Source organism: Pseudomonas uvaldensis (assembly GCF_021271205.1).
Taxonomy (GTDB): Bacteria; Pseudomonadota; Gammaproteobacteria; order Pseudomonadales; family Pseudomonadaceae; genus Aquipseudomonas; species Aquipseudomonas uvaldensis.
Genome location: NZ_JAIWKS010000001.1, coordinates 113,137 through 168,188, shown reverse-complemented (window position 1 = coordinate 168,188; position 55,052 = coordinate 113,137). Strand labels below are relative to the sequence as shown.

The window sequence follows — 55,052 nt, the reverse complement described above, 5'->3', positions numbered from 1 at the left end:
GTTTGTGGCAATAACCAGTCGGAACTTGCACGCCGTTGCGGCGTGAAGCAGCCCCATGTGTGGAAATGGCTCAAGGCCGGTCGCGTCCCCACTGAGCGGGTGCTTGCTGTCTCACGCGCCTCGGGCGGAACCGTCCTGCCGCACGAGTTGAGGCCAGACCTTTCTGAAATCTTTCCTGCTCCTTTAGCGGGAGTCGCTTCGGCGGCATAGAAAAAAGGCGACCCAAAGGTCGCCCAGTTCCTCCCGGCACGCACCACCACAGCGCTGTCGGGTCGCGATAAAGGTAGGCGGGCACACCACATGCAAACCACCTCTCCTTATCGCGCTTTCCCAAGGCTCGGAAGCCTTGGTGTTGCTGCCTTTTCCACCACAGATTGGGCAGCTGTTGCGCCAGGGGTGAACAATGGATTGCTCGCCTCGGCACGGTGCCGGTGTCGATCCCGAAGATCTATCCGGCGTTTGGGCCCTTTCAAGCCACGCGGCAAATGTATCACCACTGCATGTCGCGCGGCACTGGCAACTTTCAAGGATTAATGCCATGAGCCGAATCGCTCTGAGTTGCGTCGAACGAGCACAGCGGGAAGTCCTGCCGCTTGATCTGGCGCTTTACCATGCCGCACGGGATTACCCAGGCGGCGCCGCTGCAATCGCCGCCACCACTGGCCGAAACCCCACCACGCTGCAGCACAAGCTGTCTCCCACACACCCTAGCCACTCGGTGAACATCCAAGAGTTTGGCGAGATCCTCGAACTGACGAAGGACAGGCGCATTCTGGATGCGGTGCATGCGTTGGTCGGCGATACGATCTGGCATGAGCTGTCTGAGGTGTACACCACTGACATGCCAGAGACGTTGACGGTCGGCCTCGCCGAATATTTCCGGCAGGTGGCCGATCTGGCTGATACCTGGGCCAAGAGCATTGGCGATGGGGTGGTCAGCGACCACGAGTTGGCCGCGATTCGCCTGCAGGTATTTCGAGGTATCCAGGGGCTGCTGGGATTGTTCAACCGCGCCACGTACGTCAACCACACAACGCGGGGTGACGGCCGTGGCTGACATTGCTGATTTCGCCAATGACTTGGTGCAAGAGCGCATCGATCAGGCACTTGCGGCTCGCGCTGCATTCAAGCCGGCGATGCCCAGCCATTCCTCGTTGTTCTGTGACGGCTGCGGCGGGGCTATTCCCGAAGCGCGCCGCCTGGCTCTGCGGGGCTGCACTCATTGTGTGACGTGCCAGTCCTTCAATGAGTTGCGGGAGGCTCGGTATGCTCGATGACGTGCTGAATCAATTTGCCGACTATGGCCTGGAACCTGCGCAGCCGCTGATTTACGGCGAGCTGACTCGATGCAAGACCGCCCTGGACAAAGGCAAAGAGAAAAACGGCTGGTACATTCTACACGAGCACCACACCGAGAAGGGCGAAACCCTGATCTTCGGCGCGTTCGGCGACTGGCGTACAGGTGAAACGCAAAAGATCAAGGTAAAGCCCGGTCGGATGACGCCTGAAGAGCGCGAAGTCATGCGCGCTCGTCAGGAGGAAGCCAAGCGCAAGGCCGCCGAGAAGGCTGCCAACGCTGCCCGTCGAGCGGCTAACCGTGCCGCTGCTTTGTTCAAGCGGATGCCCGAGAAAGGCCGTAGCGTCTATCTGGATCGAAAGCAGATCGTAGGCCTCGGCGTTCGTTATGCCCCGCGCTCCGGCGCGGTTTTGGTGCCCATGCAAAATGCTCGGGACCAGATCGTCGGGCTGCAAGTGATATTCCCCGAGAAGCAAGAGGAAACCGGCAGGGACAAGTCTTATTGGCCCTACGGCATGTCGAAAGAGGGGGCTTTTCTTCTGATCGGTCCGCACCCGGAGCCGGGTGAGCCGATACTCGAATGTGAGGGGTACGCCACCGGAATTAGCCTGCATATGGCGACCTCGCTCACGGTTGTGGTTGCCTTTGACGCGGGCAATTTGCTGGCTGTCGCCAAGATCATGCGTGAGCGTTTTCCCGGACGCCCGATCATCATCTGCCGTGACGATGACTGGAAGACCAAGCGCCCGAATGGCGAGCCCTGGAACCCAGGTGAAGAGAAGGCCAACAACGCGGCTACGGTTGTGGGTGGTCAGGTCGTCGGCCCGATCTTTTCGGGTGAACGAGAGGACAAGTGGACTGACTTCAACGACCTGCACTGTGCCGAAGGTCTGGAGGCGGTGCGTCGGCAGGTGCTGGCGGTGGTCAAGCCTCCTGCAGCGGGTGGCTGGAAAGACCGGTTGGCTCGGACCGAAAACGGCATGTTGATCGCCCATATGCAAAACGTCGAGCTGATCCTGAGCAACGACGAACGCTGGGCCGGTGTGATTGGGTTCAGCGCTTTCAGCTCAAAAATCGTCAAGCTGCGTACTGCCCCGTATGGCGGCGGGGTTGGCGATTGGGCTGACATCGATGACATGCTGGTGATGAAGTGGCTCGCCCAGCAGTACAACTTGCGGGTCAAGGCCAGCAGTGTGATCGAGGCGGTCAGTGTGGTTGCCCATGACAACGCCTTCCATCCCGTGCGCAACTACCTCAGCGGCCTGGAATGGGACCGAGTGCCACGGCTTGATACCTGGTTAACCGACATCATGGGGGTAGCCCCTTCGGACTACAGCTCGAAGGTTGGCAAGCGCTGGATGGTGTCAGCGGTCGGCCGGGTGATGCAGCCCGGTTGCAAGGCAGACTCGGTGATGATTCTCGAAGGCGCGCAGGGCGCCGGTAAGTCTACGGCCATGTCCGTGTTGGGCGGTGATTGGTTTATGGATACGCCCTTCGCCCTGGGTGATAAGGATGGCTTCCAGGCGATTCGCGGCAAGTGGATCGTGGAGCTGGGAGAGCTGGATAGTTTCAACAAGGCTGAGTCCACCAAGGCAAAGCAGTTCTTCTCGGCCTCGACCGACACCTACCGCGAAAGCTATGGCCGCAGAACGATGGACGTGCCACGCCAGTGTGTTTTCGTGGGTACGACGAACCAGGATGAATACCTGAAGGACGCCACCGGCAACCGGCGCTATTGGCCGGTCGCATGTACCAAGGTGGAGTTCGACAAGCTGCGCGAGATCCGCGATCAGCTATGGGCCGAGGCGATGTTTTGCTATCAGTCCGGCGATATCTGGTGGGTCAACCGGGAGGAGGCGCCGCTGTTCGCTGAGGCGCAGGAAGAGCGCTTTGTTGTGGACGAGTGGGAGGGCCCGATCCTGGCTTGGCTGGAAGAATCTCAGATTGGAGAAACCGCGACCGGCACCGACATTTTACTCGGGGCTTTGAAGCTGGACTATGGACATTGGGGCAAGCCAGAGCAGATGCGGGTCGGGGCGATCATGCACCGGTTGGGTTGGCGGAAAGTCCGGCTGCCAGCTTTGCCTAAGAGTGGTGTCCGGCCCTGGGGTTACAAGAAGCCGCAAAATTGGGGCGGGGCATCGAACCTGAAAGTGCAGCCGGTCGAGGAGCCATGTTTCGATGATTAAAGAGATCGATGCGCGGCTGCGTAAATGGGCCGAGGATCTGCATTGCGGCCTGAGTGCCGGCGGGCTCGCCGGTGGGAACATGGTTGCCATGATGATGGAGAGCAATGGGCAGTTGATTCGAGGCCGACGTGCGTTCCGAGCGCCGTTGGAGGGCTCGCTGGATATCGAGTTGATTGTGACCAAACATCTCGACCCCCAGCATGTGCAAATTGTGCGAGAGCACTACTGCAACCAGGACTCCGACATGCGCTTGAAGTACGCCCATTGCGGCTGTGGGCGCGACACCTACTATCAGCGTCTGCATGACGCTCACCTCTGCATCTATTGGCTGCTGATGGGGATCGCTGCTTGATCCTGTTTGCGCCCGTCGCTGTCCTACCGGCTCGCCTTGTCCCACTGCTGTTTAGTGCAGTTGGACAAGCGCGGGCCGCGTTGTTCTTGGGCTGTCCTACTGTCCAACTTTTCCGCACGTCCCGCCCATGTGTGAGCGTAGCGGGAGCGTATACGCGCCCATGGCGCGCACGCGTGCTCTTAGCTTTTTCTCTTTACGTGAGAGAAGAGGAAATAAGGTAGGACAGCGGGGCAGGCCCCGAATTTAGGCGCCTGTAGCTGTCCCACTTCGATCTAAGGTAGTGGGACAGGCAGGACAGCGCCACAGGCGCTGGAAGCCGAAATAAAGATATTCGCCGACATTGCCTAGGCGTTCACCAGACATTCACCGGGTGGCATTAAAACAGGCTTGCTGCCACCGGAATCGACCTGTAAAAAGTACTCATCTTCGATAGGTGCGACCGCATAAAGCGGCCGACACCACACACCATACCCGGCCCTTGCGCCGGGTTTTTGCGTTTAAGGGGCAGGGCAATGACGAACGAGCAGCAAGCACTGGCAGAGATGCCGATCTGGTTAGTAATTCTCCTGGCCTTGGTCGGTGGCGTATCGGGGGAGATGTGGCGGGCGGACAAGGACGGGGCGCGGGGCTGGGCATTGCTGCGGCGCCTGGCTCTCCGATCCGGCGCCTGTATCGCCTGCGGGGTGACGGCGATGATGTTGATGATCGCTGCGGGCATGTCGATCTGGACGGCCGGCGCCCTGGGATGTTTGACGGCGATGGCTGGTGCCGATGTCGCCATCGGCCTTTACGAACGCTGGGCCGCCAAGCGGCTGGGTGTAGCAGAGGCACCGCCGACTGGCGGTGGGCAGGGGTGATTTTGGCTCCGGGGACCCTGGGAACATACAGGGGACACGGGGTCGCAAACCCGCGGGAAAGCGTTAGCGGCAGGGTTGCCAGCTTACTGAAATTCAACCCGTTGAAATTGAAAGGTTCGCATTGAAAAGCCGTTGAAAGGAGGGCTCATGACAGAACCACAGTACCTGTCGAAGAGCGCCTTCGCGGCCCGGATCGGCAGGGCACCGAGCTACATCACCTGGTTGAAAAACAACAACCGGCTGGTGCTCAGTGCCGACGGCAGACAAGTCGATGTTCAGGCCAGTGAAGCGTTGATTCGCGACACTGCCGACCCGAGCAAAGCCGCCGTTGCCGAGCGTCACCAGCAGGACAGGATTCAGCGTGACGTGTACGGCCGGCTTTCAACCTCGGTTGAGCCGACTTGCACGGCTGCGCCGCCGCCCGCGAACACCCCTGCGGGGCAGCTCCCCGACTTCCAGAAAGCCCGCGCACTGCGCGAGCACAACTTGGCCCAGCTCGCCGAAATTGAGCTGCACAAGGCCAAGGGCTCATTAGTCGCGTTGCCCGCTGTAAAAACGGGCGCCTACAACGCTGGCCGGCTCCTGCGCGATCAGCTGTTTGGCATGCCGCCACAACTGGCGCCGGAGCTGGCGGTCATGACTGACCCCTGGGAAATCGAAAAATACCTGACGGCGGCATTACGCCGCACGCTGGAGGATGCGGAACGCCTGTCCTCGGCGGACCTTGAACACGCCCTGAACACGAGTTGAGCCTATGCCCACGGAAATCCCTGACGGTGCAGAGGTGTACCGCGAGGCGTATTTCCGTGGGCTGCGTCCGGACCCGGATGTCTGGATCGATGTATGGGCCGACGAGTACATGCGCATCCCGCGTGACACCGGCGCTGCCGAGCCCGGCCAGTACCGCACGTCGCGTACACCGTACGCCCGCGAACCCATGCGTTGCTTGTCACCGGCTCACCCCAGCAAGCGCGTGGTGACCATGGTCGCCTCGCAGCTGATGAAAACTCAGATCGCCTTGAACTGGATCGGCGGCCTGATCCACATGGCGCCGTCGAACATCCTGACGTTGCTGCCAAGCCTGGGCTTGGCGAAACGCGTGTCCTCCCGGATCGGCAAAACCATTAAGGCCACACCGGTCCTGCGCGAGCGTGTGGCCTCCAGCCGCTCGCGAGACTCGCGCAACACCATGGACACCAAGGAGTTCGAAGGCGGTTCGCTGTACGTCACCACGGCCGGCTCGGCGGCCAACCTTTCGGAGCTGTCGGCGCGCTACGTTTACGGCGATGAGATCGACCGCTGGGAAGTGGACATCGGCGAGGAGGGTGACCCCATCGAGCTGGCGGAAACGCGAGGCAGTACGTTCGGTCGCAATGCGAAGTTCTACTTCTCCAGTTCGCCAACCATCAAAGGTGCCTCGCGGATCTCCGACTTGTTCGAGGGCAGCGACCAGCGTCACTACTACGTGCCGTGCCCCACCTGCGGCCACAAGCAGACCCTGGAATGGGAACGCCTGCACTACTCGCGGGACTTCAGCTTGGTGCACTACCAGTGCGCAGGACCTGATTGTGACGTGCTGATCGAGGAGTACCACAAGGCCGAGATGCTCGCCAAAGGCGAGTGGCGCGCCCATGCCGAGGGCGACGGCGAGACGGTGGGGTTTACCCTCAACGCCTTGTATTCACCGCTCGGCTGGATGGACTGGAAGTCCCTCGCCAAGCAGTTCGAAAAGGCCAAAAAAGCCCAGGCCAAGGGCGACCTTGAGCCGATGCAGGTGTTCTACAACACCCGTTTGGCGAAGGTCTGGGACAGCGCCCAGGAGCAAACCAAGGCCGATACCCTGAAGCACCGGGCACGCCTGGAAAACTTCACCCTCGGCTCGATGCCGGCCGGCGTGCTCATGATCACCGGCGCCGTCGACGTCCAGGCCAACCGCCTGGAGTTCATGGCGATGGGCTGGGGCGTCGGCATGGAGCGCTGGGTCATTGACTACCAGATCGTTGCGGGCGACCCGGCAGATGAGCGGACCTGGGCTGCGCTGGACGAATTGCTCAAGGCCAAGTACCGGCATCCCTGCGGTGTTGGCCTGGGTATCCTGGCAACGGCTGTCGACTCCGGCGGCCATCACACCGACGAGGTCTATCAGTTCTGCCGCGTGCGCCGCTGGCGAAATGTGTTCGCCATCAAGGGCGCGAGCAAGCCCGGCAAGCCGGTGATTGCCCAGCGGCCATCGATGGTGGATGTGACCTGGAAAGGCCAGACCGAACGCAACGGTGCTGAGCTGTGGTTTGTCGGTACCGACACGGCGAAAGACTGGATCTACAACCGCTACCCATTCGAGTCCGGCCCTGGCGCGCTGCATTTTGCCAGCGACCTGCCGGACGACTTTTTCGCGCAGTGCGTAGCTGAACGTAAGGTCGCCCGTTACGTGCGGGGTCACAAGCGCATTGAATGGGTCAAGGGCAAGGCCGAGCGCAACGAAGCCCTCGACCTGATGGTGTACTGCCTTGCCATGGCGCATTACCTGGGAATCAACCGCTACAAGGAGCACGACTGGGAGCGGGTCCGTCAGGCCCTGGCGCAGTCTGGGTTGTTCGATGACGCGCTGGGGATCAAGCCTGTGCAGGGCGAGCGAGTCACTCAGCCAGTTCCGGCGGCCATGCCCCAACCAACCCCGCAACCTGTTGCTCAAGCGGTTCAACCACGACCCGCTGCACCTCCCCCTCAACGCCGCAGCTCCACCAGCGGCTATCTGAAGAGACGCTGATATGTCCTTTACACAAAAGCACCTCGACGCGGTTGAGGCGGCCATCGCTCGCGGTGAGAAAGTCGTGCGCTACACCGACCGCACCGTGGAATACCGCACCGTCGACGAGCTGATTAAGGCTCGCGACGAGATCCGCACCTCTCTGGTCAACTCGGCCGGGCCGCGCTCCCGCGTAGTCCGGCTGTATCACGGAGGCAAAGGAGTCTGATGGCCCGACACTATCCGACGCTCAGCCGTAGCGGATTCTTGTTGCCGTCGAACATCAAGGCCAGTTACGAAGGCGCCGGAGAGGGTCGCCGATCCACTGGCTGGGATGCACCCGACAACGGAATCAACAGCATCAACACACCGGCACTGCGCAACCTGCGTGGCCGCTCACGGGCGGCGGTGCGTAACGACCCGTATGCCTTCAACGTCATAGACAAACGTGTCAGCAACCTGATTGGCACGGGCATCACGCCTCGGCCGAACACCGATGACGGCGTGTTGCGCAAATTACTGCAACTGCTCTGGGATGACTGGGTCGACGAAGCGGACGCGGATGAGCACACCGACTTCTACGGACAGCAGGCGCTGGTCGCTCGCACCGTCGAGACCTCGGGCGAATGCTTTGTCCGGTTACGACCGCGCAGCGTGGATGAGGGGCTGGCAGTACCGCTCCAGGTGCAAATCCTCGCGCCGGAGTTTGTCCCCCACGACAAATTCGAGACCACGCGCACTGGTAACACCATACGTGCCGGTATCGAGTTCTCTCCGGGCGGCAAGCGGGTAGCCTATTGGATGTACCTGTCGCATCCCCGCGACAGCGTATCGCTGAATGCTGGTTACAACCAACTGGTACGGATACCGGCGACGCAGGTGTTACACATATTCGAACCTGTGGAACCAGGTCAATTGCGTGGCGTGCCGCGCCTGTCACCGGTTCTGAAACGCCTGCGCAGCCTCGATAACTACGACGACGCGGTGCTGTTCCGGCAGGAAGTTGCCAACCTGTTCGCCGGCTTCATCAGCCGCCCGGCGCCGGACTCTGGCCCCATGCCGAGGGATCCTGTCACCGGCCAGCCGTTGAGCCTCGACCGTGACGGGTTCACGCCCATGGTTGCCCTTGAGCCCGGCACCATGCAGGAACTGGGGCCTGGTGAGGAGGTTGAATTCTCCAAACCCCCGGATGCTGGCAACAACTACCCGGACTTCATGCGCCAACAACTGATGGCCGCAGCAGCCGGCACCGGTACGCCCTACGAGATCCTCACCGGTGACATGCGTGAGGTGAATGACCGGGCGTTGCGTGTCGTATTGAACGAGTTCCGGCGCCGACTGGAGCAACTGCAGTTCGGCGTTTACGTCCACCAATTCTGTCGCCCGGTTCGGGCTGCCTGGATGGACATGGCCGTCCTGTCCGGTGCCCTGACCCTGGACAACTACGCGCAACGCCGCCGCGAATATCTGCGCACTCGCTGGGTGCCGCAAGGCTGGGCCTACATCCAACCTGTTCAAGACGTGCAGGCCCGTCGCATGGAGGTGCAGGCCGGTTTCGCATCGCGCAGCGAAATGGTCACCCGTACTGGTTACGACGCTGAAACCGTCGATGCGGAAAACGCCGCTGACAATGCCAGAGCCCAAGCGCTGGGCCTCAACTACAACACGCACGAAGTCGTCGAGGTTACTGACGACAAGGAGCAATCATGAGCAAACCAGCGCTTCCGCGCATTTACAACAGAGCCGGCCAGCGGGTGAAAGTCCAGGACAAGACCTGGTACGCCATGCAGGAGAGCGGCGAAGCCGAGGAGCGGGTTATTGAGGTATTCGTCTACGGCGAAATCGGCAACTGGGGCATCACCGCGAATCAGTTCGTGAAGGATCTGCGCGCCATGGACGACGGCGTCTCGCCGGTGATCGCCGCATTCAACAGCGTCGGCGGCGATTTGTTCGATGGTCTGGCGATGCACAACGCATTGTCCCGGCTGGGCGAGCGTTGCACAGGCCGTGTCGATGCCCTGGCAGCCAGCGCCGCCAGTGTCGCGGTCTGCGGTGCTCATCGCGTGGTCATCGCCTCCAACGCCATGCTGATGATTCACAACCCATGGACCTATGCGGCAGGGGACGCCGAAGACTTCCGCAAGGTGGCCGATGTTCTGGATCAAACCATGGAGGCCATCATCGCGGCCTACAAGGCCAAGGCACCGGACATAGACGAAGCCGAGCTTCGGCGTCTGGTGGCGGCTGAGACCTGGTTGACCGCCAACGAAGCGGTAGCCCTCGGGCTGGCCGATGAGGTTGGCGACGGGGTGAAGGTCAAGGCGTGTCTGGGGCAGGGCGCCGTGCTGCAGCGTTACCAGCATGCCCCAGCTGAATTGCTTGCCCAACTGGATGAGCCACCTGAACCGGATATCGAGCTGGAGCCTGAACCTACTGATCCGCCCCAGGATCCTCCTGTGGCGAACTCGGCCAAGCTGGCTCTGATGATCACCCAGCGTTGTACGGCGGACGGCATCAGCAACCTGATTGAACCGCTGCTCAACTCGACCAAGCTGGAAAGCGAGGCCATCGTCCTGGCAGGCTTGGCCCGTGCCAAAGCCGTAAACGATCTCTGCGTTGCCGCTCGACTGCCTGAGTTCAGCGCCGAGTACGTCGCGGCCGGTTTGGATGCCGCCTCGGTTCGAGCGCGTCTGTTCGACAAGTTGGTGGGCAGTGGCAAAGGCTTCGAGATCGACAACAGCCTACCGCTCAACGCGGACCCGGCCCCGAAGGTCCAGGCCAAACAACCCGACCCCACCTCTATCTGGGCAGCCCGTCAGGCGGCGCAGTCAGGTAGCGCTAATACCTCGAAAGGAGCAAGACCATGACCATCAAACTGGAACCGATGCACGCCGGTGAATTCCTCCTGTCCGAGGGTGCCGGGAACATCTCGCGTGAAGCGATCAACGTCGCGGCAGGCCCAGCCTTGAATCCAGGGCAAGTACTCGGGCTGATCACTGCCACCGGCGAGTTCGCCCCTTACGACCCGACAGCCGAAGACGGCACGCAAACCGCCGTGGCGATCCTCTTCGGCCCGCTTGGTGAATCCGACGTGGGACGTCGAGCCCGTGCCGTAGTGCGTCTGGCGGAGGTGAGCGAAGTCCATCTGACTGGCCTCGACCCGGATGCCGAAAAAGCCCTGGCCTCGCATTTCTTGATCGTCCGCTGAGTCGATTCCCCTTGTTTCCAAGCCCGCTCAGAGCGGGTTTTTTCATTTCTGGAGTGTACCCATGGCCGATATCGCCATTTTTGACGACGAAGCGTTTGCCGTACCGGCGCTCACCGCCGCAATCAACGAACAACCCTATCTGCCGGGCCGCATCAGCAGCCTCGGTCTGTTTCAAGAAGAGGGCGTTGCTACCCTGACAGTGCAAATCGAGAAGGATGGCGACACCCTGGCTCTGGTGCCTGCGGGTGAGCGCGGTACTTCGGGTCTGGTGGTCGGTGCCAGCAAACGCAAGATGATTCCTTTCAACACTGTGCACCTGCCTGAACGCTTCACCATCAAGGCCGACGAGATTCAGGGCATTCGAGCGTTCGGCACCCGCACTGAGTTGCAAGCAGTACAGGACGTGGTGAACACCCGACTGGCAAAAGCACGCCGGCAGCTGGACGCTACACACGAATTCCAGCGCATGGGTGCGCTCAACGGCTTGGTCCTGGATGCCGACGGTTCGACACCTCTGTTGGACCTGTACGCCGCCTTCGGAGTGTCCCGACAAAAACTGTCCATGGGGTTGAACGACCCAAGCACCGAGCTGCGCGTTAAGTGCGGGGAGGCGCTGGACATGCAGGAGGACGCGCTGGGCAGCGTCACCAGCACCGGCTCCCGCGCCTTCTGTGGCAAGAATTTCTGGAACAAGCTGATCGTTCACAAGTCGGTCAAGGAAACCTACATCGCCACTCAGCAAGCGGCGGCATTGCGCGGTGACGCTCGGGAGAGTTTCGAGTTCGGTGGCATCGTCTGGGAGCGCTACCGTGGCAAGGTGGCCGGTGTGGCCTTCGTCCACGACGACAAGGCGCTGCTGGTGCCTGAAGGCGTGCCGGACCTGTACATCTCGGTGTTCGCACCGGCTGACTACATGGAAACGGTCAATACCCAGGGTATTCCGTACTACAGCAAGCTGGAGCCGTTGGCGTTCAACAAGGGGGTGGCCGGCGAAGCGCAATCCAACCCGCTGCACCTGTGCACACGGCCCCGTGCGCAGATCCTGCTGGAACTCTGATCGTGAGTTTTCGCGAGCTGGTCGGTGACCTGGACAACACGGTATTCGATGTCCTCGGCGACCCGGTGCTGATCGAGGGCCGACCAGTCCTGGGCATGTTCTCCGCTCCCTGGTTGCAACCCAAACTCGGCCGGATAAACACCGGCCTTCGCGAGCCGCACCTGGTCATCCGGGTGGCGGACGCCGAGGGCGTCAGCGAGCGGCAGCAGGTCGTGGTTGATCTGCCGGTGCATGACGGTGGTGGAAATTACATCATCGTCAGGCCGGAACCCGGAGGCGATGGTTTGGTGACGTTGGTATTGAGGAAGTCGCCATGAGCGTCGGCAGCTACTACAAGCAATCAGCCAGCAGCGGGGTGATTACGCTGCAGCCGGATCGATCAGATTTGAAGGCGTTCGCCGACTTCGCTGCGTTGGTCCCCAAAGCTGCCATTGCAGCCCAGCGTCGGGCCATCAACAAAACCCTGCGATGGTTGCGTACTCACATTGCCCGCACCGTCAGCCGACAGGAGCGCATTGCGGTCTCTGCTGTGCGGCAGCGCCTACGAGCCTACCCGCTCTCAGGCAATGGTCAGGGCAAGCTCTGGTTCGGTATCAACGCAATTGAGGCCAGCCGGGCCGGGCGACCAAGGCAATCGCGGTCGGGTGTGTCGGTGGCTGGACGCCGGTATCAGGGTGCGTTTTTCAAAAAGGTCTACGGCGGTCGAGCAGATATCTGGATTCGCACGGCGAGCAAGCACTTCAAGGCCAGTGATTACCCCGACAGTGAATTGTCCAGTGGAACAGGGCCTAGCTCGGGCTGGATTGCTGAGAACGGCAGTCGCTACCCCCTGGCCAAAGCCAAGATTTCACTGGAGGACGTGCGGCCTCACTTCGAATCGTGGACCAATCGTGCTCACCAGCGCCTGCTCGAGATCCTGGAGCAGGAACTGAACTTCGAACTGCAGAAGTATCTGCGAGGATCTGCCCGTGTCTGACTTCAGTCTTGAGATTTTGTATCAGGCCGTTGAGGCTCATATCGACCAAGCGATCCCCGGATTGGCCTGCGTGCGCACCATGCCTTACATGGCCGATCATATTGATTTGCCCGCTGCGGTGGTGGAGCTGGCGGAGTTGGAACCCGGCCAAGACCCCGGAACAGGGGAGACGGCGCTGGTTGCGCGCTTGGAGGTGCGCTTTATCGTCGGCGGTGAGGATGCCGAATGCCAGCAGAAAGCGGCATTCGCCGCCGCCCAAATGGCCGTGCTGTTGCGTATCCAGACATGGGGGCTGGAGGTTGAGCCCGCTGAGTTTGTTCGGGCTGCTCAAGATTGGACCCGTCCCGAATTGGATGGTTATGCGGTCTGGGTCGTTGAATGGACCCAGACAATTTATTTGGGTGAAGAAGAGTGGCCATGGCCGAATCAGCCACCCGGTACCTTGCTCTGGGGCTTCAGCCCTGACACGGGGGCGGGCAGCGAAGGAAGCTATCAGTCACCGGAGGAGATGGAATGAGCTACCCCAGTGCGCAGCATGACCGCATGCTGGCCGGTCTGGTCAAGGATTGTTATGTGGTAGCGCTGGATCTTACCGCTTCGCCGCCCGTATGCCGGGTGTCTGACGGGGACTGGGTCAGTGCCTGGGTGCGTTGGCACAGTATCGCAGCCGGCAAGGCCCGTCATTGGCGAGCGCCAAGCATGGGCGAGCAGGGAACCCTGGTCAGTGCCAGCGGGGAAGTGGCGCAAGGTACATTTATCCCCGGTCTGTATGGCAATGCTGGGGCACCGCCGGACAACCGCGACCATGTCGAGGTATGGCGTTTCGATGATGGTGGCTCGCTGGTCTACGACTGGCAGGCCAGCACTTACACCATCACCGTGCCAAGCGGTACGGTGACCATCAAAGTCGGCGGAACCGAAGTGGTCGTTACCGACAGTGCGATCAACGCCACTGCAGGCGATATCACCCTGACCGGCAATGTGCAGATCAACGGCCCGCTACGGGTAACGGGTGATATCCACGGCGGTGGAAGCATCATCGACACCTCCGGCAACACGCCGAACCACAAACACTGAGCCAGACGTTTCATCCACAGCCCGCCTCGTGCGGGTTTTTGCATTTCTGGAGCATCAATATGAGCAAAGTACGAACCGCGGCGGAGCGGTCCACTACCGAAGCGCCGACAACGATTGGCCCAGCGCGAACGTTCCGCGACACGCGGTTCACTTCGCGCACGCTAATCATGCCTGACGGCAGCCCTCTGCCGGTCATCGCCGGGAACGTGATCGCGTGCACCGATGAGCAATACGCCTTCTTGAAAGTCCATCCGGACCTGCAACCGCTGACAGAGTAATCATCATGATCGGAATGGACCGTCGCACGGGGCAGCCGCTGTCAGGTACGGCGCATCTGCGGCAGTCCGTGGAAGACATCCTCAGTACTCCGGTAGGCAGTCGCCGCATGCGGCCGGAATACGGCAGTCAACTTCGCCGTTATATCGACCTGCCGGTGAACGAGGGCTGGAAAAGCGCGGTGCAGGCCGAAGTCGCCCGTTCCCTGGGGCGTTGGGAGCCCCGTTTGAAGTTGGAGCGAGTGCGGGTCACTGCGGTGGTGGATGGCCAAATCACCCTGCAGCTGACGGGATCATATATTGGCGACGGCGTAGTGCTGGAGGTGAACGTATGAGCACTATCGACCTTTCGGCGCTACCCGCGCCGCAAGTGTTGGAAAGCCTGGACTTTGAAGAGCTGTATCAGGGAGAGCTTGCAACCTTTCGCGAGTACATGGGCGACAACTGGTCCGCACTACTTGAAAGCGATCCGGTGACCAAGCTACTTGAGTTGGGCGCCTACCGTCGGATGCAGAACCGTGCCAGGGTCAACGACGCGGCCAAAGCGCTGTTCCTGGCTCATGCCACGGGGGCCGACCTGGAGCAGTTGGCTGCCAACGTTAACCTGGAGCGCTTGGTTATTCAGGCTGAGGATCTGACTGCCGTGCCGCCAGTGGCGGCGGTGCTGGAGAGTTACGACGCATTACGAGAACGCATCCAGCTCAGGTACGAGGGGCTTACAACGGCCGGTCCTCGAAACAGCTACATCCTTCATGCCCGAAATGCCTCGGGGTTGGTGGCAGATGCCACGGCCGAAAGCCCGGCACCGGCCGAGGTGGTGGTGACGGTCCTGTCCCTGGAGGGCGACGGTACTGCTAGTCCCGAGCTGTTGGGCGAAGTGGGCGCTTACCTCAACGATGAAGATCGGCGCCCTGTGGCTGATCGGTTGACGGTGCAGGGCGCTGAAATCCTGCCCTATCGAATCGATGCCGTGGTGTACATGGTCGGCACAGGCCCGGAAAACGAAGCAGCACTTGCCGAGTGCAATGCGCGACTGCAGGCCTGGATTAATCCCCGGCGCCGCTTAGGCGTTGAGGTTGCCCGTTCGGCGATTGATGCACAGATCCATGTCAGCGGTGTGGCAAGGGTCGAGATACCTGGATGGGTGGACATTCGCCCAACCAAGGCTCAAGCGGCGTGGTGCTCGGGCTTCACCATAACACGGGGTGGAAAATGAAAAGTCTACTTCCCCTGAACAGTACCCCGCTTGAGCGTGCCATTGAGGCGGCTATTGACGAAACCACCGAGATACCGCTTAGAACCTTGTACAACCCGGACACCTGCCCGGCGCATTTGCTTTACCACTTGGCTTGGGCTTGGTCGGTAGATCGCTGGGACGAGGCGTGGCCGGAGGAGATTAAGCGTTCGGTGATCCGCGCTTCGTTCTTTGTCCACGCCCATAAAGGAACCATCGGCGCCTTGCGCCGCGTGGTGGAACCATTTGGCTATCTGATTGAGGTGGTCGAGTGGTTCGAAACTGAGCCGCGAGGTGTGCCGGGAACGTTCGCCTTGAAGATCGGCGTTTCCGACGAGGGCATCAGTGAAGAAACCTATCGAGAGCTGACATGGCTGATCGATGACGCTCGGCCGGTCAGTCGTCACCTATCCGGGCTCGACATTGTCTTGGAGGCCCGCCTCGATGCGTACGTCGGATTCGCCGTCTATGACGGCGATGAGATCGATGTTTATCCCTGGAGCAATCCCGATATCGACGTAGAAGTGCAGGGGCACAGCGGCGTCGGCCATTACATCATCGATGAACTGGATACTTACCCTTATGGTTGATAAGAACACCATTTTCGGCGGCATGCTGACTACGTTAGGTGCCAACAAAAAAACCAACTGCGACGCCCTGGGCATACCCTGGGAGCCGAAGTACATGTTGATCGGGGACGCGAACGGCACCGATCCCGTACCCAGCGCATCACAGACAAAGTTGATCAATCAGGTCTACCGGGCCCAGCTCAACCAGCTGAGGGTATCTGACAAGGATCCCAATGTTTTGATCGCGGAGTTGGTGCTGCCGCCGGATGTGGGCGGTTGGTGGATTCGCGAGCTGGCACTTGAAGACAAGGACGGTGTTTTCTGTGCTGTCTCCAACGTCGCCCCCAGCTACAAACCACTGCTCGAGCAAAATTCAGGGCGTAATCAGGTGGTGCGGATGCACATCATCACCAATGGCACCTCGAATATTCAGTTGAAGATTGACCCCTCTGTGGTGCTGGCCACCCGCGAGTATGTCGACACCCGGATCCAGGAGGAGCTGTACAAGCTCGACAACAAACAATCAGTGCGAGTGGCGACGACGGGCAACATCGTGTTGACGGGCCTCCAGACAATTGATGGTGTCAGCTTGCTCGCGGGCGACCGCGTTTTGGTAAAGAGCCAGACGCTCGCCAAGGACAATGGGATTTACATTGTTGGAGTAGGTGCCTGGCAGCGTGCCCCGGATGCTGATAGCAGCGCAGAAGTCACTTCGGCGCTGATCCTGTCCGTCGAGCAGGGTGTTACTCAAGCCGACACACGTTGGCAACTGATTACCGATGGAGCGATTGTCCTGGGAACGACGGCCCTAACGTTCCAGAACGTGACCCAGGGCTATGCTCCGATCAACTCCCCGGCTTTTCAGGGAAGCCCAACAGCACCGACCGCGCCGCTGAGCAACAGCTCTCAGCTGCTCGCCAATACCGCATTCGTACAAAGAGCCTTAGGCAACCACTCAGGTATTGGCGTGATCAGCGCAACTACCGTGCTGACCTCAAGCGCGTTCGGTCAATCGTTCATCATCAATTCGGCTAGTCCGATCAACATCACGTTACCGCTTGGCGTTACAGGATTCAACGGCGGAACCATCACGTTTACGAACGTATCGAGCGGCGCCGCGACGATCATTCTGCAGGGCACTGACTATGTGGCGGGCATGGCGGAGAATCAGCTTGTACTCAAGACGATGGACACCATCACTCTCTCGACCGGTGCCGGTACAGTCTGGTATGCGGAAGACGGATCTGTTCGGGACGTTTTGTCGACAACGTTCAAGGATCTGATGGCAGGAAAACTGAGTATCGGTCAGTTTGGTTTGGGGGTGGATACTGCGCCTACCTTGCCAACCTTTAAAGCAATCACGCCCGGCGGTTTGTATAGAGCTTATGGGGCACAGGTCCAGAACTCAGCAACGCCCTGGGCTCCTCCGGAGAGTGGTAACAGGCTGTTGGGTGTCTTTGCTATTTCACCTCGTGACGACGCTACGTACTACTTGGCTCTTGAACACGCGGCAGCTAGCGCTGATCGACGCATGTGGGTTGGGCAGTACACGTCCGGTACTGCGGAAGTGTTGTGGTCCTACCTTATGACAAGTGAATTTCAGGCAAGTCAGTCTGAAGCCGAGGTGGGTACCAATCCTTCAAAATGGATGTCTCCTCTCCGAGTGGCACAAGCTATCGCCACGAAGTTAGTGCAGGCGACTGAGGCGGTACTCGGTTTCGCAAAGGTCGCTACACAGGCGCAAACCAATGCAGGGGCGGACGACGCCACCATGGTGACCCCTAAGAAATTGCGCTGGGGTTTCGTTATGAGTCTGGGGATAAACGGTTCCATTGTTTTCCCTACTTGGCTTGGTTCCTTCATTTTCCAGTGGGGGGTTGTAACCATGGGGACGGGAACCGTTCACGCATACCCAATGGCTTTTCCAAATAATTGTTTTTTCATTACGCCAGGCCTTTTGCCGAGCCCAAGCTCCGGCACCGAGTTCGCGCAAATTTATGAAAAGTCTCTGACTGATTTTAAAGGTTGGGCGTATACCGATTCCGGCTCAAGAACAGGCGGAACAGTAGCCGGCGTTGGTTGGTGGGCGTTTGGTAATTAAGGAGGCGTTCAATGCGTTATTACAGTCGAACCACGGGGACGACATACATCAAAGGTGTCCATGCGCAGATGCCAGCTGACGCTGTCTTCATCCCCGAGGAGCGCTATGAGGCGGTTATCGCCAATCCAGACCTGGGTAAAATTCGAAGCCACGATGCAACCGGTTTGCCTGTTCTGGTCGACCCGCCTGCTCCTACACTGCAGGAGTTGGCAGACGCTGAACGCAGATGGAGAGATGACACTGTCGCCGATCTTGAATGGTTAGTGACGCGGCATCGCGACGAACTGGACATGCAGCTGCCCACCACACTTTCCGCTGAGCAGTTTGCACAGTTATTGGCTTATCGTCAGGAGCTGCGCGACTGGCCTCAATCTGAACACTTTCCGGATAGCCAATACCGTCCTGTAGCGCCGCCCTGGATCGTCGAACAAACCCAATAAGCGCCCCGCACTGACGGGGCGTTTTCTTTTCCGCCTCACCACAAACAAGGCCCTGCACTGCGGGGCCTTCTCGTATCTGGAGAATCTATGAGCTTCTTTCATGGCGTGACTGTCACGAACGTCGACACCGGCGCTCGTGTCATTGCGTTGCCTTCGTCCTCAATCATCGGACTGGTCGACACCTTCGTGCCGGCGCCGGCTTACAGCGCGCAGCCGAATGACCTGGTAATGATCACCAATGAGCGCGAAGCGGTGGCCGCCTTCGGGCCTGACTCGGCGATCACCAAAGCTTGCCAAGCCATTTACACCCGAGCCAAGGCGGTGATTGTGGCCTGTGGTGTGGCCAAGCTGGAAGATCCCGCCGAGCAGACCTCGGCAATCATCGGTGGCGTACAGTCCAGCGGTAAACGCACCGGCCTGCAAGCACTGCTGGACGGTAAAAGTCGGTTCAACGCGCAGCCGCGGCTGTTGGTAACCCCCAAACACAGCTCGACACTGGCGGTCGGTACGGCCCTGGTTGCGCTGGCGGACAAACTGCGGGGGCTGGCCATCCTCGACGGTCCGAACACCACCGATGAGGCCGTCATGGCCTATGCAGAAAACTTCGGCGCCAAGCGGGCGTTTCTGGCTGATCCTGGCGTGCAGTACTGGGACACCACGGCGGATGCCACGGTCGATGCGCCGGGCTCTGCCTGGGTAGCGGGCCTCTTCGCCTGGACCGACAGTGAATACGGCTTCTGGGCCTCGCCGTCGAACAAAGAGTTTGTCGGCATCACCGGCACCACTCGGCCGATTGAGTTTTTGGACGGGGACGAAACCTGCCGGGCCAACCTGCTCAACAACGCCAAGATCGCCACGATCATTCGCGACGATGGTTTCCGCCTGTGGGGCAACCGCACGCTGTCGAGCGATCCGAAGTGGGCGTTCGTCACTCGGGTACGAACGATGGACATCGTCATGGACGCGATTCTGTACGGCCATAAATGGGCGGTCGACCGCTCCATCACCGCGACCTATATCAAGGACGTGACAGAAGGTCTGCAAGCGTTCATGCGCGATCTAAAAGCCCAGGGCGCAATCATCAACTTCGAGGTGTTTGCCGACCCGGAGCTGAACACGGCCAGCCAGCTGGAGCAGGGCAAGGTGTATTGGAACATCCGCTTCACCGACGTCCCGCCGGCAGAAAACCCCAACTTCCGCGTAGAGGTCACCAATCAATGGCTGACCGAAGTGCTCGACACCGCCGCTTAAGGAGCGACCCCAATGGCAATGATTCCCGAAACCCTGGCGAACCTGAACTTGTTCGTCGACGGCGTCAGCTTCCAGGGCGACGTACCGAGCCTGACGCTGCCCAAGCTCACGCTCAAGGTGGAAGAGCATCGCGGCGGTGGCATGGATGCCCCGGTCGAGCTGGACATGGGCATGGAAAAACAGGAGGCGAACTTCACTACCACGGGCGTGCGCCGTGAGTCGTTGAAGTTCTTCGGCTTGGCCGATGGCACGGCGTTCAACGGCACGTTCCGGGGGGCTTACAAGGGGCTCAAAGGCAAAGTCACGCCGGTTATCGTCACCCTGCGCGGCACGTTGAAAGAGGTCGACATGGGCGACTGGAAACCGGGCGACAAAGCCGAGATCAAGCACTCCGTTGGGCTGACGTACTACAAGCTCGAAGTGGACGGCCGAACCGTCTACGAGATCGACCCCCTCGGCATGCGCCGAGTTATCAACGGTGTTGATCAACTCGCCGCCCAGCGTTCCGCCTTGGGCCTCTAATTCCTTTTGTCCGTCTGCCCAGTGCCTCGCCTGGGCGACGGCCTTCTGTCTATCCCTAAGGACATAGCACTATGAGCGACACCAAAATCCCAAGCTGGATGACCCTGACGGCTGACCGCGTGACTGTGAAGCTGAGCGTACCAAGCGAAGCTAACGGGGTGCGCGTCGATACATTGAGCTTGCGAGCCCCGACTGTGCGCGATCTTCGCAACGCTCGAGAGGCGTTCCCCTCCAACGAAGAAAAACAGGATGAGTACTTGTATACCTCGCTGGCTGAGATTGGAGTCAAGGATCTAGACGGTCTACTTGTGAAGGACCTGAATCGCTTGCAGGCCGGTTATTTTCGCCTGGTGCAAGATGATGAACTTCAACCAGAAAGTGCAAAAGCAACTTGCTAAGCGCTTAGCCACGGAGCTGAACTTTTCCGCCGCTGAAATCCTCGCCATGCCGTTCTCCGACATGGTCTGGTGGCTCTCAGACTGAATAAGAGGTAGACGATGGCAAGCAAACTGGCGTTATCGCTGGTGATTGGCGGCGCCGTCAGTTCGACGATGGGGTCGGCCTTTCGAACAGTCGAAGGTCACATCAAAAAGCTGGAGGACAAAGGCAACAAGGCCAAGGTGCTCAGGAGCACCATCAGCGAAACCATCCGCCTGCGCGATGAATGGAAGCGGGCGCACGAGACTGGTGCTGCCTCGGCGGACGGCCTGTTGCGCAAGCTCAACGGCAACCTTGATGCCCTGCGCAAGCAGGGTGTTCAGGTGGGCCGGTTGGGCCAGGAATACCAGAGGCTCGGCCGGGCGGCTAAGGCTGCCGATCTGCAGCTCAAAGGTCATCAGCAGCTTGATGCAGGTAAGAAAGGACTCACTTCGAGCGTTGCTCAAGGTGTTGTCGCCACAGGTTTTGCGACGATTCCCGCCAAGGTTAGCGCTGATTATCAAGCGATTATTCGGGATATTGCCATCAAGGCAGATGTGGCCAACAAGCCACAAGAAACACAACTCAGTCAGACGGTGATTCAGACCCATCGCGATACTGGCATGGCCCGTAACGATGTGGCGGATCTGATAAACCAGTTGGTAGGTGCCGGCATGGACCTTAAGCCAGCGATGGCTTACGCACCAATGGCTGCAAAGTTCTCGGTCGGCCAAAGCGCGTCGGGCGTCGACACGGCCAGCATGATCATGGCCCTGCAGCAGAACGCCAAGATCACCGATCCCAAGGTAATGCAACAGGCGCTGGAGGCCATCGCCTTCCAGGGGCAGGCGGGTAGCTTTGAGGCCAGCGACATGGCCCGGTGGTTTCCTCAACTGCTGGCCACCATGGAAAAGAATGGCAGCACCGGCATGGATGCTGTCAGCTCCCTGGGCGCGATGCTTCAGGTCCAGATGAAGACTGCCGGTGGTTCGGACGAGGCAGCCAACAACCTCAAGAACTGGATGGAGAAGATCGGTTCGAGCGATGTGGTCAAGGCGTACAAGGAGGCGGGGATTGATTATCAGGCCTCGTTGAATACCGGCATTCAAAAGGGCATGTCGACCCTGGAATCCAGCTTTGCCCTGGCCATGAAATACATCCAGGCCACCGACCCGGAGAAAGCCGCAAAAATGGCCGAGGCTCAGGCCAGGATCAGCAAGGAAACAGATCCGGAAAAAGCCAAGGCCGCGCTCGATGCGCTGGAGAGATCACTGCGTACGGGTGATTTGTTCGCCGACATGCAGGTCAAGGCTGCGCTCACCGCGTATTCGCAAAACCGGGAGCTGTACGAGCAGCTGAAAAAGGATTCGCAATCTTCCGGCGGGATCCTGGACAAGAACCTGGCCGAGCGGCGCGAAACATCGAAGCAGATGTGGGACGAGCTGGGTCAGGCGGTCAGCGACGGGATGCGTAGCATCGGTGATGCTATTCGCCCGGCGACGGATGCAGTCGCCCAGGGGCTGACTTCGATTGTTCGTGGGTTGACCAAGCTTTCGGATGGCGCACAGCCGGTGGTGATGGGTATCGCCGGCATCACCGCCGGATTGATTGCACTTAAGAGCGCTGCCAGCGCCGTCAAAATTGGCAAAGGCTTGTACAACATCAGTCGCGGCCGGGTGATGGAGCGTGGTGCGGGTGCTCTTGGTGATGCTGTCGCCAAGGCCCCGAAAACCGGTATCAAAACGGTCGACCAGGGCTTGGGTGTTCTCGGCAAATTGATGGGCAGCGGCACCGATTCGGCAGCGGCGATCAGCAATGAGCCGCAACGTGTGTTTGTCGTCAACGCCGATGCAATAGGCCGGGCGAGTTCCGGCCCAGGTGCAGATCCTGGCGGTGGTGCTCGCAAGCGTCAGCGTGGTCGTCGTGGTCGACGTACGGGAATCGGCACAATCTCCCGTCGCCGGCTACCTGCCCGGATGTCGAGTGTTCCAACCGTGTCAGCGCCTGTTGCTTCGGTCATGCCTAAGGTGGGGCTGCTGTCGGCTGTACCAATAGCCGCTGCGGCAGAGGCGGTGCCCAGTGGTTCGCTCGGTATGGCTGTAAAGTCGTTGAGAGGCGTAACACGGGCCACCAAGCGTATTCCCGGCGGATCGGTACTGGATGCAGGCGTCGGTGTTCTGGATACCGCGCTCAACGCCACGACTCAAGACGAAAAAGCCGAAGGCTATGGTGGGGCCGCCGGTGGCTTGGCAGGCGCGCTTGCCGGCGGTGCAGCAGGCGCCGCTATTGGTTCGGTGGTGCCAATCATCGGTACCGCCATCGGGGGCGCAATTGGCGCCGCGTTGGGCGGTCTGGGTGGCGAAAGCATTGGCAGCTTCTTGGGCAAGTCCTGGTTCGGCAGCGAGGAGAAGCCGGCCGAGGTCAAGCCTCCTGAAATTGCCAAACCACCAGAACCGACCCCGCCGGTGCCGCCGAAGGTTGAGCAGGCTTTCAGCTTCGCGCCGAGTGTTTCCATCACCGTTCAAGGCGATGTGAAGGATCCCGCGCAACTGGCTCGGGAGCTGGAGCCACACTTGCGTCAGCTCATGGAGGCATTCTCTCGCGAGACGCTTGCTCGCCAGTCATCAAATCAATTGTTCGATGCGCCGCACGTTTAAGGAGGTGTCATGGCCTACATGGAGCAAATGCAATCGGCGCTGAAATCGCTGCTTGCGGCGGGGGAGTCTGGGCGCACCAGCCTCGACGGTATGTTGGGGCCACTGAACGGCGCCATCAGCGACATGACAGGCGCAGCCTCGGAACTGGAGGGCGTGCCCTTCATTGGTCCAGCCATCGGTGCCAAGGTCCAGCGGACCATGCGAGCCATCAACGCTGCGCAGTCTGCGGTGGGGCAGGTGGCCGCCAGATACAATCAGGCCGTCAATGCGGCCAGTCAGGTACAGGAACGGCTGGGCTCGCTCAGGGAACAGGCAGCGACGGCAGGCGCGGCGATCAACCGCATTGCCGGACAGGTGAGTCCGGCGCTGAGCAACATCCTGCCCACTGGGGCATTCACACCACAGCTGACCCCAGCGGCCGAGGCGGTGAAACCCTTCCCGCATCTGCTGATCATGCAGCCCCTAGAGGCGAACGCCCAGCCGTACTACTTCAATTTGGATACGGCGGCGTTCGAGGAACTGCGTCGGCAGACATCGTTCCGCTGGGCTGGACAGGAACGCCTCACGCGCAGCATTGCCCAGCAGGCGGTCGGCCAGGGAGAAGACAAGATCACCCTCAAGGGCGCGATCTTCCCAGGCTTCAAAGGAGGGCTCAAACAGCTGGATACCTTGCGCACCATCGGCGGCCGTCTGCAGCCGGTGAACCTGACCACCGGCTACGGAGACGTGCTGGGTACCTGGTGCTTGCTCAACATCGAGGAAGAACAAAGTCACCTGCTCGCCGGTGGCATCCCACGGAAGCAATCCTTTTCACTGGAGTTTGTGAGCTATGGCGACGATCTGCAGAACGTCTGACGGGGATCTGTTGGACACCGTCTGTCATCACTATTACGGCCATTTGAACGGCACGGTAGAGGCCGTGCTCGCCGCCAATCAGGGACTGGCTGATGAGCCTCAACCGTTTCGCGCCGGTGTGATCATCCGGTTGCCGGATCTGCCAGCGCAAACGCTGGAGGAGGTCCAGTTGTGGGACTAACACACGCCATCGCATCCCATAAGCCCCGCCCTGTGCGGGGTTTCTTTTTTCAGGAGTGTCCCCCATGAAACCTACCTTTCGCATTGTCGCGGATGGCAAGGACATCACCACGCTGATGAACGACCGACTCTTACAGCTTCGAACCTCGGACAAGCCTGGCATGGAGTCGGATGACTTCGAGCTGCGCATAGATGATCGTGATCAGGCGGTCACGTTGCCCACTCGGGGCGCGAATATCGAGGTGTACCTGGGCTACACAGGTAAAGCCTTGACCCGTCTGGGTCGCTACACCGTGGACGAAGTCGAGGTGTCCGGGCCTCCGGATACGCTGGTTATCCGAGGGAAGGCCAGTGACATGCGTGGCAGCGGTAAGACCGTGCGCAGTGGGTCCTGGGAAAATGTGCCTTTGCAGCAAATTGTCCGGAATGTGGCCGCCCGCAATGGCTGGCAGCCGGTGTGTCCCGTGCAAACCAAAGTGCCCCGTATCGACCAACTCAACGAGTCGGATTACAACTTCATCACCCGCTTGGCCAAACAGTACGACTGCACGGCGAAACTGGCCGACGGCAAGTTGTTGGTGATGCCACGGCAGGGTAGTCAAACCGCGAGCGGTAAGAACCTGAGCCCGGTCGTCCTCGGGCGCGCCGATCTGAGCCGTTATCAATTCCGCTTCGGTGACCGCAACACTCAGAAGGCGGTGCGCACCAAACATCTGGACAAAAAGACGGGCGCTCTGCAGGTGGTCGAGCTGGGGAACGACGAATTGCCCGACGGCCTCCCTGCGGTCCACACCGACCGGCATATCTATCCGAACAAATCCGCCGCCGAGCAGGCAGCCAAGGCGCGCTTGGCTGCGTTCAACCGCAGCACTGCCGGCGTGCGTCTGGAAATGGCCGGGAGAACCGACATCTTCGCTGAACGGCTCATTGTGGTCCAAGGCATCAAGCCCGGTCTCGACGGTGAGTATCTGGCGGATGCAGTAGAGCAGTTATTCACACCGGCCGGATGGACCACAGTCGTCGAGTGCAACGGCGGCAAGAAAGGCAAAGCCAAGGCCGCCGGCAAGAAAAAGAAGAAAGAAGCCAAACCGCTCAAGGTCGTTGAGCTTTAGCCAACACCCCTGAGCCTTGTTTGAACAACCGCAACCCGCCATCGAGCGGGCTTTTTTTGGAGCCCTCCATGCCACTGACAGAGCAGCAATTACAACGCATCATGCCCAACGCCCGCCGCCAAGCGGGCGTTTTTGTATCGGCGCTGAACGCCGCCATGGTCCACCGACAGATCGATACGCCCAAGCGGCAAGCGGCATTCCTGGCTCAGGTTGGGCATGAGTCCGGTCAATTGCAATACGTGCGGGAGCTGGGCGGCGATCAGTACCTCAGCAAATACGACACCGGCTCGCTGGCTGCGATACTCGGCAACACACCCGAACCTGACGGCGATGGTCAGCGCTATCGCGGTCGCGGCTTGATCCAAGTCACCGGCCGCAACAACTACCTGCGCTGCAGCTTGGCGCTGTTCGGTGACGAGCGCCTGTTGCGTACGCCCGAACTGCTGGAGCTGCCCCAATGGGCGACCGAATCGGCTGCATGGTTCTGGTGGGTCAGGGAACTGAACGTGCTGGCTGATCGGGATGAGTTCGAAACGATCACCCGGAAAATCAACGGCGGGCTCAACGGCTTGGCTGATCGTCTGCAGCTGTGGGAGCGGGCGAGGGCGGTGCTATGCGTCTCGTCGACCTGATCCCGCTGCAATACCGCGTGTTGGTCACCGCACTATTACTGGTCGCTTCGGTCACCGCTTCGGTGGCCATCGCCTGGAAGATCCAAGGCTGGCGCTACGGTCAGCAGCTTGAAAAACAAGCCCGGCTCCACACCGAGACCCTCAACCAAATCGCGCTGGCCTCCGCCAACTTGCAGCGCGCAGAGCAGGACAAGCGCCTTGCCCTGGAACAGCGGCTGGCCGCAAATGACCAAGCCCACTATCGAGCCCTTACCGATGCCCAACGTGATCAGGATCGCCTTCGTGATCGCCTCGCTACTGCTGATGTCCGCCTGTCAGTCCTACTCGACGCCACCGATACCAGCTGCAGCGGTGCAATGCCTGCCACCACCAGCGCCGGCCGCGTGGTTCATGGAACCATACGAGCCCAACTTGACCCAGCACATGCTCAACGAATTATCGGCATCACCAATACCGGCGACCGGGGACTTATAGCCTTGGCTGCCTGTCAATCCTATATAAATACAATCCTCGATCAAGCATCGCTTCTAACTTTCGGAAGCAATAAAAGTACTGAGGAGTAAATGAGAAGAGCAACGGCTGTCAGAGTTAATTCAGGGATAGGGATTTGAATTTTACTCATTTTTTCGATAGCTAAAAGTGTCTTGTCTGGAGTCATGAATTCATCAAGGTACATCAATAGCATTGATGTACCCATGTCCCAAATAAGGAGAAGAAAGAATATGAATATAGTGCCGCCAAATAAATGACTATATAAGGATCTGTAATAAGCCGGGTCTCGATATGCTACGGCTGTTATTCCTCCGACACATAATACAATCAGGCCCGCTACGATTTCCCCCAGCATAACTTAATCCTCCCGGCACGCTCATATACGCGCTTCATATTAAATAATCTAGCACTAAATATACGTTGCATTGAATTAAAAAAGGAGCGACTGGGCTGAGTGCGCCAACACTCAGTCCAGTCGCCGTTCCAGCAGATCATTCCTGCAAGTCCAGCCAAGGCTCCTGCTTCGTGCACAAAGCGAGGCGAGCCTAGCACCTGTCTATTCATACAGCAAAGGTCTTGCTATAAATGTCATCACCAATAATCCCCTGGATGGGAGGCAAACGCCGCCTTGCCGACCGTCTCATTCCGCTTTTTCCGCCCCACGAATGCTACGTCGAAGTCTTTGCCGGCGGTGCCGCGCTTTACTTCATGCGTCCCCAAGCCGCACCTGTCGAAGTCCTGAACGATATCAACGGCGACTTGGTGACGCTCTATCGCGTCGTGCAGAACCACCTGGAAGAATTCGTGCGCCAGTTCAAATGGGCGCTCAGCTCCCGCCAGGTGTTCGAGTGGCAGAAAATGACCCGTCCTGAAACCCTCACCGACATCCAGCGCGCCGCCCGGTTCTTCTACCTGCAGCACCATGCCTTCGCCGGCAAGGTCAGCGGGCAGACGTTCGGCACCGCGACCACTGGCCCGGCCATCAACCTGCTACGGATCGAGGAGAACCTCTCGGCCGCTTGGCAGCGCCTGTCCGGGACCTACGTCGAAAACCTCCCCTGGCTTGATTGTGCTGAGCGCTACGACCGCGCTCATACGTTCCATTACATGGACCCGCCGTACTGGCAGACCGCCGGTTATGGCGTGGACTTTTCGTTCGAGAACTACCAGCGGATGGCTGATTTCATGCGCCGCTGCAAAGGCAAGGTGATGGTCAGCATCAACGACCACCCGGATATTCGGCGCGTGTTCGAGGGCTTCCACTTCGAAACCTTGGACATTCGGTACAGCAACACGAACCAGCGTCAGGGTAAGGCCGAGGTCAGCGGTGAATTGGTGATCATGAACTGGGAGCCGGCCGCGTTAGGAGGGCTGTTTTAATGGTTGTCGCGCTCGATCTGATCCGCTTGCTATGTGATTACGCTGGAGCGTTACTGTGGTCACGCAAACAAAGGACATGCCCTATGGAACCCGAAACCGCTGATAAGTACATGAACATCTTCCCCTCCGAGCTGCTGGCAGCCGTGGCACGCGGTGAGGTTGATCTCAACCATTGGGCCAGCGTGATACTGGCTGGGCGAGGATTGGATCAGAATACACGCTGGGTGGGGTTTCCTGAGGCAGCTCGTCTCCTTGACCAACGCAGGCAGGCTTAGTCGTCCTCTGAACGCCAGGGTAGCAGCAACTGTGCGCCCTGGTTTTTTACGTTCCCCACGGCCTTGCCTACCGGATACCATTCAAAGTCCGACTCGGGCCGAGAATGGTCCTTCGCAATTTGTTCCGCCTGTCCTGGACTTAGATCCGGATCCAGCCATTCCCGAGCTTGCTCAGGGGATAACACCAATGGCCTGCGATCATGGATATCCACCATACCCTGATCGCAGGACGCGGTAATGATGACGAAGCCGTCACCGTCTCGCTCCTCCAGGCCTGGGCGAGCTTGCGCCAGAGCACCGAAAAACATCGGCCGTTGGTCCTTCAGGCGAATGAAGTAGGGCTGTTTTTTCTTAGGATCCTCGGGATCTTTAACCCACTCATACCATCCCTCGCTGGGAACCAGTGCACGCCCGGCCGGCCAAAGCTGTTTGAAAAACTTCCCCGCCGTAACCGTCTCGATCCGGGCGTTGATTGGATCTGGACGTTTCCCCTTCGCCCAAAAGGGCGCCCAACCCCATTTAACTGGCGTAACGTGGACGCCGGCCTCCGTGCTATGCAGGATCTGCACGCGGGTCGTCGGCGCTATGTTGTACCGGTTGATCGGCTCTGCATCGTACCCGCCGAATAATGGCAGCTGAGGACCAAGCTCCTCCATAAACACCGCCATCCCCTCGTACTGCACGAATCTCCCGCACATGAGCTGTCCCGCCTGTCAGATTTTTCTTATACAAAATTGACCGCGAACCTTGTACAAAGTTAACTGTATGTTCGTACAGTATTTTGGATCGTGCGTCATGAGCTATTCAATTCTAGGCCCTATTGCCGAGGGTGGCTTGAAGCTGCCCTTGTGTTCGTTTCGTGTGCCCGCCGGGTTTCCTTCCCCGGCTGCCGACCACATCGAAGCGCACATCTCATTGGATGAGGTTCTGAACATTCGCGCCCCGCATGTCTACCTGGTTTCGATTGCCGGGGAAAGCATGCAGGGCGCTGGGATCTTTGAAGGGGACCTAGCCGTTGTCGACCGTGCGATGGAGCCTGCGCATGGCCACATCGTCGTGGCGCTGCTGAACAATGAACCCGTGTGCAAACGCCTTTGCATACGCGGAAAGGAGGTGATTCTCCTGTCGGAGAACCCAAAGTACCCACCGAGGTACGTGCTCGAGGGCGACGAGCTGGTCATCTGGGGCGTCATCACCTGCAGCGTGCGCAGCCATGTCTAAAACTCAGCCAGTTTTCGCCCTGATCGACTGCAACAGCTTCTACGCCAGTTGCGAAAGAGTGTTCCGCCCGGACCTGGCCCGCGTACCCATCGTGGTGCTGAGCAACAACGATGGCTGTGTGATCGCCCGAAGCTATGACGCCAAGCCCTACGTGAAAATGGGCGAGCCGTATTTCCAAATCAAGCACAAGCTGCAGAAGCACGGCATCGTCCCGTTCTCGTCTAATTACGCGCTCTATGGAGACATGAGCGAGCGCGTGATGACTCTAATTGAATCGATGGTGCCGGCCGTCGAAGTCTATAGCATTGATGAAGCCTTCGCAGATCTGACCGGCATTGACGGTCGGGATGCCCTCGGCCGGAAGATCCGCAGCCAGGTGCTGCGCTGCACCGGCATCCCGGTTGGGGTAGGGATCGCTCACACGAAAACCCTGGCGAAGCTGGCGAATCACACGGCCAAGCGACTCCAGGTGCAAACGGGCGGCGTGGTTGATATCTGCGACCAGTTCAAGCGTGACTGGGTGCTGCGCAATACGGACGTGGCCGAGGTCTGGGGCGTCGGTCGCAAGATGAAACTGCACCTAGACGCCATGGGCATCAAGACAGCGATGGACCTGGCGAAGGCTGACCCATGGACACTGCGCAAGAAGTTCAGCGTGGTGATCGAGAAGACCGCCCGCGAGCTGGGCGGCACGCCATGCCTGGAGCTGGATGAGCCGAACCCGCCGAAGCAGGAGATCTGCTGTAGCCGGATGTTCGGTAAACGCCTCACGGAGCTGGCACCAATCAAGGAAGCGGTGGCCACCTACATGATGCGTGCTTCGGAAAAGCTCAGGGTGCAGAAGTCGCTGTGCAAGAAGATCCGCGTCAGCATCCGCACCGGCATGTTCAATCCGGAGGAGGCAAAGTACGCCAACGGTGTGCTGATAGACCTACCGTACCCGACTGATGATGTGCGTTTGCTGACCAAGGCAGCAGTGGACGCACTTGATCGAGTGTTTAGGTCGGACTTCAAGTACAGCAAGGCTGAGGTGCTGTTGATGGACCTGTGTCAGCAGGGGGGATACACCGACGATCTGTTCGCCGTCTCCCAGACAACTGACACCGCGAGGCTGATGGCCGTGCTGGATCAGATCAATGGTCGGTGGGGCAGGGGGACGCTCCGATCAGCTAGTGTACCCGCCGACCCAGACTGGGGAATGCGCCGAGAAATGATGAGTCGAAGCTATACAACGAAGTTAGATCAGCTATGGAAAATTTTTTGTCGTTAAACCACTCAGTGATGCTGTACATATGAAGTTCTAGTAGTTGTCGGCAAGGATTTCTGTAGGGTATTGAGCGAAATCAGGAGGCATAAATAATTCGCCGCTTCGTGCATTATCGAGCCAGTGAAATGCGTGAGCGATATCGTGCTTGGCAATGATCTGCTCGGCTGTGGTGCGGTGACCCAGGGCGTAGAGCGACTGCACGAGGTGATGAAGAAAATTGGTTTTGTCAAAAACATGCATGAACTGCTCTCGGATTGACTGCTGACCGTGGTCGATCTCGCCGCGTATCTCCGGCAGATAACCTGCATACAACGACTCATAGTATTCAGTGAATGCGTAATCGTAGGCGAAGTAAAATAATGCATGAAGACCTGCAGTAACTTCAGGGGTGACGAGATGTTGTAATTTGCTCCATGCGGAATCTCTTTGGATAAGCACCCCTCTAATCAGCTCGGCATAGGTGATTGTTGACTCCGGCTCGCTGTCTGAGTTCTTAATATCTTCATTGAATTCTACCCAAATGTCACAGATATCGATGAGAAGGGGGATTTCGATTCCTGCGAGTGGCTTACAAAGGCCAATGAGTGGGGCGAGCGTGTAGTGGTCTTGGATTAGATTCAATATCTTTGAGAGTGCGTTGCTGGAGAGATTATATCTTGCTCTGATCGAATTTTTTGTGATGGCGAAGTTTTCATTGTTCCAAGTGCTTCTATTGGGAAGCTCCTTTGCTAGAAAAAATATCTGGTTTCTGTGCAGTGCGGAGGGCTTGCTTTGATTATATTCGTGTTCAAGCCATTCATAGATTTTCAATAATTCGTCAAGGTTTTTTTCCAAATCACTAAATTTCTCGTTGAGTACTACGAAGTTAATTAGGGCGACTTCTGATAGATGTTTTGTCGATTGAGTGCTAAATGGGTATCTGAATGTTTGTCCTGATGGGTCGACTTCTGCTATGTCGAGTATTGTGGGTTCTAACAGGTTGTTTATTTTTTGGAATCGGCTGTCCAGATTCTCGGATTCGGTCTTGAAAAAAGTCCAAATTTTATTAATGTCATGGGATCCCACAAAATCAAAATTGATAACTCTTTTTTTGAGCGCTGCTAGAGTTTGTAGAGCTGATATAGCACCCTTTAGGCGCAATTCGACAGAGTGTCGCATATTGAAGCATATCGGATAGACAAAGATGTCTGTCGTTAAGTGAATTGAGTGGTCCTCCAGGACCGCATTAATAAGAATATTTGCAGCCTTAGAAAATCCTTTAGAGTACTCAACGTATCCTGGATCGCCGTTCTCACCGACACAAGCGTTAGCCCAGCTTGGATGAGCACGTCTAAAAGTAGCATTTCCTTGCCTCATGTAGGGCTCCTTAAATAATCGGTATTGTATTTTCTCTACATGGGTGTGCTGGCAGGGTGATTTGTTATCTTAAATTAATACCTTTTAAGTGTTGAATTATTGCCTCGTAAGTGTTGTTTGCTCTGGATTGAGGCGTTGGCTCTCTACTGAAAAAGTCGATTGATACGTTGTCGAGATTAAACGAGGATGTAAAAATGCAGCGCCTATCTTTAGGGTTCTCGACAATAGCAGAATGATCGGCATGGATTATTTTTCTATTGATTCTCTGGCAGAATCTGCCCATTACTATATCGCCCTCGGAGTGGTCGCACTTTTGGAATGGCAAACCACAAATTGAGCAATCGCCAATTGATTCGATAATTCCGGGGCTAGTAAAGATCATGTCAGGTCTGAATAAGCCATGTGAAAATAAATCAAGTCTTTTCTTGATGATAAAAATGGCGTGATTTTCAGCTATCTCTTGTTTGATGTGTGTGCAGGCGTTAATGGTTAGCTTATGTGCTACCCTGGTTGCGATGTCGATATATTCTATAGCGTCAATTAAACTACACCAAGAATCCAGATTTTGCTCATCTTTGTGAAGCTTAATCATTAGGAATGCAGAGTGGATCGAGGAAAGTATGCATTGCATTAAAAAGAAAACGTTGGCTTCAGTCTCTTCTTCTCTTTGAATTGCTTGGTATTTGTAGTTTCGATGAACTTCAATTAGCGGGGATAGCTCGTGTAGTCTGTCTTTAATGATTTTTTTTGATGTGGTTGGGTAGAGATCAAGTAATTGCTTTTTTAAGGTTTTTGAAAAGGCTTCATCTATTTCGTTGAAGCCGAGTTTAGTTGCTTTGACTTTACTTATTTTTCTTTCCATGTTTTCTCCAGCGTTTTTAGAAGAGCGGGGAAGTGTGTTGGGTCGCCTTCAAATTGAACGTCAGTGGTTTGGCTGTTATCATCTTTATGTAGTCTGATTTGTACCCGGAGGTTAGGTGTTGGATCGGAAGGATATAGATTTTTTAAATGGCCCGTGAGCGCTTCTAATAGTAACTTGAAAATTTCCGGATTGGAGGTGTAAACGGAATGAAGGATCATCAGCGATGGTCCGAACCAATCATTCGATCTCTGTTCATATAAAGACTCAGGCTCATCTATGTAATCAGAGGTTATGCCGCTGCGCTGTAGGTGTTTTAATAGAGACGGCGCAGAAGAATGATAGATAGTTAAATCTTTTTGTAGGTGTGCAACAGGCAGCACCACAACGTCGGACGTAAGCCGGCTTGGGTCATAGTGTGCTGATACTAAAGTGGTAGTGATTCCCATAACCTAAAACTCCATGAAGGACCGCACAGTATCCTGCCTCTGGTCATGGCAGGTGATGGTAGATTGCCTTCATGGAAGCAAAAAAGGAAGGGGAGGAAAGAATGCGATTGGAGGCCGCCACGCTCAAGCGCTAAAAGACCAAATGGAGCAAACCGCTTTACGAGCGACCCTATGCTAACCTCGGTAGCTGGAGCTTATCGACCCGTTGCTCAGGTCGAATAAAGGACATTCCGGCCCCGTGGAGTACTGACTCAGATGCAACAGGTACTTAAATCCGTGGAGGTTGTTACCCTTCCATAAAGGTCGGCTTCTTGTCGTCAAGCGGATGTTCTCGACCGACTGCTTTCGCTCCGTTGCTGCTGGTCACAGCGGTCAGAATTCGATTCGACTCAAGTAGAACTGGAATATCCGAACCGCTGGCATTTTCGGATACTAACCAAAAAAATCGTTCGTAGACTGCCGTAGTGTGTGTCTTATCAATCAATTAATTTAATCGATGGGAATCCCAATGCCACTGGTAAATGACATGCAACGGCTAGTTGAAAGGACTATCGAACACCTCGGAGGCCTGGAGAGATTTCAAAAGGTTATCAATACAGAGCTCACGGATATGACCCGCCGCTGGGAGCTGGATGTCACTAACATCGGTCGGATCCTGCGGTCGCACTTGTACGTTGAGTACTACCTAACCGAGCACATCGCAAAAGCCAATCCTCGCCTCGGTGACCTCTCACAGGCTAGGCTAACTTTCGCGCAGAAGCTGTCGCTGCTGGATACAAGCCATGATCGCCTCAGGGGCCTGGTCTCTGGACTTCGGCAGATCAATGCAGTTCGGAACCGACTGGCGCACAGGCTGGAGGCGATGCTGACTGCCGAAGACGTGCAAATATTCCTGACCCACCCGTTGTTCAGTGCTATGCGAATTGAAGGTGCAAAGCCATCCACTCCGAGCGCAGAGCCGATTGATGTTCTAGAAAAATTCGCCCAATTTGCTGCACACCTCTTAGCGAACGAATTTAGCGAATTCGCGATGGCGGTGGGCAAAGCCATAGATGAAGATATAGCCCAACGAAACTCATAACCCATCCCTATAGAGCGTGGCCTTTGGCGAGCCTCCTATGTCTCCGGCCAGATTGCCTGGGTAAAATTAGAGCTGCGATTGCTAAATAATTGCTACAGAAAGGGGGGGATAGCGCACCTAAACAAGCAGGGCGGCGTGGGCGGCGGTTAATCGGTCCAATCCATCATCGGGGCCACACTGAAGCGGCGAGATAGTTCAGAACGGGATGGACTAATGTTCACGGGCTTTACTGGGTTTCCGGACGGGAGGACAGTTTATCAGGAAAGCCAGACCTTCGACCGTAAGCTGGCATGGATCAAACACCTGGGACGGCCTCAGTAATGGGCACCGGGCTGCTGCACCGCATGGAAGGCAAGAATTGATATCTTAAGATTTGCATAATTCGTCTGACGAATAAGCTTCGTGAGAACAATCGATTTCCTACGAATTCGCCGACAAGAGGCCAACACTCCAAAGGAGGTGGGACTATGCTTCCGTTTGAAATAAAGCACTTGGATCATATCGTCTTGCGTGTCCAGGACATGCAAGCGAGCCTGCACTTTTACAGCCAAATGTTGGGGTGCCAGATTAAAAAGCGACGGGACGACCTCGGCATGATCCATCTGGGCGCTGGCGCATCGATGATTGATTTGGTGGATGCACGAGGCGTGCTGGGCCTTCAAGGTGGCGGTCTTGCAGACCCCCAACACCGGAACGTTGATCACTTCTGTCTGCGAATTGCTCCGTTCGATGAAGACCACATTCTTGGTTTCTTGCATGCGGCTGGAATTAAGGCTGATAAGGCGGTCACCCGATACGGCGCTGAGGGGAATGGACCATCAATCTATTGCTTCGACCCCGATGGCAATCAGGTCGAACTAAAAGGCCCATCCCTTTCAGGCTGACTTTTGGTCATTGAGGCATGCACTGAATGGCCTCAACAAAGCAGTTGCGTAGCCATTTTAGGGCTGGCTCCTCATCCTTTATTTCCTGCCTCATAGGCGCCAGCCTGGATTCAGAATCATTATTTTTTCAACGGACCATCCCGGCTCCGCACGCTGTGGGCCAAAGGACTGTGCTGCGCTTCGAAAGAGCTCCAGAAGGCGGTTACGCGATTCCGATTCATACGATTGCATGACCAATGCACTTTTCGAACACCTTTTCCATCGGCTCGAGCACGCAGTTGTAAGCAGCGATATTTGCAAGGAGCCATTCGTCCTTCTCAATGTTCCACCAACTGATTTCAAATCCGGCGTTCATGATCAGGTGTTCAAAAAGGATGCGCTGGCTGCGACCGTTGCCTTCGCGGAAGGGGTGGATAACATTGATATCGGAATAGGCATCGGCGACGGCGACGATCAGATCCGCCCGGTTCATGCCTTCGAACCAATTTGCCGTGGCCATTCTCTTGAATATCTTGCTGGCCTCCTGGGCCATGAAGGCGGGTTGGCAGAAGCGCGTGTCCTGCTTGGCCATCCCAACGGTCCGTAACTCCCCGGCCCATTCGTACAAGTCCGAGAACAGTCGTCGATGGATGTTTTGAAGATAAGCGAGGTCGTAAGGGGGCGGGTTGAATTCGACATCGTCCGCCGCGATGGCCGTGAGTTGTTGTTCGGCTTCGCTCAGGGTGGTTTCGTCGCGGATATCGAGTTTGTTGCGCAGGACAGTGGAGCCGGGGTAGCAGTAGGCGTCTTCGCCGACTCCATATTTGTCAGGCATCAGGTGCGGGTCTTGGTGAAGGTCTTCAGGACTTCTTCACGGGTTGGCATCTTGTACTCGCCTTCGGTGAAGGTCACTTTGAAGCCTTCCAGGCGCAGGCTGGCCGCATAGTTGGACCTGCGGGTTCTGGCCGCGTAGGCCTTCTTGGTTTCAAGGCTGATATCGCCCATTGGGCTGGACCTCAAATCGCGTGGATGAGCGGATTATAACCCATCCGAAAGCGGGGCCCAAAAACGAATCAGAGCGCTGAGGTGATCGGTGGCGCTTGCATTGCGGTGTGGCGCCAAATACTGTGTTTATATCCAGTATAGAGGTTTCCCCATGCAACTGATCGCCAAGCTCGGCATTCTGGCTGATGCTGCCAAGTATGATGCCTCCTGCGCCAGCAGCGGTGCCCCCAAGCGCAGTTCGCGAGGCCGTGATGGGCTGGGCGCCACGGACGGGATGGGCATTTGTCACAGCTACACGCCCGATGGGCGCTGTGTCTCCTTGTTGAAAGTGCTGCTGACCAATTTCTGCCTGTACGACTGTCAGTATTGCGTCAACCGCCGTTCCAGCAATGTACCAAGGGCGCGTTTTTCGCCGGAAGAGGTGGTGCGCCTGACCCTGGACTTCTATCGGCGCAACTGCATCAGCGGCCTGTTCCTGAGTTCCGGCATCATCCGTTCGGCCGACTACACCATGGAGCAGTTGGTACGTGTGGCGCGCTTGTTGCGCGAAGAGCACCAGTTCCGAGGTTATATCCATCTCAAGACCATCCCCGACGCCGATCCGCTGTTGATCGAGGAGGCGGGGCGGTTGGCCGATCGATTGAGTGTGAACATCGAATTGTCGTCCGAGGTGAGCCTCAAGCGCCTTGCGCCTGAAAAGCAATCGAAGACGATCCGGCAGGCCATGGGCACTATCTATTTGGGGCATCAGGCTGTAGCCGACGAGCCACGGGCGCCCCGATTTGCCCCGGCCGGGCAGAGTACCCAAGTGATTGTCGGAGCCGATTCAACTGACGACCGCGCCATCCTGAGCAATGCCGAGTCGCTCTACCAGGGCTACGGCTTGCGTCGGGTCTATTATTCGGCGTTCAGCCCGATCCCCGACAGCCCGGCGAGTGTGCCTTTGGCCGCACCTCCGTTGCTGCGTGAACATAGGCTCTATCAGGCCGACTTCCTGATGCGCGGTTATGGCTACAAGGCCGGCGAACTGCTGAGGGACGCCGGCAATCTGGACTTGGACATCGACCCCAAGCTGGCTTGGGCGCTGGCCAATCGCGAGGTCTTCCCGCTGGACATCAACCGCGCCGAGCCAGCCCTGTTGGCGCGAATTCCGGGTATCGGTCTGCGCAGCGTGCAACGATTGGTGGCCCTTCGCCGAGAAAGACGAGTCCGCTATGACGACCTGGTTCAACTGCGTTGCATACTGGAAAAGGCGCGGCCGTTCATTGTCACCAGCGACTACCGGCCTGCCGAAGCAAGTATGCGTAGCGGCCTGCTGCGAGCACGTTTGCGTGAACCGCAGCGACCCGTGCAGATGGGGTTGTGGGCATGATCGCGCTGGATTGCGACGACGATTTTCGCACGTGGCGCGATCAGGCGCGGACGCTGCTCGGCCATGGGATCGATCCCGCTGAAGTAAGCTGGACCCAAGGCCCCGTCACCGACCTGCTGGCCGTGCCGACGCCGCTTCCGTCGAGCCCCGGACCGTTCCGCACGCGAGTGCCCGCGGCCTTGTTGAGCCAGCTCGAACAAGCCGGTCGTTACCGGGGCGAGCAACGCTGGAACTTGCTGTACGAAGTGCTTTGGCGTGTCGCCCATGGCGACCGCACGGCCATGCTCGCTGGCGACCGCTTGGGCAGCGAACTGCAAAGGCGGATCAGGCAGGTCAGTCGCGAGGCTCATCACCTGCATGCCTTCGTGCGCTTCATACCCTTGCCGCAGGACCTGGCTGAGCACTTGCAACTGGACCTGGTGTCCTTTCATGAGCCGGCCCATGACATCCTCGAAAGCGCGAGCGGCCATTTTGCCGAGCGATTGGGCAAGCAGCGATGGCTGATCGCAACGCCACGCGATGGCATCCGCTTCGACGGCCAGGCGCTGGACTACCGGCGCCGTTGTCCTGAGCAGTGGCAACAATGGGCGCGCCACGCCGAAGACCCGGGCGCCGAGTTGTGGCGCACCTATTATCGGCACACCTTCAACCCGGCGAGGCTCAATCCCCAGGCGCTGCGCCAGCACATGCCAGGACGCTTCTGGCAGCACCTGCCGGAGGGGGATTTGATTCCCCGGCTGGTGGGCTTGGCACGGCAGGGAAAGCAGCGGGATGGGCAGGCGTTGGAGGTGGGGGAAAGGGTTGGTAAACGGGTGGTCGTTGGTGGCGGGCAATCAAGCCGCAGACTTCTTGACCCTATCTGATGACTTGTTTGTGCGAATATCAAACAAGTTATGTTCCGTCCGCGCTGTGTTCCCCCACGAACCAACCCCCTAGCATTCCTTCATTCACCTATTCAGAAGGAATTCCCCATGCAACGTTTCACCCGCCGTTTCCTCTGCGCCTGTGCATTTTCCGGGATTGTCGCCAGCGCCGGTGCGCTGGCTGAAGTCCACCCCACCCTCCGTGCCATGTCGGGTGCGGGGCCGGTCAGCCAGTTGCCTGCCGGTAAAACCGCGTTACTGGTCATCGATTTTCAGAACGAATACTTCACCGGTAAGATGCCGATTCCTGATGGCGCCGCGGCGCTGGGCAAAGCCCGTGAGCTGATCGAATTCGCCGATGAACACAAAATGCCGGTCTATCACATCCAGCACATCGCGCCCGCAGGTTCGGCGGTGTTTGCCGTGGACGGCGAAACCGTGAAATTCCACCCGGACATGCAACCCCGAGCCAAGGATGGGGTGTTGCAGAAAACCACTGTCAGCGTCTTTGGCAGTACCGACCTGGACAAGCGTTTGAAGCACGCCGGCATTAAAAACCTGATCATCTCGGGCCTCATGACCCACGCCTGTGTAGCGGGGGCCGCCCGTGACGCGGCGCCTCAGGATTTCAACGTGCTGGTCGCTTCCGATGCATCGGCCACCCGCGCCATTACCCGGGCCAATGGCGATGTCATCGACAAGGATGCCTTGCACAAGGCCGCACTGGCCGAAGTCGAAGACACATTCGGTGATGTCATGACCACCGCTCAGATTCTTCAGCTTCCGGTGCGCTGAAAGCCATGAATCAGATGCTCGCCATGCGCGTTTTCCGCTGCATTGTGGAGGCCCGGGGGTTTTCTGCGGCGGCCCAGCGGCTGGACACCACGCATTCCTCGGTGTCGCGCCAGTTGCAGCAATTGGAATCCGCGCTGGGCGTGCGCCTGATCAATCGCAATACCCGGCGCATGAGTCTTACCGCTGCCGGGGAACGGTACTACACCGCATGCGTGGATATCCTGGACCGGGTCGAGGCCGCGTCCCGCGTTGCTACACAGGAGCAGGAACGTCCTTCAGGACTGCTTCGCATCAGCGCTCCGCTGGTGATCGGCACGCTGGAACTGGCCCGCTGGTTGCCGGCTTTCCAGCAGCGTTATCCGGACATCCAGGTTGACCTGTCCTGCTCGGATCCGCTTGTCGATCTGGTGGCCGAGGGAGTCGACGTGGCTTTACGGATCTGCGGGCCGCTGGCCGACAGCAGCCTGGTGGCCCGCTTGCTCAGCGTGTCTGCGATGGTGTTGGTTGCATCGCCGGCCTATGTGTTCAAACACGGTCTGCCTCGAAAGGTCGCTGAACTCAACGAGCATCGGCTCCTGACTTACGCATCGGCCACCCAATGGACGATGGTCAGTGAGGAAGGAGGGTCGATGGCCTGGGATTGCGCCAGCTCATTCAACACCGACACCATCACGGCCTTGCACGCCTGCGCTTTGGCGGGCGGAGGCATTGCCGCGTTTACCCTGGCGACGGTGCAGGATGACTTGCTGGCTGGAAGACTCGTCCGGATCCTGCCCGACTACACCCTGGGTTCGAGGCATTACTATGCGCTGTACCCTCATGCCCGGAACCTGCCGGCCAAGGTCCGGGTGTTCGTGGATTACATGGCTGAGTATTACCGGGATAAGTCCTGAGGGCCTCGATAGTCGACTAACCCATTGAAGCCTCCCTACAACGTCTTCCAGAGCTGCGTTCGACTTCAATGACCAGGCCAGGCCAGGGCCCTGACCGTCGAAGGAGACGACCTGACACGGGTTAACAAGGGGGCTGAAGCGACCGTTCAGCGCCTATGGTTGGTGGCCTATTGATATCTTGCTAAGCTCAGGCTCCCTACCTTCAGGCTGTCTGTTGTGTCTACCGAACGTATTGCCCAGCTGGAACAAGCCCTCATGGCCGTTATCGCCGCTGCCGGAAAGTTGGGTATTGGCAGCGACAAGCTGTGCGCCGAAGCAATTGGCGGTTTGATGTCTGAACGCTACTGGGGCTGGGCACATGCCCAGCACGCACAAGGCGCTGCCGATGAAATCGACAATGCCTTGAGCCTGCTGGTGGGGCGGAGAGCGTTGGATCTGAGGCCGCCAGAGATGGAACAACCGCTCGACTCGGTGGTCGGCGCCACGCAGGCGGCCTCGACGGATCGCCTCGTGCGTTAAAGCCCCAAGCCTTCCTCTACCAATGCGAGCAGGGTGTCTTCGTCCAGCGCCACGGGCTCGGGGCGCAGTTGCCCCGTCGCCTGGGTCATCTGCATGTGCCAAAGCGATTCGCCATGCTCGCCGATGGTTCGCAGGATGCAGCGAGCCTGTCCCTTCATATGCACCTCGATACAACCTTCGCCTCGGCTGGAAAAGCGGGCGATCGGGTCGAGTTCGATACGACGTCGGTTGCCTTCCATCACCAGTTGGTCGATGGCGTAGTTGTAGGTCGAACCGTTGGGATGACTTTCGAACACATGGGTGGGGTTGCGCCGGATATGCAGCCCGGCCTCGCAGACCGGCGCCAGCCAGGTTTCGATCTGGCGATACAGCTCATAGACCTGGGCGGGCCAGTGCTCGATGGCCAGGTCGGCGCAGGTGTCGGTGTCGGCGCGGGTTCTCTGGGTCTGCCTCAGTTTGGCCGCTAGCTCGTCTGCCTTGCTCATGTCGATTCCCTGTCGTGGTGATGGGGTGAGCTTAGCTGATGAGTGATTGAACTCGCGTTGCGCTGGATCATGGAGAGCCCGACAAGATCAATGTTGCGCCTGATAGGAAGGTTCATCTCGCATGGATGTCCTGTCGGTGTTTTTCCCAGGCAGTCGCTCGGACACCTCCGGCAACGAAGCCACATGCACCGTCCGCGCCGGCAGAGCAAACCGTACGCCGATCTTGGCAAAGGCTTCCATCATGCCCAGGTTGATCGCCTGCTGGACGTCCATGTAGACGTTGTAGCTGGGGTCCAGCACGATGTACACCGTTTCGAATTCCAGTGCGCTTTCGCCAAAACCGCGGAAGTGAGAGCGGTCGAAGCGGGTTTTGTCCTGTGCCTTGATGATGCGTTCCACAATGGCCGGCACTTGCTTGATCTGGTCGATGGAGCAGTCGTGGGGCAGGGCGAATTCGAAGACGATGCGTCGTTCCTGAAGCCTTTTGTAGTTCTGGATGGTGACATTGATCATCTGTGCGTTGGCCATCACGATCTGCTCGCCGCTCAGGCTGCGGATCCGGGTGGTTTTAAGGCCAACATGCTCGACGGTGCCGGCCAGCGTGCCGACGACGATGAAGTCACCGACTTCGAACGGTTTGTCCACGGCAATCGACAGCGAGGCGAACAGGTCGCCGAGGATGTTTTGCACGGCGAGCGCTACCGCGATACCGCCGACCCCGAGGCTGGCGACGAACGCGGTGATGTTCACGCCCAGGTTGGAGAGCATGGCCAGCAGCACCACGGCCCAGAGAAACACTTTCGCGCCCCACAGGCTCAGGGTTGCCAAGGCACTTTTCTGATGAATTTCGCTGTGACTGTGGCGGGCGAAATAGTGCAGCAGAGTGAGCGCAATGGCGCGGTTCGCCCACAGCCCCACCTGTAGGGCCGCCACCACGAACCAAAGGCTGCTGACCCGGCCCAGCCAACGCTCCGGCAGGTCCAGGACGCCGACCCCGATGAGTATCGAAGCCAGCAGCAACAAGGTGTTACTGGTGCTGGACAGCACCTCGACGGCAATGTGACTGACGTGGGCGTTGGGCTTTTGCGCCCGGGTCCGCACGTTTCTGAGCAGAAAGCCGACGCCTGCCCTGGCGATGATGAAACTCGCCGTCATCACCCCGAAGGCGAGCAGCCAGTTGGCAACGGAGATTCCCAGCAGTTGGGTGTCGGTAAAGAACGGGAGGGCGTTTGAATCCATGGGTCGTTCACCTGCGCCAGGCAATGGAACCGTGCGCAGCGTTGCTCGTCCGGTTGCGCCATTGCTGTTCTGGTTCGGGCCCTTGCCGTTTTGCGCGAGGGCGTGGCAGGGCCATGAACCTGATTAGGTTGCAGGTAGGATAGGGTGTTCAATTTTATTGGTGGCGGCCCCAGCTCGTCTGTAGGGCCTAGCGCAACAGATGCACCGCCATCCCGGCCAACCCGCACGCCACCAACACCTGGATCACCCCACGCTTGTAGCGAAACAGGGCAACGGCCGCCGCCAGGGCGATGACTGCCGATGGCCAATCCAGTGCCCCCGCAAATCCATTGGGCCACAGTACGTGATAACCGAAGAAACAGGCGAGGTTAAGGATCACGCCGACCACGGCCGCGGTAATGGCCGTCAGCGGTGCGGTGAATTTCAACGCGTTGTGAGTCGACTCTACCAGCGGACCTCCGGCCAGGATGAACAGGAAGGAAGGCAGGAAGGTGAACCAGGTCACCAGGGTGGCCGCGACGGCGCCGGCGAGGAAAGCCTGCTCGGGGCCAAACACCTGCATCACGTATCCACCGACGAAACCGACGAACGCCACCACCATGATCAACGGGCCGGGCGTGGTTTCCCCGAGCGCCAGGCCGTCGATCATCTGGGTCGGCGTCAGCCAGCCGAAGTGTGCGACAGCGCCCTGATACACATAGGGCAAAACCGCGTAGGCGCCGCCGAAGGTCAGCAGCGCGGCCTTGGTGAAGAACCAGGCCATTTGTGTAAACGTGCCTTCCCAGCCGAACGCCACGGTCAGCAGGCCCATCGGTAACGCCCACAGCAGGGCGCCGATGACCGCCAGGCGAATGAGCCTGAGGGCGCTGAACCGTGCATGGTCCGGGGTCGGAGTGTCGTCGTCGATCAAGGCCGGGCCATAGGAGCGATGGCTCGTGTCGTGACCGCCCAGGCTGAATTTTTCCGGGACCCAGCGACCACCCAGGTAACCGATCACAGCGGCACTCAGAACAATCAGCGGGAAGGGCAGATTGAACGCGAATATGGCGGTAAACGACGCCGCGGCGATTGCCCACAGCCAATTGTTCTTGAGCGCGCGGGAGCCTATGCGGTGGGCAGCATGCACCACGATCGCCGTCACGGCCGGCTTGATGCCGTAGAAGATTCCCGCCACCACCGGGACTTCGCCAAAGGCGACATACAACCAGGACAAGGTGATGAGGATGAACAGCGAAGGCAACACGAACAGCGCCCCGGCGATGACCCCACCCCAGCCGCGGTGCATCAGCCAACCCAGATAGGTCGCCAATTGTTGCGCCTCGGGTCCCGGCAGCAGCATGCAGTAATTCAGGGCATGCAGGAAACGCCGCTCGGAAATCCAGCGCCGACGTTCCACCAGTTCCTGATGCATGATCGAAATCTGCCCCGCCGGCCCACCAAAACTGATAAAGCCCAGCTTGAGCCAGAACCGGAAAGCTTCGCGCAGGCTGACAGCCGAGGGACCATCGACGGGGTTAGGCAGTTTATTCATGGGCGTTGGGATGCCTGAGGGCCAAGGACGAACTACGTTATGGGGCGTAACGCAATTTGGATAGCCCCAGGCGAGGTTTACCTGTAAATAACACGTCCCTTCATGGGGTTGAAACACAGCCCTGGAACAATCACCGCCCGGAACGTCGTCATGGTTATTTCCAACGCAGCCCAAGGAGTGGGTCAATGAAACACCGTTTAATGATTGTTGTATTACTTGCGCTCACGTCAGGTTTCATCGGTACGGGCAATGCCCGTGAGTCGCGCAACGCACGGGCGGAATCCGTCGCGGGCGTATTCGATTACTACGTCCTGTCGTTGTCCTGGTCACCGACCTTCTGCCTGACTCACCAAAACGATACGCAATGCTCCGGCAAAGGCTACGGCTTCGTGCTCCACGGTCTCTGGCCGCAATATGCCAAGGGGGGATGGCCGCAATCCTGCGAGCCGAGGGTGTCGTTGACGGCCGCCGAGCGGGCAAAGGGACTGACACTGTTCCCTACGCCAAAGCTGCTGGAGCATGAATGGTCCAAGCACGGCACGTGCAGTGGTCTGGGCGCCATGGGCTATCTGCAAGCCTCCGACAAGGCACTCGATGCGGTGAAGATTCCACCGCAATTGCAGCCACTCAATTCCTCCTATTATTTTGAAGCCGAGGAGATTGCCCGGTTGTTTCGACAGAGCAATCCAGGTATCCCGGATAAAGGAATCGCCGTTATTTGCAGTGGCCCGCAATTGTCGGAAGTGCGGGTGTGCATGGACAAGGACCTGAGTTTCAGCGCATGCGGCAAGGGTGTCAGGACGCAATGTCGGGCAGGGGAGATCCGCGTACCGCCGGTACGGTGATTCCCGCGGGGGCTGCGTGTCGACGCGGGGTCTGGTTTGGATCCAATCAGGCCATCCATCGTCTTCGTCACGACGGCAAATTGCCGCCCTACAAGCGGTAGGCTAAGCTCACGGATATTGAGGGCTTTGAGCGATTTGCTCATGTTTTTGCCCTCCCCAGGACTTCGCTTGCCAATCCCCATCCATGATCCGCTCCATGCTCCTGGCGGTGCCCTGAAGCGTCTGCCGCTGCTAAAGGCAGCGGTGGCCTTTATCGCGGCCGTCTGCTTGTGCCTGTGCGGTTTGCTGTACCTGCAACTGGAGCAGTCTCGTCGGCACGACCTCGAAGCGGCAAGCATCGCCTCGGCCAACCTGACCTGGGCCATGGCCCAGCAGGCCCAGGATACGTTTCGGCAGGCCGACCTGGTGTTGGACAGCCTGACGGACTGGATCCAGGCCGAGGGATTCGGACCGGCGACGCAACCGCGTCTGCAGAAAGTCTTTGCCCGGCGCGCGCTATCGCTGGAACAGTTGCATGGCCTGTTTCTGTTCGACAAGCACGGACACTGGGTCGTTACCTCCTTCGATCATCTGAAGAGGGGAAACGGTGTGGCGGACCGGGAATACTTCACCTTCCATCAGCAGAATGCCTCCCTGATCGCCCATATCGGGCCGGCGATCCGCAGCCGGCAAAATGGCGATTGGATCATCCCCATATCCCGACGCCTGAATGATCAGGACGGCAACTTCCAGGGCGTGCTGATGGCTGGGATCAAGATGTCGTACTTCGATAGATTCTTCAAAAGTTTCAACCTCGACGACAAGGGCGAGATGGTCCTCACCTTGTCCGATGGAACGCTGTTGGCCCGCCGGCCATTCGATGAGGCGATGATCGGCCGTTTCCTGGCCCAGGAACGTCTTTTTCGGCATGACCCGCAGGAAAAGGAGCCTCACCGGGCGATGATCCGCTCCACCACCGACGGTGTCGTCCGGCTATACGATCATCAACATTTGCAGGCCTATCCGTTGATGGTCTCCGTGGCGATGTCCAAGCAGTCGATCCTGGCGGGCTGGTATGCCAAGGCCTTTCAATCCACTCTGATCGTGGCCCTGGTGGTGATCGGCATTTGTCTGTTCGGTTGGGTCTTCGTACGACAGGTGCGTAACAGCGAGCGGATTGAGGCCGATCTGCGCAAGGCCCAGGAAACCTTGCGATTGATCGCTACTCACGACAGCTTGACGGGGCTGGCGAATCGGCGGTTGTTCGAGCGGGCCCTGGACATCGAGTTCGGCCGGGGCGCCCGCCAGCGCAGTTCGCTCAGCCTGATTTTGCTCGATATCGACTTCTTCAAACGTTACAACGATACCTATGGGCACGTGGCCGGGGATCATTGCCTGGCGGAGGTGGCGCAAGTGCTCAAGGGTTGCTGTCATCGCAAGGCGGACCTGGCGGTGCGCTACGGTGGAGAGGAGTTCGCGGTATTGCTTCCCGATACCAACCTGCAGGGCGCCGTGACGCTGGCCGAGCAAATCCGCAGCAACCTGATCGAAAAGCACATCACACACGCTGGTTCCCCGACCGGTTACCTGACGGTGAGCCTGGGCTGCTATGCTTTTGTGCCGAGCAGCCTCGACAGCACCGAGGTCTTCATCCAGAGGGCGGATGCCGCCCTTTACCAGGCCAAGCACAGCGGTCGCAATCGCGTGGCGGTGTGGCCGACGGAAGACGGGCGAGATGTGCTGGAGCGCTCCGATCGTTGAGTTCGTGGGAGTCATCGACGGCGGGCAACGGTCAACTGCACATCGAAGCAAGCGTCGAAGCCCAGGAACAGATGAATGGACACTTCTGCCGATACGCTTTCAAACACCACGCGCCATACCCCCATTACCCGTCGCCTGGTGGCCGCGGTGGCAGGACTGTTTGTCCTCGGCGTGCTGCTGACGGCAGCGGCGTTATTCGAGATCGCGGGCGATCTGGACACCGAGGATGTGCGCAAAACACACTTCTACACCGAGCGCGCCGTCCAGAACCGCATCACCGCCTCCAAAAACTACATCACCAGCTATGCCTTTTGGACCACAGCCTATGAACATCTCAATGGCGAGGTGGATGTGCAATGGGCCTACGCCGACCAGAACATGGGCAGGACACTGTTTACCAATGACGAATACGAAGGCGTGTTCGTCATTGATCGCGAGCGCACCAAGTACGCCTTGATACGAGGGCAGCCTCTCCAGGCCGACGTGTCGGCTTACATGGAAATGCCATTGAAGGAGCTGGTGGAACAGCTCCAGGGGCAAGCCGACCTGACCATGCCCCAGATCCGCTATACCTTGTTCGAAGGCTGGCCAGCCATCGTCACCGCGGCGGTGATCGTGCCCAACGACGAGCGTCCACGGATCGATCCCAGGGGAGCGTCGATCCTGTTATTTGTCGATCAACTGACGCCCGTCAAGCTGCGCAAACTGGGCAAGAGCTATGGCCTCATCGATCTGAATCTCAAACAGGACACGGCACTTGAACCAGGCCAGCCGGCGGTGCCGCTGGACAGTACCGGCTACAGCCTGGTGTCCCGGCTCGAACGGCCGGGCCGGCAATTGCTCTGGTCCCTGATCCCGCCGCTGGGTGGGGCACTGTTGATCCTGGCGCTGCTTACCGCCTGGTTTTTCCGCTATGCCATGCGCGCGGCCCGGCATGTGGATGCCAGCCATGACAGCCTGGAAAAGTCGACCCGGGCTCTGGAAGCCAGTGAAGAACGTTTCCGCGCTGTGGCCGAGGCGGCATCCGATTGGATTTGGGAGATCGACAGCCAGCGCCGCATCACTTACTTATCGGGACGCTTCAATGCGGTCACGGGGTTTTCCGACCGGCAGTGGCTGGGGCAAGACATCGAACAGCTGTTGTTCTGCGACACGACACCGATTGCCCTATGGCTGAGCAATCTGACGGAGGAACATAACGTCAGCAACCTGCGTTGCTCCTACCGCGACCATTCCGGGCAATTGCGCTTTTGTCGGGTATCGGCGCGACCGATCCTGGACAAGGGAGAGACGGCAGGGTATCGAGGTACTGCCAGCGACATCACCGATGAGGTGGCAGCTCATGCCCAGGTCCAGCATTTGTCATTGCACGATGCGCTGACCGGCCTGCCGAACCGCAACAAACTGGCGCGGTACCTGGATGATGCGCTGCTCGCCAAGGAGCATTCCGCACCCTTGACCCTGCTGGTGGTGGACCTGGACAATTTCAAGCCGATCAACGACTCCCTCGGCCACCCGGCGGGCGATGCGGTGCTGCTGGAGGTGGCGCAACGGCTGCGCGACAGCACCCGTGACCAGGACCTGGTGGCACGGTTGGGAGGCGATGAGTTCGTCGTGGTGCTCAGCGGAATGGAAAACACCACCGAGATCGACCGATTCTGCGAGCGACTGATCAACAGCTTGCAGCAACCGATCCACTACGAGACCCACGCCCTGCACATCGGCGCCAGCATCGGCATCGCGGTGAGCCGTCGCCAAGGCTATATTCCCGGAGAATTGATCCGTTGCGCTGACATTGCCATGTATCAGGCAAAGTCCGAGGGCAAGAAAACCTGGTGCTACTTTGCGCCACAAATGAACGATCAGATCCAGCACCGACGCCAGTTGGAAAGCGATCTGCGCCAGGCTCTCAAGAAAAACGAATTCGTCCTGCATTTCCAGCCTCGCTACAAGGTCGATGGTCGCGAAATCGTTGCCGTCGAGTCGCTGGTGCGTTGGCAGCATCCGACCCAGGGCTTGCTGGGCCCGGATGCCTTCATTCCCTTGGCCGAACAAACCGACCTCATCGTTCCGCTTTCGCGCTGGGTGCTGCGCGAGGCTTGCGAAACCGCGCTGACCTGGCCGGGGGATCTGATGGTCTCGGTCAATCTCTCGCCCGCGCAATTCGAGCGCAGCAACGTCGTCGAGGACGTGCGCCAGGTGCTGATCGAAACCCATTTCCCGGCCAGTCGCCTGGAACTCGAAATTACCGAGAACGTGATGCTCAACGATGTGGACGGAGCCCTCCAGGTCATGAACGCCCTGAAGGAACTGGGCGTACGTTTGAACATGGACGATTTCGGCACCGGTTATTCGTCGCTCGGTTACCTGCGAACTTATCCGTTCGACGGCATCAAGATCGACAAGCGCTTCATTGCATCCATGAGCAACAGCAGCAACGATCGGGCGGTGGTGCAGGCGATCATCAATCTGGGCAAGGCGATGGGCCTGACCGTCACGGCCGAAGGGGTGGAAACCCTGGCCCAGCTCGGTTCGCTGGGATCGGACCAATGCCATGAGGTTCAGGGTTATTTCCTCAGTCGTCCAATCGATAAGGCCGCGTTCGCGCGCCTGCTGGATAGCGATCGACCTTCATCGAGCTCCTGAAAGCCGTTGCAACCACTGCGGTTTTTTATCGGTCACAGGTGAGTGTCCTGGCATTTCGAGTTCCGGCCCATGAAAAATCTGCGTATCGCGACCTTTAATATCAACGGCATCCGGGCCCGGTTGCCCAACCTGCTGGAATGGCTGGAGCGGGAGGGCCCAGACATTGTCTGTCTGCAGGAGCTCAAGGCAGCCGACAAGGATTTCCCGGCGGCGGAGCTGGAGTCGGTGGGGTACGGATCGATCTGGCATGGCCAGGCGTCGTGGAATGGCGTCGCGATCCTGGCCCGTGATGCGCAGCCGCTGGAGAGCCGTCGTGGCTTGCCCGGCGCAGATGACGACAGTCACAGCCGTTATCTGGAGGCCGCTGTGCATGGCGTCCTGGTGGGGTGCCTCTACCTGCCCAACGGCAACCCGCAGCCGGGCCCGAAGTTCGACTACAAGCTGGCATGGTTCGAACGGCTGATCGACTACGCCCAAGATTTACAGGCCAGCGAACATCCGGTGGTACTCGCCGGTGATTACAATGTGGTGCCCACCGACATGGACATTTACAACCCGCGCTCCTGGCTCAAGGATGCGCTGTTGCAGCCCGAAAGCCGCGAGTGCTATCAACGGCTGCTCGATCAGGGATGGACGGATGCGTTGCGTCATCTGTATCCGCAGGAGCGGATCTACACCTTCTGGGACTATTTCCGTCAGCATTGGCAGAAAAATTCGGGGCTGCGTATCGATCACCTGCTGCTCAACCCGGCGGCGAGCCCTTATTTGAGCGAGGCGGGCGTGGACGCCTGGGTCAGGAACCAGCCTCATCCCAGCGATCATGCGCCTACCTGGATCCGGCTGGCTTCGCGCAAGCGGCGCTGAACGGGTTATTGTCGTCGCCGGAACAATGCCTTATACCTGCTGCCGACAGCAGCTGGCTTACTGTAGGCCTGCGCTGGACCAGGAAAGGACACCCTCATGGACACCCCACGACTGAGCGATACGGGCCGTTATCTCAAACGCCTGGGCTTCGACGCGCCCCCGGCGCCGACCCTCGACACCTTGCGCAAGCTTCAATGGCGCCACACGGCCGAATTCCCCTTCGAAACACTCTCGACGCTGCTGCGTCAGCCGGTGCCTATCGATCTCGAATCGGTGGAGCGAAAAATCCTCGATCAAGGACGTGGCGGTTACTGTTACGAACTCAATCAATTATTCCTGGCGTTGTTGCAGGCACTGGGCTTCGATGCCCGCGGCATCACCGGACGGGTGGTGATGACCGCTCCCGAGGGGGCCTGGCCCGCCCGCACCCACCGTCTCAGCCTGGTGACGCTGGATGGCGTGCGCTATATCACTGATGTCGGCTTTGGCGGCATGGTGCCTACCGGCCCTTTGCTACTGGACAGTCGCGACATCCAGGCCACTCCCCACGAGCCGTACCGTATTGAAGATCATCCAGACGGCTACCTCCTGCGGGCCAACGTGACGGGGGAATGGCGACCGATGTACCTGTTCGACCTGCAACGCCAGGAAGACATCGACTACATCGTGGGCAATTGGTATGTCAGTAGCCACCCCGACTCTCCATTCATGGGGCGATTAATGGTGTCCCGCACCGGTGATGGCCTGCGCAAGACCCTCAATGGCAACAGCTACGCCTTGCATCGGTTGGGGCAGGAGAGCGAGCGGCGGGAGATCACCGATGCCGATGAACTGATCGATGTGCTGGAAAGTGAATTCGGGCTGCGCGTGCCGCCACGAGAACTGTTGCGCCCTGTACTGGCGGGGCTTCTCTGAAAACGGAGTGGATGTTTTTTGCGGATGCGATGACCCTTTGGTCATGATGCGGCTTACAAGTTGTATACAACTATCTGGACATTTGTCCTGAGTTTTGAATACAGTGTGCCCATAACAAAAAACAGGGAACCCCCGAATCATGAAAACGCCCCATGTTTCACTCCCACGGCCCGAGGACGAAAACCTTGGCGTCGGCGCGAATATGGCTTATGGCCTGCAACATGTGTTGACCATGTACGGTGGCATCGTCGCCGTGCCTTTGATCATCGGGCAGGCGGCCGGGCTGTCGTCGGCGGACATCGGTCTGTTGATTGCGGCGTCATTGTTCGCGGGAGGGCTGGCGACCTTGCTGCAGACCTTGGGCCTGCCGTTTTTTGGCTGCCAGTTACCCTTGGTACAAGGCGTGTCGTTCTCCGGCGTCGCGACCATGGTGGCGATCGTCGGGACCGGCGGGGAGGGCGGATTCCAGGCCATCCTGGGCGCGGTGATCGCCGCATCCTTGATTGGCTTGCTGATTACTCCGGTATTTTCGCGAATCACCCGGTTCTTTCCGCCGTTGGTCACAGGCATCGTGATTACCACCATCGGCCTGACACTGATGCCGGTGGCGGCACGCTGGGCGATGGGCGGCAACAGTCACGCGGCTGATTTCGGCAGCATGGCGAACATCGGCCTGGCCGCCGTCACGCTGGTGCTGGTGCTGTTGCTCAGCAAGATGGGCAGCGCGACCATTTCCCGGTTGTCGATCCTGCTGGCCATGGTGATTGGTACGGTGATAGCGGTGTTCCTTGGCATGGCTGATTTTTCCGCCGTCAACGAAGGGCCGATGTTTGGCTTCCCCACGCCGTTCCACTTTGGCATGCCAACCTTCCACATCGCGGCGATTCTGTCGATGTGCATCGTAATCATGGTGACTTTGGTGGAAACTTCCGCCGATATCCTGGCGGTGGGCGAGATCATTGACACCAAGGTCGATTCCCGGCGCCTGGGCAATGGCCTGAGGGCGGACATGCTGTCGAGCATGATCGCGCCGATTTTCGGCTCTTTCACCCAAAGCGCCTTTGCCCAGAACGTCGGGCTGGTGGCAGTCACCGGGATCAAGAGCCGCTATGTGGTGGCGACCGGCGGGCTGTTTCTGGTGGTGCTCGGGCTGTTGCCGTTCATGGGACGGGTGATCGCTGCAGTGCCGACCTCGGTGCTGGGCGGTGCCGGTATCGTGCTGTTCGGCACCGTCGCCGCCAGTGGCATTCGTACCCTGTCGAAGGTCGATTACCGCAACAACGTGAACCTGATCATTGTCGCCACCTCCATCGGCTTTGGCATGATTCCCATCGCCGCGCCAAACTTCTACGATCACTTCCCGAGCTGGTTCGCCACCATTTTCCATTCAGGGATCAGTTCCTCGGCCATCATGGCGATCGTATTGAACCTGGCGTTCAACCACCTTACCGCCGGTAATTCCGACCAGCAGTCAGTCTTCGCCGCCGGCACCGAGCGGGTGTTGCGCTACCAGGACCTGGCGGCGTTGCGCGAAGGGGACTATTTCAGCGACGGCAAGTTGCATGACTGCGATGGCAACGAGATTCCGGTGGTGGCGGAGCCTGCCCATCCGACTGCGGAACATGGCACAGCAAGGCTCAAAAGCAGCGAGCATGTCTGATATCGGTTGCTTGCCCCATAAAAAAACAGCCTGCGGTCACTGACGGCAGGCTGTTTTTTGTTCCGGATCGCTTACCAGCGACCGTAGTGACCACGGGGCGGGCCATAGTAATAGCCCCGTGGTGGCCCGTAATACACGGGCGCCGGGCGATAGTAGACAGGTCGCTCGATGTACACCGGCGGTGGCGCGTAATAAACCGGCGGAGGTTGTTGTACATAGACCGGTTGTGGCTGCACGTAGACCGGTTGCTGCACATAGACCGGTCGGTCACGGTTGATGATCGCCGAGCCGACAATCGCCGAGCCGACGATTGCACCAAACACTGCGGGCCCCTCCCAACCACCGCGACCATGGGCGGATGCCTGGCCGGTGACCGCGAGTGCCCCCATGAGCAGGGCGATGATGGGGAGTTTACGATTCATGGTGGTTCCTCGTTTCGGCCCCGGCAACTGTGGTCTGTAGCAGACCCGATGATTGGTCGCCGGGATACTTGCTCTGACAACGATTTTCTCAGGATCTGCAACGCCGTTGGGTAAATATTGTGTAAGGTCCAACGAGACGGTCATCCGTTTGTCCGAAAGTGAACGCAAGGAACCAGCATGCAATTCAAACACAACAAAGACACCCAGCTATGCATGTCCCTGTCGGGACGTCCCGGAAACTTCGGCCTGCGCTTTCATAATCACCTGTACGAGCAGTTGGGCCTGAACTTTTACTACAAGGCTTTCAGCAGCCAGGACCTGCCCGGTGCGGTCAGGGGAATCCGCGCGCTGGGCATTCGCGGGTGCGGGGTGTCGATGCCTTTCAAAGAGGCCTGTATCCCCTTGGTCGATGAGCTGGACGCTTCCGCTGCCGCGATCCAGTCCATCAACACCATCGTCAACACCGACGGTCACCTGAAGGCCTATAACACCGACTACATTGCCATCGCCCAGTTGCTGCAAACCCATGCCGTGCCGAAGGACTCGACCTTCGCACTGCGTGGCAGCGGGGGCATGGCCAAGGCTGTGGCCAGCGCCCTACGTGATGGCGGCTACAAGAAGGGTCTGATCGTCGCTCGCAATGAAGCCGCCGGTCGCGCCCTGGCCGAGTCCCTGGGTTATGAGTGGCAAAGCGAACTGGGCGAACAACGGCCCCGGATGTTGATCAATGTCACGCCCATTGGCATGACCGGCGGCCCGGAGGCCAGCGAGCTGGCGTTCGCACCGGACGCCATCGAGGCGGCGCAGACGGTGTTCGATGTCGTGGCGATCCCGTCGGAAACGCCACTGATCGTGCGGGCTCGGGCTGAAGGCAAGCGTGTCATCACCGGGTTGGAAGTCGTTGCGATCCAGGCCCTGGAGCAATTCGTGCTCTACACCGGTGTACGACCGAGCCTGGAACAGTTCGAGAAAGCCGTGGCCTTCGCCCGGGCCGTGTAGGGGCGCTATTCCAATCGGGCCAGCCGCTCTTCCAGCGCCGCGATGCGGGCTTCGAGCTCTTCGATACGCTCCAGCGACACGCCGCTGCCGGTGCCGCGTTCCACCGGATGCTGTCGGGCAGCGAGGATCGCCTCGATGTCCGCCGGATCGCCCAGGGCATGGACGTAGCGGTCTTCCCGCTGACCGACCTGACGCGGCACCAGCAGGGCCAGGCCGCGGGCGATCAGGCGTTCCAGTTGATGCAGCACCTGTTCGGTGTCTTCGAAGTCGTGCATCCGGCCGCTGCGGGTCAGCAGCTCATTGATCGTTTGAGGGCCACGCAGGAACAGTAGCCCCATCAGGACCACCTGGGCCGGCACCAGTTCAAGAGTCTTGTCGACCCGGTGTTCCCAGCGGTCGGCGCGGCTGCCCATCACCAACCGGGTAAAACCGCGGCCTTCAAGGGCCCGCAGGCTTTGACCAACCTGGCCGGGCGTCAGGTTCATCACCGGTTCGCGGCTGGTCTTCTGATTGCAGGCCAGAACCAGGGCGTTGAGTGTCAGGGGATAGGTTTCCGGGTTGGTCGCCTGTTTTTCAACCAGTGATCCCAGGATGCGGATTTCCGTGCTGTTGAGCCGTGCTTCTTCAGCCTGGTCTTGTTCTTCGATGCCCATCGCGCGTCCCCTATGCTATGAAGCCGCCTAGCGTAATCCTTGCGTGATAAAAGACAAGCCGCTCAACGCCGTGTCTATAATCGCCCACGTTCGATGAACCTCTTTTCCATCACCTGCATGAGATCGCCATGACTATTTCCCTGTACGCCGCTTCCATCCCGGTTTTCAAGCAGATGCTCAACGCCCTGAGCGATGTGCTGAACAAGGCCGAAGCCCACGCCAGCGCGAAAAGCATCGACCCGAACGCCTTCCTGCAAGCTCGCTTGTACCCAGACATGTTCCCGCTGGTGCGCCAGGTGCAGATCGCCGTGGATTTCGCCAAAGGCGTTTCCGCGCGGCTGGCCGAAATCGATGTGCCG

General features: G+C 58.7%; 61 protein-coding genes (2 of these 61 only partly in view). 50 read left to right on the top strand and 11 right to left on the bottom strand.

All coding sequences use genetic code 11. The annotated features are described in order from the left end of the window. The 33 genes from LCU97_RS00855 to LCU97_RS00695 all read left to right on the top strand — a co-directional run. On the top strand, positions 1-210 hold the 3' portion of the coding sequence (locus LCU97_RS00855; RefSeq protein WP_332875333.1) for a transcriptional regulator. Its footprint begins 78 nt before the window's first position; the window shows 210 of its 288 coding nt (coding positions 79-288); the start codon falls outside the window, past its left edge; the stop codon is at positions 208-210. A 328-nt stretch (positions 211-538) separates the two neighbouring features. Beyond that, positions 539-1,057, top strand: a complete 519-nt coding sequence (locus LCU97_RS00850; protein WP_072348342.1) for a phage regulatory CII family protein — start codon at positions 539-541, stop codon at positions 1,055-1,057. Continuing rightward, a complete protein-coding gene (locus LCU97_RS00845; RefSeq protein ID WP_232775342.1) occupies positions 1,050-1,277 on the top strand; it encodes a TraR/DksA family transcriptional regulator in 228 nt (75 codons plus the stop codon). The genes LCU97_RS00850 and LCU97_RS00845 overlap by 8 nt, the downstream gene beginning before the upstream one ends. Continuing rightward, positions 1,267-3,486, top strand: a complete 2,220-nt coding sequence (locus LCU97_RS00840) for a VapE domain-containing protein (RefSeq protein ID WP_232775341.1) — start codon at positions 1,267-1,269, stop codon at positions 3,484-3,486. Before LCU97_RS00845 ends, LCU97_RS00840 begins: the two co-directional genes overlap by 11 nt. Beyond that, positions 3,479-3,838 (top strand): PA0613 family protein, encoded by a 360-nt coding sequence (locus LCU97_RS00835; protein WP_232775340.1) that lies wholly within the window; start codon positions 3,479-3,481, stop codon positions 3,836-3,838. The genes LCU97_RS00840 and LCU97_RS00835 overlap by 8 nt, the downstream gene beginning before the upstream one ends. 512 nt (positions 3,839-4,350) lie before the next feature. Then, on the top strand, positions 4,351-4,695 hold the full coding sequence (locus LCU97_RS00830; RefSeq protein WP_103894417.1) for a phage holin family protein: 345 nt from the start codon (positions 4,351-4,353) through the stop codon (positions 4,693-4,695). 147 nt (positions 4,696-4,842) lie between these two features. Next, entirely contained in the window at positions 4,843-5,445 is a 603-nt protein-coding gene (locus LCU97_RS00825; protein ID WP_232775339.1) for a terminase small subunit, read from the top strand. Between the two features lie 4 nt (positions 5,446-5,449). Further along, the gene (locus LCU97_RS00820) at positions 5,450-7,462 is read left to right on the top strand and encodes a phage terminase large subunit family protein (protein WP_232775338.1); all 2,013 of its coding nucleotides are present in this window, start codon (positions 5,450-5,452) and stop codon (positions 7,460-7,462) included. 1 nt (position 7,463) lies between these two features. Further along, positions 7,464-7,670, top strand: a complete 207-nt coding sequence (locus LCU97_RS00815) for a phage head-tail joining protein (RefSeq protein WP_014339651.1) — start codon at positions 7,464-7,466, stop codon at positions 7,668-7,670. After that, the gene (locus tag LCU97_RS00810) at positions 7,670-9,151 is read left to right on the top strand and encodes a phage portal protein (protein ID WP_232775337.1); all 1,482 of its coding nucleotides are present in this window, start codon (positions 7,670-7,672) and stop codon (positions 9,149-9,151) included. Before LCU97_RS00815 ends, LCU97_RS00810 begins: the two co-directional genes overlap by 1 nt. Further along, the gene (locus tag LCU97_RS00805; RefSeq protein ID WP_232775336.1) at positions 9,148-10,308 is read left to right on the top strand and encodes a head maturation protease, ClpP-related; all 1,161 of its coding nucleotides are present in this window, start codon (positions 9,148-9,150) and stop codon (positions 10,306-10,308) included. The genes LCU97_RS00810 and LCU97_RS00805 overlap by 4 nt, the downstream gene beginning before the upstream one ends. Beyond that, entirely contained in the window at positions 10,305-10,649 is a 345-nt protein-coding gene (locus tag LCU97_RS00800; protein ID WP_232775335.1) for a head decoration protein, read from the top strand. The genes LCU97_RS00805 and LCU97_RS00800 overlap by 4 nt, the downstream gene beginning before the upstream one ends. A gap of 61 nt (positions 10,650-10,710) precedes the next feature. Further along, the gene (locus tag LCU97_RS00795) at positions 10,711-11,706 is read left to right on the top strand and encodes a major capsid protein (RefSeq protein WP_072348331.1); all 996 of its coding nucleotides are present in this window, start codon (positions 10,711-10,713) and stop codon (positions 11,704-11,706) included. Positions 11,707-11,708: 2 nt separating this feature from the next. Beyond that, positions 11,709-12,023, top strand: coding sequence for a head-tail joining protein (locus LCU97_RS00790; RefSeq protein ID WP_232775334.1), 315 nt, complete (start codon positions 11,709-11,711; stop codon positions 12,021-12,023). Continuing rightward, the gene (locus LCU97_RS00785; RefSeq protein ID WP_232775333.1) at positions 12,020-12,682 is read left to right on the top strand and encodes a hypothetical protein; all 663 of its coding nucleotides are present in this window, start codon (positions 12,020-12,022) and stop codon (positions 12,680-12,682) included. The genes LCU97_RS00790 and LCU97_RS00785 overlap by 4 nt, the downstream gene beginning before the upstream one ends. Continuing rightward, positions 12,669-13,199, top strand: coding sequence for a hypothetical protein (locus LCU97_RS00780; protein WP_232775559.1), 531 nt, complete (start codon positions 12,669-12,671; stop codon positions 13,197-13,199). Before LCU97_RS00785 ends, LCU97_RS00780 begins: the two co-directional genes overlap by 14 nt. Continuing rightward, on the top strand, positions 13,196-13,759 hold the full coding sequence (locus tag LCU97_RS00775) for a phage baseplate assembly protein V (protein ID WP_232775332.1): 564 nt from the start codon (positions 13,196-13,198) through the stop codon (positions 13,757-13,759). Before LCU97_RS00780 ends, LCU97_RS00775 begins: the two co-directional genes overlap by 4 nt. Before the next feature lie 59 nt (positions 13,760-13,818). Further along, complete coding sequence (locus tag LCU97_RS00770; RefSeq protein WP_232775331.1) at positions 13,819-14,037, top strand: hypothetical protein; 219 nt, start codon at positions 13,819-13,821, stop codon at positions 14,035-14,037. Positions 14,038-14,042: 5 nt separating this feature from the next. Continuing rightward, on the top strand, positions 14,043-14,369 hold the full coding sequence (locus LCU97_RS00765; protein WP_232775330.1) for a GPW/gp25 family protein: 327 nt from the start codon (positions 14,043-14,045) through the stop codon (positions 14,367-14,369). Then, positions 14,366-15,250 carry a baseplate assembly protein gene (locus LCU97_RS00760; protein ID WP_232775329.1) on the top strand — a complete coding sequence of 295 codons (885 nt, stop codon included), beginning with the start codon at positions 14,366-14,368 and terminating at the stop codon, positions 15,248-15,250. The genes LCU97_RS00765 and LCU97_RS00760 overlap by 4 nt, the downstream gene beginning before the upstream one ends. Then, on the top strand, positions 15,247-15,858 hold the full coding sequence (locus tag LCU97_RS00755; RefSeq protein ID WP_232775328.1) for a phage tail protein I: 612 nt from the start codon (positions 15,247-15,249) through the stop codon (positions 15,856-15,858). The genes LCU97_RS00760 and LCU97_RS00755 overlap by 4 nt, the downstream gene beginning before the upstream one ends. Next, positions 15,851-17,938: a phage tail protein gene (locus LCU97_RS00750; protein ID WP_232775327.1), complete on the top strand. Its 2,088-nt coding sequence runs from the start codon at positions 15,851-15,853 to the stop codon at positions 17,936-17,938. Before LCU97_RS00755 ends, LCU97_RS00750 begins: the two co-directional genes overlap by 8 nt. Before the next feature lie 11 nt (positions 17,939-17,949). Further along, positions 17,950-18,378 carry a phage tail assembly chaperone gene (locus LCU97_RS00745; protein ID WP_232775326.1) on the top strand — a complete coding sequence of 143 codons (429 nt, stop codon included), beginning with the start codon at positions 17,950-17,952 and terminating at the stop codon, positions 18,376-18,378. A gap of 87 nt (positions 18,379-18,465) precedes the next feature. Then, complete coding sequence (locus tag LCU97_RS00740) at positions 18,466-19,629, top strand: phage tail sheath subtilisin-like domain-containing protein (RefSeq protein ID WP_232775325.1); 1,164 nt, start codon at positions 18,466-18,468, stop codon at positions 19,627-19,629. A gap of 12 nt (positions 19,630-19,641) precedes the next feature. Continuing rightward, positions 19,642-20,151, top strand: coding sequence for a phage major tail tube protein (locus LCU97_RS00735; RefSeq protein WP_232775324.1), 510 nt, complete (start codon positions 19,642-19,644; stop codon positions 20,149-20,151). 71 nt (positions 20,152-20,222) lie between these two features. Beyond that, complete coding sequence (locus LCU97_RS00730; RefSeq protein ID WP_232775323.1) at positions 20,223-20,549, top strand: phage tail assembly protein; 327 nt, start codon at positions 20,223-20,225, stop codon at positions 20,547-20,549. Between the two features lie 99 nt (positions 20,550-20,648). Next, the gene (locus LCU97_RS00725) at positions 20,649-23,225 is read left to right on the top strand and encodes a phage tail tape measure protein (RefSeq protein WP_232775322.1); all 2,577 of its coding nucleotides are present in this window, start codon (positions 20,649-20,651) and stop codon (positions 23,223-23,225) included. A 9-nt stretch (positions 23,226-23,234) separates the two neighbouring features. Continuing rightward, a complete protein-coding gene (locus LCU97_RS00720; RefSeq protein WP_232775321.1) occupies positions 23,235-24,080 on the top strand; it encodes a phage tail protein in 846 nt (281 codons plus the stop codon). Further along, complete coding sequence (locus LCU97_RS00715) at positions 24,055-24,261, top strand: tail protein X (RefSeq protein ID WP_232775320.1); 207 nt, start codon at positions 24,055-24,057, stop codon at positions 24,259-24,261. The genes LCU97_RS00720 and LCU97_RS00715 overlap by 26 nt, the downstream gene beginning before the upstream one ends. A 64-nt stretch (positions 24,262-24,325) precedes the next feature. Further along, on the top strand, positions 24,326-25,372 hold the full coding sequence (locus LCU97_RS00710; protein WP_232775319.1) for a phage late control D family protein: 1,047 nt from the start codon (positions 24,326-24,328) through the stop codon (positions 25,370-25,372). 68 nt (positions 25,373-25,440) lie between these two features. After that, complete coding sequence (locus LCU97_RS00705) at positions 25,441-26,004, top strand: glycoside hydrolase family 19 protein (RefSeq protein WP_232775318.1); 564 nt, start codon at positions 25,441-25,443, stop codon at positions 26,002-26,004. Then, positions 25,986-26,567, top strand: coding sequence for a lysis system i-spanin subunit Rz (locus LCU97_RS00700; RefSeq protein ID WP_232775317.1), 582 nt, complete (start codon positions 25,986-25,988; stop codon positions 26,565-26,567). Before LCU97_RS00705 ends, LCU97_RS00700 begins: the two co-directional genes overlap by 19 nt. A 514-nt stretch (positions 26,568-27,081) precedes the next feature. Beyond that, a complete protein-coding gene (locus tag LCU97_RS00695) occupies positions 27,082-27,876 on the top strand; it encodes a DNA adenine methylase (RefSeq protein WP_232775316.1) in 795 nt (264 codons plus the stop codon). Between the two features lie 271 nt (positions 27,877-28,147). Here the strand turns inward: LCU97_RS00695 and LCU97_RS00690 are convergent, their stop codons facing one another. Then, entirely contained in the window at positions 28,148-28,849 is a 702-nt protein-coding gene (locus LCU97_RS00690; RefSeq protein WP_232775315.1) for an SOS response-associated peptidase family protein, read from the bottom strand. 97 nt (positions 28,850-28,946) lie between these two features. Between LCU97_RS00690 and LCU97_RS00685 the strand changes: the two genes are divergently transcribed. Together LCU97_RS00685 and umuC are read left to right on the top strand one after the other, a co-directional pair. Continuing rightward, positions 28,947-29,372 carry a LexA family protein gene (locus tag LCU97_RS00685; protein ID WP_135846583.1) on the top strand — a complete coding sequence of 142 codons (426 nt, stop codon included), beginning with the start codon at positions 28,947-28,949 and terminating at the stop codon, positions 29,370-29,372. Beyond that, the gene (gene umuC / locus LCU97_RS00680) at positions 29,365-30,642 is read left to right on the top strand and encodes a translesion error-prone DNA polymerase V subunit UmuC (protein WP_232775314.1); all 1,278 of its coding nucleotides are present in this window, start codon (positions 29,365-29,367) and stop codon (positions 30,640-30,642) included. The genes LCU97_RS00685 and umuC overlap by 8 nt, the downstream gene beginning before the upstream one ends. Positions 30,643-30,672: 30 nt before the next feature. Here umuC and LCU97_RS00675 read toward each other — a convergent pair whose 3' ends face one another. The 3 genes from LCU97_RS00675 to LCU97_RS00665 all read right to left on the bottom strand — a co-directional run bounded on the left by LCU97_RS00675 (position 30,673) and on the right by LCU97_RS00665 (position 33,303). After that, positions 30,673-31,995 (bottom strand): hypothetical protein, encoded by a 1,323-nt coding sequence (locus LCU97_RS00675; RefSeq protein WP_232775313.1) that lies wholly within the window; start codon positions 31,993-31,995, stop codon positions 30,673-30,675. A 64-nt stretch (positions 31,996-32,059) separates the two neighbouring features. Then, a complete protein-coding gene (locus tag LCU97_RS00670; protein WP_232775312.1) occupies positions 32,060-32,857 on the bottom strand; it encodes a hypothetical protein in 798 nt (265 codons plus the stop codon). Then, on the bottom strand, positions 32,842-33,303 hold the full coding sequence (locus LCU97_RS00665; RefSeq protein ID WP_232775311.1) for a hypothetical protein: 462 nt from the start codon (positions 33,301-33,303) through the stop codon (positions 32,842-32,844). Before LCU97_RS00665 ends, LCU97_RS00670 begins: the two co-directional genes overlap by 16 nt. Before the next feature lie 526 nt (positions 33,304-33,829). On the opposite strand from LCU97_RS00665, the gene LCU97_RS00660 reads away from it, so the two are divergent. Together LCU97_RS00660 and LCU97_RS00655 are read left to right on the top strand one after the other, a co-directional pair. Next, a complete protein-coding gene (locus tag LCU97_RS00660; protein WP_232775310.1) occupies positions 33,830-34,384 on the top strand; it encodes a hypothetical protein in 555 nt (184 codons plus the stop codon). Positions 34,385-34,851: 467 nt separating this feature from the next. Continuing rightward, positions 34,852-35,268 (top strand): VOC family protein, encoded by a 417-nt coding sequence (locus tag LCU97_RS00655; RefSeq protein WP_232775309.1) that lies wholly within the window; start codon positions 34,852-34,854, stop codon positions 35,266-35,268. 217 nt (positions 35,269-35,485) lie between these two features. Here LCU97_RS00655 and LCU97_RS00650 read toward each other — a convergent pair whose 3' ends face one another. Both LCU97_RS00650 and LCU97_RS00645 read right to left on the bottom strand, forming a co-directional pair. Beyond that, positions 35,486-36,082, bottom strand: coding sequence for a putative adenosine monophosphate-protein transferase Fic (locus tag LCU97_RS00650; protein ID WP_232775308.1), 597 nt, complete (start codon positions 36,080-36,082; stop codon positions 35,486-35,488). After that, the gene (locus LCU97_RS00645) at positions 36,082-36,252 is read right to left on the bottom strand and encodes a YhfG family protein (protein WP_232775307.1); all 171 of its coding nucleotides are present in this window, start codon (positions 36,250-36,252) and stop codon (positions 36,082-36,084) included. Before LCU97_RS00645 ends, LCU97_RS00650 begins: the two co-directional genes overlap by 1 nt. A gap of 151 nt (positions 36,253-36,403) precedes the next feature. On the opposite strand from LCU97_RS00645, the gene LCU97_RS00640 reads away from it, so the two are divergent. The 5 genes from LCU97_RS00640 (at position 36,404) to LCU97_RS00620 (ending at position 40,694) form a co-directional block, all read left to right on the top strand. Beyond that, positions 36,404-37,624: a putative DNA modification/repair radical SAM protein gene (locus tag LCU97_RS00640; protein WP_232775306.1), complete on the top strand. Its 1,221-nt coding sequence runs from the start codon at positions 36,404-36,406 to the stop codon at positions 37,622-37,624. Beyond that, positions 37,615-38,487 (top strand): TIGR03915 family putative DNA repair protein, encoded by an 873-nt coding sequence (locus LCU97_RS00635; protein WP_232775305.1) that lies wholly within the window; start codon positions 37,615-37,617, stop codon positions 38,485-38,487. The genes LCU97_RS00640 and LCU97_RS00635 overlap by 10 nt, the downstream gene beginning before the upstream one ends. 108 nt (positions 38,488-38,595) lie before the next feature. Beyond that, entirely contained in the window at positions 38,596-39,282 is a 687-nt protein-coding gene (locus tag LCU97_RS00630; protein ID WP_232775304.1) for a cysteine hydrolase family protein, read from the top strand. A 5-nt stretch (positions 39,283-39,287) separates the two neighbouring features. Further along, the gene (locus LCU97_RS00625) at positions 39,288-40,175 is read left to right on the top strand and encodes a LysR family transcriptional regulator (protein ID WP_053158586.1); all 888 of its coding nucleotides are present in this window, start codon (positions 39,288-39,290) and stop codon (positions 40,173-40,175) included. A gap of 255 nt (positions 40,176-40,430) precedes the next feature. Then, a complete protein-coding gene (locus LCU97_RS00620) occupies positions 40,431-40,694 on the top strand; it encodes a hypothetical protein (RefSeq protein WP_232775303.1) in 264 nt (87 codons plus the stop codon). Here the strand turns inward: LCU97_RS00620 and LCU97_RS00615 are convergent. From LCU97_RS00615 to chrA, 3 genes are all read right to left on the bottom strand, one after another. Then, complete coding sequence (locus tag LCU97_RS00615; RefSeq protein ID WP_232775302.1) at positions 40,691-41,179, bottom strand: hypothetical protein; 489 nt, start codon at positions 41,177-41,179, stop codon at positions 40,691-40,693. The two genes, LCU97_RS00620 and LCU97_RS00615, sit on opposite strands and share 4 nt — an antisense overlap. 87 nt (positions 41,180-41,266) lie before the next feature. Next, positions 41,267-42,418, bottom strand: a complete 1,152-nt coding sequence (locus LCU97_RS00610; RefSeq protein ID WP_232775301.1) for a mechanosensitive ion channel family protein — start codon at positions 42,416-42,418, stop codon at positions 41,267-41,269. Between the two features lie 187 nt (positions 42,419-42,605). Beyond that, entirely contained in the window at positions 42,606-43,949 is a 1,344-nt protein-coding gene (gene chrA / locus LCU97_RS00605; RefSeq protein WP_232775300.1) for a chromate efflux transporter, read from the bottom strand. Between the two features lie 185 nt (positions 43,950-44,134). On the opposite strand from chrA, the gene LCU97_RS00600 reads away from it, so the two are divergent. From LCU97_RS00600 to LCU97_RS00575, 6 genes are all read left to right on the top strand, one after another. After that, on the top strand, positions 44,135-44,794 hold the full coding sequence (locus tag LCU97_RS00600; RefSeq protein ID WP_053158571.1) for a ribonuclease T2 family protein: 660 nt from the start codon (positions 44,135-44,137) through the stop codon (positions 44,792-44,794). Positions 44,795-44,962: 168 nt separating this feature from the next. Next, positions 44,963-46,534, top strand: a complete 1,572-nt coding sequence (locus LCU97_RS00595) for a sensor domain-containing diguanylate cyclase (protein WP_053158568.1) — start codon at positions 44,963-44,965, stop codon at positions 46,532-46,534. A gap of 75 nt (positions 46,535-46,609) precedes the next feature. Next, positions 46,610-49,180 carry a bifunctional diguanylate cyclase/phosphodiesterase gene (locus tag LCU97_RS00590; RefSeq protein ID WP_232775299.1) on the top strand — a complete coding sequence of 857 codons (2,571 nt, stop codon included), beginning with the start codon at positions 46,610-46,612 and terminating at the stop codon, positions 49,178-49,180. Positions 49,181-49,249: 69 nt separating this feature from the next. Then, the gene (xth, locus tag LCU97_RS00585) at positions 49,250-50,044 is read left to right on the top strand and encodes an exodeoxyribonuclease III (RefSeq protein ID WP_053158562.1); all 795 of its coding nucleotides are present in this window, start codon (positions 49,250-49,252) and stop codon (positions 50,042-50,044) included. A 96-nt stretch (positions 50,045-50,140) separates the two neighbouring features. After that, complete coding sequence (locus LCU97_RS00580) at positions 50,141-50,959, top strand: arylamine N-acetyltransferase family protein (protein ID WP_053158559.1); 819 nt, start codon at positions 50,141-50,143, stop codon at positions 50,957-50,959. Positions 50,960-51,098: 139 nt separating this feature from the next. After that, entirely contained in the window at positions 51,099-52,619 is a 1,521-nt protein-coding gene (locus LCU97_RS00575; protein ID WP_053158556.1) for a nucleobase:cation symporter-2 family protein, read from the top strand. A 71-nt stretch (positions 52,620-52,690) separates the two neighbouring features. On the opposite strand, the gene LCU97_RS00570 is transcribed toward LCU97_RS00575, so the two are convergent. Next, on the bottom strand, positions 52,691-53,041 hold the full coding sequence (locus LCU97_RS00570) for a hypothetical protein (RefSeq protein WP_053158553.1): 351 nt from the start codon (positions 53,039-53,041) through the stop codon (positions 52,691-52,693). Positions 53,042-53,218: 177 nt separating this feature from the next. On the opposite strand from LCU97_RS00570, the gene LCU97_RS00565 reads away from it, so the two are divergent. Beyond that, positions 53,219-54,040, top strand: coding sequence for a shikimate 5-dehydrogenase (locus LCU97_RS00565; RefSeq protein WP_053158550.1), 822 nt, complete (start codon positions 53,219-53,221; stop codon positions 54,038-54,040). Between the two features lie 5 nt (positions 54,041-54,045). Here the strand turns inward: LCU97_RS00565 and LCU97_RS00560 are convergent, their stop codons facing one another. Beyond that, positions 54,046-54,693 (bottom strand): YceH family protein, encoded by a 648-nt coding sequence (locus LCU97_RS00560; RefSeq protein WP_232775298.1) that lies wholly within the window; start codon positions 54,691-54,693, stop codon positions 54,046-54,048. Between the two features lie 128 nt (positions 54,694-54,821). On the opposite strand from LCU97_RS00560, the gene LCU97_RS00555 reads away from it, so the two are divergent. Next, positions 54,822-55,052 carry the 5' end (the start) of a DUF1993 domain-containing protein gene (locus LCU97_RS00555; RefSeq protein WP_232775297.1) on the top strand. Its footprint extends 279 nt past the window's final position, so the window shows 231 of its 510 coding nt (coding positions 1-231); its start codon is at positions 54,822-54,824; its stop codon lies beyond the right edge, outside the window.

Bases quoted from the DNA above. Each gene is read 5' to 3' on its own strand.
- xth (WP_053158562.1), top strand. From the start codon at position 49,250: ATGAAAAATCTGCGTATCGCGACCTTTAATATCAACGGCATCCGGGCC.
- LCU97_RS00620 (WP_232775303.1), top strand. From the start codon at position 40,431: ATGGCCGTTATCGCCGCTGCCGGAAAGTTGGGTATTGGCAGCGACAAG.
- LCU97_RS00640 (WP_232775306.1), top strand. From the start codon at position 36,404: ATGCAACTGATCGCCAAGCTCGGCATTCTGGCTGATGCTGCCAAGTAT.
- LCU97_RS00765 (WP_232775330.1), top strand. From the start codon at position 14,043: ATGATCGGAATGGACCGTCGCACGGGGCAGCCGCTGTCAGGTACGGCG.
- LCU97_RS00810 (WP_232775337.1), top strand. From the start codon at position 7,670: ATGGCCCGACACTATCCGACGCTCAGCCGTAGCGGATTCTTGTTGCCG.
- LCU97_RS00630 (WP_232775304.1), top strand. From the start codon at position 38,596: ATGCAACGTTTCACCCGCCGTTTCCTCTGCGCCTGTGCATTTTCCGGG.
- LCU97_RS00590 (WP_232775299.1), top strand. From the start codon at position 46,610: ATGGACACTTCTGCCGATACGCTTTCAAACACCACGCGCCATACCCCC.
- LCU97_RS00725 (WP_232775322.1), top strand. From the start codon at position 20,649: ATGGCAAGCAAACTGGCGTTATCGCTGGTGATTGGCGGCGCCGTCAGT.
- LCU97_RS00755 (WP_232775328.1), top strand. From the start codon at position 15,247: ATGAAAAGTCTACTTCCCCTGAACAGTACCCCGCTTGAGCGTGCCATT.
- LCU97_RS00830 (WP_103894417.1), top strand. From the start codon at position 4,351: ATGACGAACGAGCAGCAAGCACTGGCAGAGATGCCGATCTGGTTAGTA.
- LCU97_RS00660 (WP_232775310.1), top strand. From the start codon at position 33,830: ATGCAACGGCTAGTTGAAAGGACTATCGAACACCTCGGAGGCCTGGAG.
- LCU97_RS00710 (WP_232775319.1), top strand. From the start codon at position 24,326: ATGAAACCTACCTTTCGCATTGTCGCGGATGGCAAGGACATCACCACG.
- LCU97_RS00785 (WP_232775333.1), top strand. From the start codon at position 12,020: ATGAGCGTCGGCAGCTACTACAAGCAATCAGCCAGCAGCGGGGTGATT.
- LCU97_RS00800 (WP_232775335.1), top strand. From the start codon at position 10,305: ATGACCATCAAACTGGAACCGATGCACGCCGGTGAATTCCTCCTGTCC.
- LCU97_RS00675 (WP_232775313.1), bottom strand. From the start codon at position 31,995: ATGAGGCAAGGAAATGCTACTTTTAGACGTGCTCATCCAAGCTGGGCT.
- LCU97_RS00670 (WP_232775312.1), bottom strand. From the start codon at position 32,857: ATGGAAAGAAAAATAAGTAAAGTCAAAGCAACTAAACTCGGCTTCAAC.
- LCU97_RS00715 (WP_232775320.1), top strand. From the start codon at position 24,055: ATGGCGACGATCTGCAGAACGTCTGACGGGGATCTGTTGGACACCGTC.
- umuC (WP_232775314.1), top strand. From the start codon at position 29,365: ATGTCTAAAACTCAGCCAGTTTTCGCCCTGATCGACTGCAACAGCTTC.
- LCU97_RS00705 (WP_232775318.1), top strand. From the start codon at position 25,441: ATGCCACTGACAGAGCAGCAATTACAACGCATCATGCCCAACGCCCGC.
- LCU97_RS00615 (WP_232775302.1), bottom strand. From the start codon at position 41,179: ATGAGCAAGGCAGACGAGCTAGCGGCCAAACTGAGGCAGACCCAGAGA.
- LCU97_RS00575 (WP_053158556.1), top strand. From the start codon at position 51,099: ATGAAAACGCCCCATGTTTCACTCCCACGGCCCGAGGACGAAAACCTT.
- LCU97_RS00665 (WP_232775311.1), bottom strand. From the start codon at position 33,303: ATGGGAATCACTACCACTTTAGTATCAGCACACTATGACCCAAGCCGG.
- LCU97_RS00700 (WP_232775317.1), top strand. From the start codon at position 25,986: ATGCGTCTCGTCGACCTGATCCCGCTGCAATACCGCGTGTTGGTCACC.
- LCU97_RS00825 (WP_232775339.1), top strand. From the start codon at position 4,843: ATGACAGAACCACAGTACCTGTCGAAGAGCGCCTTCGCGGCCCGGATC.
- LCU97_RS00805 (WP_232775336.1), top strand. From the start codon at position 9,148: ATGAGCAAACCAGCGCTTCCGCGCATTTACAACAGAGCCGGCCAGCGG.
- LCU97_RS00560 (WP_232775298.1), bottom strand. From the start codon at position 54,693: ATGGGCATCGAAGAACAAGACCAGGCTGAAGAAGCACGGCTCAACAGC.
- LCU97_RS00650 (WP_232775308.1), bottom strand. From the start codon at position 36,082: ATGCCTGACAAATATGGAGTCGGCGAAGACGCCTACTGCTACCCCGGC.
- LCU97_RS00770 (WP_232775331.1), top strand. From the start codon at position 13,819: ATGAGCAAAGTACGAACCGCGGCGGAGCGGTCCACTACCGAAGCGCCG.
- LCU97_RS00835 (WP_232775340.1), top strand. From the start codon at position 3,479: ATGATTAAAGAGATCGATGCGCGGCTGCGTAAATGGGCCGAGGATCTG.
- LCU97_RS00815 (WP_014339651.1), top strand. From the start codon at position 7,464: ATGTCCTTTACACAAAAGCACCTCGACGCGGTTGAGGCGGCCATCGCT.
- LCU97_RS00570 (WP_053158553.1), bottom strand. From the start codon at position 53,041: ATGAATCGTAAACTCCCCATCATCGCCCTGCTCATGGGGGCACTCGCG.
- chrA (WP_232775300.1), bottom strand. From the start codon at position 43,949: ATGAATAAACTGCCTAACCCCGTCGATGGTCCCTCGGCTGTCAGCCTG.
- LCU97_RS00740 (WP_232775325.1), top strand. From the start codon at position 18,466: ATGAGCTTCTTTCATGGCGTGACTGTCACGAACGTCGACACCGGCGCT.
- LCU97_RS00775 (WP_232775332.1), top strand. From the start codon at position 13,196: ATGAGCTACCCCAGTGCGCAGCATGACCGCATGCTGGCCGGTCTGGTC.
- LCU97_RS00750 (WP_232775327.1), top strand. From the start codon at position 15,851: ATGGTTGATAAGAACACCATTTTCGGCGGCATGCTGACTACGTTAGGT.
- LCU97_RS00625 (WP_053158586.1), top strand. From the start codon at position 39,288: ATGAATCAGATGCTCGCCATGCGCGTTTTCCGCTGCATTGTGGAGGCC.
- LCU97_RS00730 (WP_232775323.1), top strand. From the start codon at position 20,223: ATGAGCGACACCAAAATCCCAAGCTGGATGACCCTGACGGCTGACCGC.
- LCU97_RS00795 (WP_072348331.1), top strand. From the start codon at position 10,711: ATGGCCGATATCGCCATTTTTGACGACGAAGCGTTTGCCGTACCGGCG.
- LCU97_RS00610 (WP_232775301.1), bottom strand. From the start codon at position 42,418: ATGGATTCAAACGCCCTCCCGTTCTTTACCGACACCCAACTGCTGGGA.
- LCU97_RS00655 (WP_232775309.1), top strand. From the start codon at position 34,852: ATGCTTCCGTTTGAAATAAAGCACTTGGATCATATCGTCTTGCGTGTC.
- LCU97_RS00685 (WP_135846583.1), top strand. From the start codon at position 28,947: ATGAGCTATTCAATTCTAGGCCCTATTGCCGAGGGTGGCTTGAAGCTG.
- LCU97_RS00690 (WP_232775315.1), bottom strand. From the start codon at position 28,849: ATGTGCGGGAGATTCGTGCAGTACGAGGGGATGGCGGTGTTTATGGAG.
- LCU97_RS00720 (WP_232775321.1), top strand. From the start codon at position 23,235: ATGGCCTACATGGAGCAAATGCAATCGGCGCTGAAATCGCTGCTTGCG.
- LCU97_RS00850 (WP_072348342.1), top strand. From the start codon at position 539: ATGAGCCGAATCGCTCTGAGTTGCGTCGAACGAGCACAGCGGGAAGTC.
- LCU97_RS00840 (WP_232775341.1), top strand. From the start codon at position 1,267: ATGCTCGATGACGTGCTGAATCAATTTGCCGACTATGGCCTGGAACCT.
- LCU97_RS00820 (WP_232775338.1), top strand. From the start codon at position 5,450: ATGCCCACGGAAATCCCTGACGGTGCAGAGGTGTACCGCGAGGCGTAT.
- LCU97_RS00695 (WP_232775316.1), top strand. From the start codon at position 27,082: ATGTCATCACCAATAATCCCCTGGATGGGAGGCAAACGCCGCCTTGCC.
- LCU97_RS00735 (WP_232775324.1), top strand. From the start codon at position 19,642: ATGGCAATGATTCCCGAAACCCTGGCGAACCTGAACTTGTTCGTCGAC.
- LCU97_RS00580 (WP_053158559.1), top strand. From the start codon at position 50,141: ATGGACACCCCACGACTGAGCGATACGGGCCGTTATCTCAAACGCCTG.
- LCU97_RS00645 (WP_232775307.1), bottom strand. From the start codon at position 36,252: ATGGGCGATATCAGCCTTGAAACCAAGAAGGCCTACGCGGCCAGAACC.
- LCU97_RS00565 (WP_053158550.1), top strand. From the start codon at position 53,219: ATGCAATTCAAACACAACAAAGACACCCAGCTATGCATGTCCCTGTCG.
- LCU97_RS00745 (WP_232775326.1), top strand. From the start codon at position 17,950: ATGCGTTATTACAGTCGAACCACGGGGACGACATACATCAAAGGTGTC.
- LCU97_RS00760 (WP_232775329.1), top strand. From the start codon at position 14,366: ATGAGCACTATCGACCTTTCGGCGCTACCCGCGCCGCAAGTGTTGGAA.
- LCU97_RS00600 (WP_053158571.1), top strand. From the start codon at position 44,135: ATGAAACACCGTTTAATGATTGTTGTATTACTTGCGCTCACGTCAGGT.